We start from the raw sequence: 57,671 nt of genomic DNA, 5'->3' as shown, positions 1-57,671 counted from the left end.
GAAGGCCGTCAAGGACGGCAAGGTGCGCTATCTCGGCTTCACGGGGCACAAAGATCCGTTGATCCACCTGAAAATGCTCGCCAAGCCGTACGAGTGGAGCGCCGTGCAGATGCCGCTGAACGTCATGGACGTCCATTACCGCAGCTTTCAGAACCAGGTTCTGCCCAAACTGAATGAACGTGGCATCGCCTCGCTGGGCATGAAAAGCTTGGGCGGAAATGGCTCGATCGTCACCAAGGCCGGCGTCCCGATCGACGACGCGCTGCGCTACGTTCTATCCCTCCCGATCACGACGCTCGTGAGCGGCATCGATTCCGAGGCTGTGCTGGATCAGAACCTGCGAATTCTGCGCTCTTTTAAGCCACTGACGACCGCCGAGCGCGAGAAAATCGAAGAGCGCACCTACAAGCTGGCCGGCGACGGCCGTTACGAGCTGTTCAAGTCGTCGAAGGCGTTCGACGGACCGGTGCATCGCAAGCAGCACGGCTTTGATCTGGAGCAGAAGGCATAGCGCGGCGCCCGCACCGAGTTCAACGCGACTTCTTAATCGATTTCGCTCGCTCATTGCCCGCCCCAGTAGCCTGTCTAGCCAGATCGGACAGGCAGGCCGAACCGGGGCGAAGTTGCCGATCGTTGGGGTGCGTCCCGCCACGAGGTGGCCGATTGGCCCGTATAACCGGACAGCGATGGCGGCACGGCATCCGAGCGCGTGCTATGAACAGTTAAGCACCCCGGTTTGCGCCTTTTTCGTGCAACATTTGAACTATGTCCACGACCCTCGCCGCACCCTCGACCGAAACCACTGCCTTGCATGGCGGTTCGAGACTCGTGATCGTGGCGGCGATCTGCGGCAACCTGGCGCTCGCCGCGACAAAGCTCCTGGCAGCGTTTGTCACGCATAGCTCGGCGATGCTGGCCGAGGGCATTCACTCGTCGATCGATACCGGCAACGGCTTGCTCCTACTGTGGGGCTTGCGACAAAGCCGCAAGCCCGCCGACCGGATGCATCCCTTCGGTCACGGTCTGGAATTGTATTTTTGGTCCTTCGTCGTCGCGGTGATGATCTTTGGCGTCGGCGGCGGCCTGTCGTTATATGAGGGCGTGCAGCACCTGTTGAATCCGCGCCCTATGCAGCACATCGTGTGGAACTACGTCGTGCTCGGTTGCGGCTTTGTCTTCGAAGGCATTTCGCTTCATTTCGCGCTGCGCGAGTTTTTGATGGTCAAGGGAGAACAGAGCGTTTGGGAGGCGATTCACACCGCCAAAGATCCGACGCTGTTTGCAGTGCTCCTCGAAGACTCGGCAGCCATGCTAGGGCTGACCGTCGCTCTGGTCGCAATCACATTCGGCCTGCTGTTCGACAATCCCTATTTCGACGGGGCCGCTTCGATCGTCATCGGGCTGCTGCTGATGGGTGTCGCGTGGATCTTGGCCTACGAGAGCCGCAGCCTGTTGATCGGGGAAAGCGCTCCACCGGCTGTGGAAAAGAGCATTCTTTCGATCGTGACGGGTGATCCCGCCGTGGAACGATCGCGGCGACCGTTGACGATGCAATTAGGGCCGTTTGAAATCCTGGTGAACTTGGACGTGCAATTCCGTCCATCGCTGACCGCTGTCGAAATCCAAGAAGCGGTCCAGCGCCTGGAGCGCAATATTCGCCAGCGTCATCCCGAGGCAAAACGGATTTTCCTCGAAACGCAGTCGCTGGCCGACACCAGCGGCACCTTTGCTCCCCACTAGCGGCCGAATTCAATGGGCGCCAAGCCACTCCCGGCAAAGGGTGTCATCAGGGGTTCTGCGTAGGTCATCTTTCAACCGCGGTGGTCGTTGTACCATCAGCGCTCGCCGCGTCTTCGAGCTTCGGATTGCCTGGTGGCAACGTGAATGACTCTGAAAATGCCGTTTGCCGCGATTGGCACTCGACATGCACTCAAGTCATTCCAAGTACCGGCTCTTTCGATTGCACACGTGCTCAGTGTGTCAGTCGCTTGGGTACGGCGCAACGTCCTCTTTTGCCTACGGCAAAGTGCTCGACGAGGTGGCCACTTATCAATTGAAATTGAGTCAGATTGCAGGAGTTCGACATGCCTCATTTGCCGACCGATCGGACGCATTCCAACCAGGCGCGAGAGAAGCGCGACGAAGAGCTGCGAGACTTCGACCGCCCGTCGCTCGAGACAGTCTACAAAGTTTCTCAGAGGCTGTCGGTCGACGCGGACGTAAGCGGTTTACCGACCGAAGATATGATCGCCGAGATCATGTATGCCGAGTTCGGACCGCTCGATTGAAGTGGAGCACGCCGCTTCCGGATTAAACCTTCTCAAGTTCCAGCGCCATACCGCGTCGTCGGTCGTTCGCCCATCGTCGCCTGCTGCGATGCACCAACTTGACGATGTGGCGTACCGGTCTAGCTTCCGGTTCGCGCACGGTGCGTAGAAGAAACAGGCTCAAGAACCGTCCCATCGCCGAGATAAAGAAGATCGTCTTTAATCCATCGATCGAGGCGACAGCCCCGGCATCGGCGTTCCAGCCGGCGATCAGCCCGCCCACCACGGCGCCGGCCGCGGTCAACGGCCCAGTCACGGCGTTGAAAAACGCCAGATAGGTCGAACCATTTTCCGAGGGCGAAAGCTTCAATGGCAGTGCGTTCGGTCCGAGTGTGATCGGCGCCGTGACAACGCCCAGCAGATGGATGGGAATCAACATCCACAGATTCGACGACGACACCAACAACCATAACAGCGGACACGCAACGTCGGCGAAGGTTGCAATCAACACCATGCTGCGGGTTCCGAAGCGATCGCCGAAACGTGTCCACCAGCGCGTCGCCGCCAGCCCTGCAATGCTAGATAGCGTCAGCAACAAGGTGACGGTACCGAAAGACAGTTTGAGAACGGCCAGCATGTACACGGCAAAAAACGGCGTCGCCATGTTTGATGCGAAGTTCCACACCGCGTAAAAAGCGATGAGGCGTCGAAAGTTTCGATCACGCACCGGCCCGACGAGCACAGTGCGCAGCGGCGTGGTGACCGGCGGGCTGGCCGGCGCGTCGGGTATTCTGTGCAGAATCAGCAGGCCGAAGATGCCGCAGGCCATTGCCGTGGCAAAGACCGAGATGAATCCCCCCAACGAATCGGGGCGCCACTGCGTCCAACCATCGACCAACAAACCACCGGCCAGGCTCATGCCAAAGGCCAGTGCGGTGTTGAAAATGTGACGCCGGCCGAGAAATCTCAGCCGCATTTCGGCGGGCACCAGCTCCTTGATCCACGACAGCCACGCCACACCCCCGACCGAGGCGAACATGCTCGAAACGATCAGCAGACCCACGATATACCAGGCCTGCCGTTCCGGGCTGGCGCTTGAGCAGACGAAGGGAACCAGCATGATCGGCAGCCACAAAAGTCGGCTGATCCACGAGGCGATCATGCAGATGCGTTTGCGCCGGCCCAAACGCTCGACCGCGCACGCCCCAGCGAGCTGCGCCAGGTGTGCCAGCGACGTGGTGGCCGCCAAGAGACCAATCTGCAATTCGTTTGCCCCCAACCGCAGCGCGAACGCGGTCAGGAAAACGCCCCCCAGGAGCGTACACATCACCGTGGCCAGGGCCCCTTCCGCAACAGAACATTGTAAAGCCCGCTCGAAGCGTCTTGCTTCCATCGAAACTCGAGATCCCTTCGGCACAAGGTGAGGTGATTCACTGGCGAGGCGTGGATTCTAGAGAGATGGCCACTTCGGTCAACTGGAACCTTTTTTGCTTGCCGATCGGCGTCGGCCGGCACTGAACCACAGCACGTAATCGAGCGGCAGAAGTCCGCTTTTCTAGCTGAAAATCCCTTGAAACCTGGTCGGGTTGTAGCAGCCGGAACGGGTAAATCGACTCCCTTCCGATCCCTTTTGACCGGGGCTCGCCGGCGCTCGACGAGTCCCCTTCACTGTGACCTATCGTTTGAGAGTTCGCGGCCGACGGGGTTGTCGGCCGTCCCACCTGGACCGCCTTCCCCGCACGCACAAACGGCACGCAAAGTGCAATTTCGATCCGCTACCTGCGCGGGCTTTCCATGGCGATCCTTTCGCGAAGGGAGGTGTCCGATGCGCATCGGTATAAATAGCGCGGCAGTGGTTCTGGCGGCCCTCATCGCAAACATCGCACACGGAGGCGATCCGGATCAGTGGGGCGACGAGGATCCGCTGCGGGGCGCGGCGAGAATGGCCCTCACGTCCCCCTTCGAAGAGTCCAATGACCAAGCAGCTGCAACGACCGGGACATTTGCGCAGGCGGGAGTTTCAGAGGGCAATCCGACCGATCCCGCGGCGAATCCGGCACCCGTAGAGAGCGTCGATCAGTCCGACGCCCATCCATCGCCAGACAGGAATTCGCCCGCCATCGACGGTGGCCCGGTCTCGAAACGCTATCAGCCGGCCAGTGCTCGGCTAACAAAAAATTGGCGTCATGTGTACTATGGCGGGCGCCACTGGTACTTGGCCGAAGACAGCACTTGGAGGATCTGGACCGGATCCGCCTGGCGACCCGTTGTTGTAACGGGCAGCGCTAAAAACGAAGCCTCGGGCGAGGCCAGCGCAAATCCGGCCAAAGCGGCCCATCCCTCGGTCGGCCGCACGGTTGCCCAGCAACCGACAGACCAGCCAGCGCAAGACAACCCATATACGAACGATCAAGGTCAACATCCGGCGGGCCAGCAAACTGCATCCCCCTTCGACGTATTGGTTCCATCCCTTGATGAGACGGTCGACAATCCGTTCCGCGCGGACTCGAACTTGCCAGTCGATGCACCGCCAGAGGATATAGCCAGTGGCTTTAAGCCGACCAATCCTGACGCTGTGGAAGGCCCGACAATTGCCGCTTCGCTGCCGTAACGGAACTGCATCGGCCCTGGTTGCAACACCACGATGAGAATGGAATCGACATTGGGTTCGATGAAGATCTCGGCAACTTTTGGATTGCTGGTGGCACTCATGCTCGCGTTCACCGCGAGCGCGGCGGATGAATCCCCGTTTTTCGCTGACGACGAGCCGATTGCCACGTTCGCCTTGCGGGATGCAAACGGCGACGTTCCTAAACTGTTACTATTCAAAGAGCCCGATCAGGCTTCGACCGCGGCGAGCATAAATTATTGGCGCGACACGGTCGGCTACGGCAACGCCGGCGTGGTCGTCGCATTTCGCGGCATCCGCTTCGTGCGCGTCGAGCCGGGGAGCGACAACCTGTTGGTGCGCCTCGTCGGCCTAAAAAACGAATTCGAAACCACGACCGCGATTTCCTTGCGGTCGCTGGAAAGTGGCAAGCCGCAGACGCTGAAGTTCGGCCCGATCACGATGGGCTACGGTCCGGTCACGGGCACAACGGCCGTCGACATGAAGCTACGATACGAGGCCTCGACGCGGCAGCTAAAGATCACCAAAGCCACGGGCTATATCGAGTGGCAACGACTGTTCTGCGATCCGCAATCCGATGACGGTTCGCTCGAGAATCTCACCGGTCGGGTCGCCGAGATCCCGGCCGGCGCCTCGATTCTCAAGGCCGAATGACTTCAAGGCCGGCCCGCCTCTTTGTCGGCAGCCGGGCCGGTTGGACAGGGATTTAGCCGCAATCTCTCAATTTGCGGATCGAGCGAACGCCACGTCCCTCGAACGGCATTCATCAAAATCTTGCCCTGCCATCGGGGGGCGTCTAATCTGGATTGGCATTCGCATTCTCACCGCCGTGTCCGGTCCGCGGATCTTTTTCCGTCTTAGGGGTAAGAGCGTGACTCAAGAAGGCCCGCCGCTGCGCCCATCGGCGGGCGATGGTGCGAAGCCAGACGACTTGGCCGCCCATCCCGAGATCGCTCGAGCACGCGCGGGGGACGTCGCTGCGCTTGCGGAAATGCTGAATGGACTGCGGCAATACTTGCTGGCCATCGCCGAGGGAGAATTGGATGCGGCACTGCGTGGGAAACTCGGAGCAAGCGATCTGGTGCAAGAAACGTTCGTGCGCGCCCAACAACGCTTCGCGGCATTTGCTGGTTCGACCGAGGACGAACTGCGGGCCTGGGTCAGGCAGATTCTGCTCAATCAATGTCTGGATGTTCGTGATGCTTTTCTCGCCGCCAAGCGTGATATCAAGCGTGAAGTATCAATCGACGCACCGGGTTTGGTTGTGTCGCTGGTCGACGCGTTGCCGCTGGATACTCCGAGCCCAGGCAGCCGTGTCGTCGCCGCCGACGAGGACGCCCGTATGGCGGTCGCGCTCGATCAACTGCCGGCCGATTATCGACAAGTCGTGTGGCTGCGAAATTGGGAAGGGCAGGAATTCGAGGAGATCGGCCGGCAGATGGATCGATCGGCCGATGCCGTCCGGAAATTATTCGCGCGCGCCGTCGCGAAACTAGCCGAAATCCTGGACGACAAGAATGAAGAGCCTCGATCCTGACCCAAACCTGGGCGATGACGCCGGAGAAGAGTCGCTCGCCCGTCTCGTCTCTGAGTACCATGCGCAACTACTAAACGGCGGCAGCACAAGTGTCCTTGATGAACGCGTTGCGGATCTACCGGCCGGCCTGCAAGCGCGCTTTACCCAATCGAAACGCACGCTCCACCGGCTCGCACGCGCGAGTGGCGCCCGGGTCTTGCCGTTGGGCACGGACGAAGGCCGTGAATTTGCGGATCTGCAAGCGGCCTTGATGCGTCTCGCTGCGGGCACGTTGCCCGCGGAGTCGTCGGCCGATACTCCTGACCGAGCATCCGATGTCAGCGGACGTTTTGCAGCCACTCCGCCCGAACCGGCTACGGATACTGCAGCAAACGGTGACGCGCCAGAACTGCGCCGCTTAGGACGCTTTCAGATCGTACGCGAACTTGGACGCGGCGGTTTGGGAGTCGTCTTTCTCGCGCTCGATCCGGTATTGCATCGGCAGGTAGCGCTCAAGGTGCCGCGTCCGGAAGTCTTGGTGACCCCCGAAATCCGTGTCCGCTTTGAGCGCGAGGCACACGCCGCGGCGCGATTGGCGCATCCGCATCTGGTGCCGGTGTACGAGGTCGGGCATGCCGGCCCAATTCTATACATGGTCAGCGCCTATTGTGCCGGGCTGAACCTTGCCCAATGGCTACGGAAGCGCGGCCGGCCGCTGACTCCACCCCAAGCGGCCGGACTGGTAGCTACGCTGGCCGAAGCAGTGGACTATGCACATTCGCAAGGTGTGCTGCATCGCGACATCAAGCCCGGCAACATCCTGATGGAGCCGCGAATCGAGAATGGGTTCGCGGCTTCAGAACGTGACGGCAAGAACGTAACAGACTTGGCCGTCACGCCGAAGCTGGTCGATTTCGGCATGGCGCGGCTCGAGGGTACCGATTCCGGCGAAACGCGCACCGGCATCGCGATGGGGACGCCCGGATACATGTCGCCGGAGCAGGCCGAGGGACGGACCCGCGATATCGGTCCGGCGACCGATGTCCATGGCTTGGGGGCGGTACTGTACGAGTTGCTGACTGGTCGCGGCCCCTTCGCTGGTACGTCCGAGGCCGACACTCTGCGCCGCGTCTTAACGGATGAGCCGCTGCGGCCGCGGCGTATGGACGCCCGTATTCCCTTGGACCTGGAAGCGATCGCGCTGAAGTGCCTGGAGAAAAACCCGGCGGCCCGTTATCGATCGGCCGGCGCATTGGCCGTCGACCTGCGTCGATTCCTGGCTGGCCGGCCGACTGTCGCGCGGCCGCTGTCGTCGTTTTCGCGCACCGTTCGCTGGGCCAGGCGGAAGCCGGCCTGGGCAGCGCTGATTGGCATCAGTGCGATCGCGGCCTCGATTATCGCCAGTGGTTCGGCGCTGCACTCGGTGCGATTGGCCGAGGCGCTCGAAAAAAGCGAAGAGCAGCGCGTCGCGGCAAACACGAATCGTGATCTCGCCGAACAGAATCGACAGGCGATGGCACGGGAGCAAGACGCCAACGCGCAATTCTTGTACGCGGCGCGTATCAAGCAAGCCTCGCAAATGTTTGAGCACGGAAACGTCGAACAAATTGAAAGGTTGCTCGGCGAGTACGACGACGGCAAGCCGTATGCTGCCCTGCGCGGATTCGAGTGGCATTACTTGAAACGCGTGCTGAGCGAAGGCCAGAAAACATTGCGCGGACATCGGGGCGAGGTGTACGGCGTGGCCTTTTCGCCGGACAGTCGGTTGCTGGTCTCCGGTGGTGAGGATGGCACGATCCGCCTCTGGGATTCACAGACGGGCCAAGAGATACGCGTGATTCAGGCGCATCAATCCTGCACGAACGATCTCGAATTCTCGCCGGACGGCCAGTTGCTGGTGAGCGTCGGTTGCGACAATTGCGTCAAACTCTGGAACACGGCAACGTGGACCGAGATCGGGACGCTGACGAAACGGGAAAAGCCTGTGATGTGTGTAGCCTTCTCGCCCGATGGCAAGCGCATTGCCTTCGGCGAAGAGGGGAACTCAGCCTGCGTGTGGGATCTCGTCAGGCGCGAACTCGTCGCGGAATTCGCGCCCGGCGAAGGGTGTAACGCCGTGGCGTGGAGTCCCGACGGCCGTTTATTCGCCGCTGGCTCCGCAAATGCACGTATTTGGGATACAGAAACGTGGACCATAGTTGACACGTTGCACCATGCCCCGTCCCTGGCATTTTCGCCTGATTCACAATTCCTGATCGCTGCACAGCACGGCAGCGGGAACGCAACGCTATACGACATCACAACGCGACGGTCGCAGTCCATTGTCGTTTCGGCCGAGGCACTGCGCAAGGTGGCATTCACGCACGATGGCAACGCCCTGCTGGGGGCCGGTGCCGATCGCCTGATTTATGAAGTCCCTATCAGCATCGCAAACAACGATGGCGATGCGATTCGTGCGGACCAAGTCAGCGAGAGCCTGCGGGCGATGAGAGGGCACGCTGCTTGGATCCAGGACCTTGCCATAGCCCCTGATGGTGACCTGATCGCATCTGCCAGTTTCGATGGAACTGTGCGGACCTGGCATTTACAGGCGCCGCGCGCGAAACCAATCCTCCGCATCGCCGGACAGTTTCGTGCTGAATCCAAGTTCACGGCGAATTGTGAAAGATTGGCCACAGCTACCACGCCCGACCGCGTTGATGTTTGGAATTTGGATGACGGAGAATTGATAAGAAGTGTCCCCCTGCCCGGATCAAGTAATCGGTTTACAACTTTCGGCGTGTCGCCGAACGCGCCGAGAGTTATTGGGAACGATGAAACAAATTCATTGTTGCTCATCGACGGGCGTACGCCTGCCATGCCGCAGGCAATCAGCCATGGCGAGTTCTCAATAGTAAGCATGACCGATGATGGCCTGAATGCGGCAGTAATCTGCGGCGAAGGCACGGTCCACATTTGGAACTTTGGCACGCCACGCACAGAATTAATCGTTTCGCTGTCTGGTTTTGTCCATGTGCGTGACTCGCGACTGTTTTTTTCGAACGACGGGACACAGTTGGCCCTGTTTACATCCGATCCTGGAATCGTTGACGTCCGCACGGGCCAGCATCGGTCATTGCCGTTTGCCCGTAATGCCCGCGGCGCGGATTTTTCGAACGATGGTAGCCTGATCGCACATATGGATTGGGGCGGCGTTATCTCGGTGTTCGACGTGCGCTCGGGTAAACTGCTGCGGGAAATGCAACTGTCCACCCCTTTGAGTTCCGCCATCGATTTCGCCCCGGACGGTCGCACTTTGGCGACCGGCACTCAGTTCGGCGATATCACTTTATGGCACGTAGCGACGGGCCAAGAGATGGTCACGTTCTCTCCGCAAAAAGGGGCAGTCGGAAACGTGCGTTTTTCCGAAGACGGAAAAATTCTGGCCGCAGTCGTCCTTCAATATCCGCCAACCAACCCGGCGAACGAGGCGTCCGTCTACCGCTGGGCCATCAAGTAAAGCGTATGCGAAACGCCAACTGCAGCCGACGCTAACCGCGTGGCTTAGCCGGGCTGTCCTTCAACAGCCCCAGACGCATCAGGCTCTCGGCCGTCGCGACGAGCGCCTCTTCGTTCGTGCGGGGAGACCAGCCTAGCAAGCGTTTGGCTTTTTCGTGGGTCGCGTTTTTCATTTTGCCAAGCTCCGGCAGAATCTGCTTCACCGCCGGATCGCGTAGCGCTGCCAAGCGGATAAGCCAATTGGGCAGTTGGCGCGTGGGAACGCGTCGGGCCGCGGCGCCGAGACTGCCTTTCAGCGTTTTGGCGATTCCCTGCATCGTAAGGAAGTCGCCAGCCACGGCCAAGAAGCGTTCCCCCTTGGCGGCGGGATGCGTCATCGCGCGCAGATGTAAATCGGCCACATCGCGCACATCGACAATGCCGAAAGAAATCCGAGGGCAGCCTGGCAAAGCCCCGTCCATCATCCGCTGAACAACCAGGATCGAAGTCGAGTAATCAGGCCCCAGCACCGGACCGAAGACACCGACCGGATTAACGACCGATAACTCCAAATCGCCCCCTTCCTTGGCCAGAAAATCCCACGCCGCGCGCTCGGCCAACGTCTTCGATTTGACATACGGCTGTACATCCAGCCCGGCGGGATTCGTCCAGCACGTTTCGTCAAACGGCGTGCTACGCGGCGGCTGGCCATAGCCGATCGCCGCAAACGAACTGGTCAACACGACGCGCTTTACGCCCGCATCACGCGCGGCTTTCAGCACGCGCAGTGCCCCCTCGCGCGCCGGCCGGATCAGTTCATCCTCGTGCCGCGGCAGGCTAGGTGGGAACGGTGACGCCACGTGCAGAACGTACTCGCAGCCTCGGACGGCATCCGCCCAACCCGCGTCCTTCTCCAGATCTGTGGCCGTACATGTCAGGCGGTCCCCCGGCTCGGCCCCACCGACTTTCAGCATGCCGCGTACTTCCGGTTCGCGGTTCAGGTTACGAACCGTGGTGCGCACCTGATGCCCTGCGGCCAACAATTGCAAAATGCAATGCGCGCCGATAAAGCCAGATCCGCCGGTAACAAGAACTGTGCTCATCCACGCCTCGCTGGTTCAGTCGATCTAATTTCGTTTGAAACGAAAGCCTTAGCGGTACTAGTTTTGACGATGCATCGCCGGGCTGGAAGACGGCGGTACCGAAATTTTGCGCGGCCGGCTATTGTCTGCACCGCGAAAGTAGCTCAACTATGTGGAGAGCAAATCCTCTTACAGCCGCCGCTAACCGCAGAGGAGCCACCATGAGCCAGCCGATCCCACCCGGTCACGAAAACTTGATTCCGCACCTGGTGTGCGAACATTGCGCTGATGCGATCGATTTCTACAAAAAAGCGTTCGGCGCCGAAGAGATCCATCGTATGAACAGTCCGGATGGCCGCATCATGCACGCGGCGATTCGAATCCGCGAAAGCCTGGTGTTTCTCGTCGACGACTACCCGGAGTACTGCGAAGGCAAGTCCGAATCGCCTCTGAAACTTCAAGGGACAGGCGTGACCTTGCACCATTACGTTCCGGACTGTGACGCGGCCATCCGCCGCGCCCAAGAGGCCGGCGCCACGATCCTGATGCCGGCCGCAGACATGTTCTGGGGAGACCGTTACGGTGTCGTTCGCGACCCGTTCGGGCACAAATGGTCGTTCGGAACGCATCAGAAGGATCTGACGCCCGACCTAATGATGCAGGGCATGAAAGACGCCTTCGCCCAGTCGTAAGGTAAACGGTAATCAACCCTTTCGCGTTTCGGACATCGCGCCGAGGTCTGCGGTACTTCCTCTAAGGCTGGTCGCATGCTTGCATCGGCTCGATTTGCCTGTACGATCTGTGTTCGAACATAATTCGATCATCGTTCAGGCAGCACGATCCGACATGCGGATTTCACGCGTCGAAGCCCTGCGCATCCGGCAGCCCGAGTTCGAGCAATTTCCGTGGTGGTGTACGTCCCCGCTGGATCTGCTGCACGACGAGGGGAAGAAGGGGCGCGAGCGTGGGGCTGGGTTGTTCAATGTGCCGATCGACCTGCGTCAGGACCCCGTCTTTCATGTGATCGTTCGCGTGACGACCGACGACGGGCTCACGGGCCTCGGCGCCATCGGCCTCGGATCGCAGGCCATGGCCGATGCGGTCGAGCATCTGCTGGCACCGCTTGTCCTCGGGCGAAACCCGTTCGATGTCGAGCTGATGTGGGAGCTGATGTATCGCTCGACAATTAATGTCGGTCGCAAAGGACTTATCCTCGAAGCGATCAGCGGCATCGACATCGCGATCTGGGACATCCTGGGCAAGGCAACGCGGCAACCGGTTTACAACCTGCTGGGCGGCAAAACGCGCGAGCGGATCCGGGCATACGCCAGTGCGCTCTACGCTGATGAAGATCTCGACCGGCTAGCGACGATGGCTCGCGGTTTCGTCCAACGTGGGTTTACAGCCGTCAAGATGCGCTTCGGCTACGGTCCGCAAGACGGACGTCCGGGCATGCGAAAAAACGCTGAGCTGGTGCGCGTCGTACGGCAGGCGATTGGCGACGACGTTGACCTTATGGCGGATGCGTACATGGGTTGGACGTCGCAGTATGCGATCGAGATGATCCGCATGCTCGAAGAACATCACCTGGCCTGGGTCGAAGAGCCAGTATCTCCGGACGATCTGGATGGTTATGCGCGGATTCGTGCCGCCACGCGCACCGCCATCGCCGCCGGCGAACACGAATTCACCCGGTATGGTTTCAAGGAATTAATCACGCGCGGCTGCGTCGATTACGTGCAGTTGGACGTCAATCGCGTCGGTGGCGTTACCGAAGCTCGCAAGATTTGGGCCCTGGCCTCGGCTCATTCCTTGCCGGTGGTGCCCCATTCGCAGAACTATCACAATCAGCATCTGATTATGTCGCACGTGAACAGCCCATTGTCGGAATATCTTCCGCCAGACTATCGCGACGGCGATACGTTTCTCGCGGAATTGTTCGTGGGGGACGCCGTGGCTCACGACGGGTATATCACGCTGTCGGATCAACCTGGCATGGGCGTTGAACTGAATGAATCCGCGATTGCTGAGTATTTGATCCGCTAGGTTCCCAGGGATTTCGACGATGCAAACCGATTTCGCGGGCGTCTACCCGATGTTGCTCTCGTTCTTTACACGAGACGATCGCATAGACGCCAACCTGCTCAAACGACAGGTCGATCTGGCGGTCGCCTCTGGTGCCCACGGCATCGGGGTGCTGGGGCTGGCGACCGAAATCAATAAGCTCTCAACCGCCGAACGACGCGAGACGCTCGAAATTGTCGCGACGCACCTTGCCGGCCGATTACCACTATCGGTGACAATCGGCGAGAACACGGCCCGCGGTCAAATCGACTTCGCGCGACATGCTGTTGAGATGGGAGCCGACTGGCTGATTTTGCAGCCACCCCCGGTGTCGGATGTTTCCGAACTTGAACTGTTGCGTTTCTTCGGCAGCGTGGCCGATGCCGTGGCGCTACCGATCGCCTTGCAAAACGCGGCGATCTACCTGGGAATTCAACTGTCGGCCCACGGGCTGGTGGCTCTGCAGCGGCAGCATCCGAACGTCTGCTTGCTGAAGACCGAGGATCCTCCCGAGATTACAGCCCGATTGATCGATGATACCGCGGGCGCCTTTCGCGTCTTTGTCGGCCTGGGCGGGATGCACATGATCGACGAGCTTCGCGCGGGGGCCGTCGGCATCATTCCGGGCGCCGAGACAATGGACTTTACCCCGGCGATTTATAACGCGCACGTCGTCGGGCATGATGCCTCGGCCGCGACGAACTACGGGAAGATTGCTCCGTCGATCGAGTTTCTCGAACAATCGATCAACCATTTCGTGACTTGCTCACGCGAGATCGTCGCTCGTCGCTGGGGCCTGACGGAAGTACATCACCGCCTGGCCAAGGAAATGAGCCCCACGGATCGCGACATGATAGAGCGCTGTGCGGCATCGCTCGGCCCCTTTCCATTTCTTGCGGTTCAGGCAGCAGCAGGAGAGGTGCGATGACGGCGCTCGTCACATCCTCAGGCATGACCAAATCGCGACAGGCCTTCTTGGAACTGCGCGAGCAGATCCTCGACAGCCGCTTGCCGGCCGGAACGCACCTGACGCTGCGCCCCATCGCCAAGTCGCTCGGCATGAGCGTCGGCGCGGTATCGGAAGCGCTGCGCGAACTGGCCCACGAGCAACTCATTGATTTCGAGCCGAACTACGGCGCGCGGGTCAAACGTTTCGACGCCGAAACCGTACGTGGGCAGCACGTCCTGCGCATCGCCGTCGAGTGCGAGGCAATTCGGCGCTGTACCGAGCGCATCAGCGACCGGCGATTGCACGATCTCGAAGCGCTCGCGCGCGAGGTTGATCGCCTGACCGACGTGGAAGAGAACTTGGCCGACGCACGGCGAATGGATTTCGACTTTCACTTGGCAGTGGCCGAAGAGTCAGGCATCCCCACGTTGCCGGCTGTCCTGCGGTCCTGCCATCTGGTGCGCTTACTGGCGGTGGAAACGGCGTCGCGGCGCGAAGTGTCGCGAATTCCCAATCGCACGCACGTCGAATTGGTGAATGCGATTGCCGCGCGCAATGTCGAGGCCGCGGAGCAAGCGATGCGCGAGCATTGCGAGCACTCGTTGCAATTACAACTCGAACGCACGTTCGGCGAACGGCCGTTCGGCGTTTAGTGCGTCAACGACGGAGATTCGGCCCGGTGTACCTGCGACAAAAGCACATTTCGATCTGCCTCGTCTGCGTGCTCGCGCAGCTCGCGGCGGTACGTCTTGCTTGCAGCGCAGCAGCGGCCGACGAACCCGATGCTGCCATCAAAGTCGCGCCGCCCGATGGCGCCGGATTCAAGCTCTTCGAAACACAGGTTCGGCCACTCTTGGTCGAACATTGTTACGAATGCCACGGCCCCGACGTCGGTGACGGGGAAGGGGGGCTGCGACTCGATTCCAGACATGCAATTCTACATGGCGGAAAGTCGGGCCCGGCAATCGTCCCGGCTGATCCCGCCACGAGTCTGCTGATCCTGGCCGTGAAGCATGACGGCGCCGTGGCGATGCCCCCGAAGCGAAAACTCGCCCAGCGAGAGATCGATTCCCTGGCGGACTGGGTGCGGATCGGTGCGCCATGGCCCGGTGACGAAACGCCCGCTTCGCCAGGCCCGACGGGAACGGACGCGCAACCGGCTGGCGATACGTGGGACGAACAGGCCCGCAGCTTTTGGGCCTTTCAATTGCCGCGGCGAACCGAGCCGCCTGCCGTCGCCGCCTCAACATGGTCGGGCACACCGGTTGACCGGTTCATTCGCGCTAGTCTCGACGCCGCGGGACTAGCGCCTGCCCCTCGCGCTGACAAACGCACGCTGCTGCGCCGCGTGACGCTCGACCTGATCGGCATTCCGCCGACGCGTGAGGAATTGAATGCATTCTTGCAAGATAATTCTTCCGACGCCTTCGCGCGCGTGGTCGATCGCTTGCTCGCCTCGCCGCTGTATGGCGAAAGATGGGGGCGGCATTGGCTGGATGTCGTTCGCTACGCCGACAGCAACGGCATGGACGACAACCTGGCATATTCAGACGCTTGGCGTTATCGCGATTATGTAATCGCGGCGTTCAACGCGGATCGCCCGTTCGATCGTTTCATACACGAGCAACTCGCCGGAGATTTGCTGGCCTCGGACGAGCCGGCACGGCGTGACGAGTTGACGATCGCCACCGGTTTCTTGTCGATCGGCCCCAAAATGCTTGCCGAGGACGATCCTCAAAAGCAACAACTCGACATCGTCGACGAACAAATCGACACGACCTGCCGCGTCTTCATGGGACTGACGATGGGATGCGTCCGTTGCCACGACCACAAATTCGATCCCTTGTCGATGGCAGACTACTACGGGCTGGCCGGAATTTTTAAAAGCACGCGGACGATGCTTTCGTATCGGGTGGATTCGAAATGGAATGCCACCGGGCTAGGGAGCCCCGAGGCGGCGTTCCGCGTCGCAGACCTAGAGCAGATCATCGATCGCCATGACAACGCGCTCGTCAACGGCAATACCGGCGCGATGACGGCGGATGAACGCGGTGCCCATACCAAACTGCTCGAGGCGGCCCGGCAGGAATATGCCTCGCTCCCCAAGGCGATGGCGGTCGCCGAAGGGACCGGCGAGGATCAAGCGATTCTTCTGCGCGGAAATCATCTGACGCGTGGCCCCGTCGTATCTCGCCGCTTTCCAACGATCTTGGCCGGCACGGAACAACCGGCGATCGGCCGCGATCGTAGCGGCCGGCTGGAGCTGGCCCACTGGTTAACGACGCCGGATCATCCACTGACGGCCCGCGTGATCGTGAATCGAGTCTGGCGTTGGCACTTCGGGCGGGGACTGGTGCGAACCGTCGATAACTTCGGCCGCCTTGGTGAAGTCCCCTCGCACCCAGAATTGCTTGACTGGCTGGCGACCACTTTCATGGCCGACGGCTGGTCCCTGAAGCAGCTTCATCGCCACATGCTGCTCACCGAAACCTATCAAATGGCCCGCGACTGGAACGAGCATGCCGCGCAGGTCGATCCCGAGAATCGCTTGCTGTGGCATCGCGCGCGGCAACGCATGGAACCGGAAATCATCCGCGATTCACTATTGGCCGTAAGCGGTGAACTCGACCGTACCGCCGGCGGAACGTTGCTCGTGACAACGCCCTTTCAAAACCTGGGGCTGGGCGGGCTCGCACGCAAGCCGGAGCTGTACCAGTCGAATCGACGCAGCGTTTACCTGCCGGTGCTGCGCAGCGCCCTCTATGACGTATTTCAAGCCTTCGATTTCCCCGACCCGGCGACGATGAACGGCGATCGGGCAACGACAACCGTGGCGAGCCAGGCACTATTCATGCTCAACCACGAGCTTGTCGAGAAATCCGCAGCAAGGCTGGCCGACGCGATGCTAGCGCAGGCGACCGCCAGCGATAACGATCGATTCGACCTGTTGGCGCAAACCGTTCTCGGGCGCGCCGCCGTGGACGACGATTGCCACGACTGGCAAATGTTCCTGACCCGTTACGAATCCGTGCCGTCGTTGCAGACCGCCACGGCCGAGCAACGGCGCCGCGCGGCATGGCAGGGGTTGTGCCGAGCGTTGTTGGCTTCAAACGAGTTTGTTTACCTTCCCTAATGCGCTGATTTTAGAAAGTCCCGCCATGTTCGGCATTCCGCATTGCTCGCACGTCGCGCGACCACTATCGCGGCGGCAATGGCTCGTCGAAACCGGCACCGGATTCGGCGGCCTGGCGCTTTCAGCATTGCTATCGAGCGAGGCAAAGAGTGCGGTCGATCCACTGGCGGCAAAGGCGCCGCATTTCGAGCCACGCGTGAAGCGCGTCATCATGTTATTCATGTTCGGAGGCCCCTCGCACCTCGACACCTTCGATCCCAAGCCTCTGCTGGCGCGCGACAGCGGTAAGCCACTGCCCGAGGAGAAACGCCCTCGCGTCGTGTCATTCCCGAATCGGATGGGGAACCTCGTCGGCTCGCCCTTCGAATTCGCACAGCACGGGCAGAGCGGAGCCTGGGTCAGCTCGCTGTTTCCACACCTGGCACAGCGCGCCGACGACCTGTGCATCATCAATTCGATGTTCTGCTCGAACTCGCGCCACGGCGGTGCCGTGCTCGAATGGCATACTGGCACCGACACGTTCGTCCGCCCCAGCATGGGATCGTGGATCACGTACGGACTGGGGAGCGAGAATCAAAACTTCCCTGGCTACGTCACGATTTGCCAGGATCTCGCTCAGGGAGGGGCTAATAATTTTGGCTCTGCGTTCCTGCCCGCGGTCTATCAAGGGACCGCGCTGGGGCATGCTGGCCTCAAACCGCAAGAGGCGAGAATTCCGTTCATCGGCTCAGCGTCGCAGGCACGAGACCGTCAGCGACTCGAGATCGACTTGCTGGCCCAAATGGATCGCCGATCGGCAGTCACGCGCGGTCCGGATAGCGAACTCGAAGCGCGGATCGCGTCGTTCGAACTCGCGTACCGGCTCCAGGCCGAGGCCCCGGCCATGCAGGACCTGAATAGCGAAACCCGCGCGACGCACGAGTTGTACGGACTCGACAATCCCGAGACCGCCGATTTCGGCGCGCAGTGCCTGCTGGCACGCCGGTTTTCCGAGCACGGCGTACGCTTTGTGCAATGCAACCTCAGCGGCTGGGACGCTCACAACAAGTTGCAAGAGGATCACGGTCGGCTCGCACGCGCGATCGACAAGCCGATCGCTGGCCTGCTCGCCGACCTTAAGCAGCGCGGCCTGTGGAACGACACGCTCGTTGTCTGGGGAGGAGAATTCGGACGAACGCCGACATGCGAGGGAGCCGACGGCCGCGACCACAATCCGCACGGATATACGATGTGGCTTGCCGGTGGTGGCATAAAACCAGGCGTGACCTGGGGCAAGACCGACGACTATGGCTACTACGCCGTTGAGGACAAGGTGCACGTTCACGATCTGCATGCGACGATCTTGCACTTGTTAGGGCTGGATCATAAACGACTGACCTTCAAATACGCGGGGCGAGACTTTCGTCTGACCGACGTGCATGGCGAACTGATCGACGGCATTCTCGCCTGACGGGAAGTCGACCGACGATTCATGAATTGCGATCTGGGAGCGAGCGGACGATGACTGATCCAACACGACGAGAATTTTGCGCGAGCGCCGGCAGTGTTCTGGCGGCGACCGCACTGGCCGCATCCGACCTGCTTCCAAGAGCCGTGGCCGCCGAGCAGCCGCCCAAAGCGGATAAGGCCACGATCCCACCGCATCGACCGGTTGCCATCGACGGAGTACACGCCTACACGGATCGGATCTCGGTCGCTGCTGGCGATACGGTGCGCTTTCACGTCAGCAGCTCCGTCCCGTACGAATTGCAAGTGTGTCGTCTGGGCGTCGGGGTCGACGATCCGGCCACCGACGATATCGCGCATACTTTCCCGCGCGCCGCGGCAGCCTTGCAGCCGATCCATCCCGGCTCTTACCTGGTCGCGGACCGTCCGCTGGACGGCCGTGCCGCGATCGAGGCGTTCTCGGTCGAATTATGGATTCGCCGCTGGCGCACCTTGGCGCGCCAGGCGATCGTCAGCCAATTCGACGAGCCCAACGATTGCGGTTTCGCACTGTTCGTGAATGAAGATGGCTCCTTGAGCTTCTATCTGGGGGACGGCGGAGCATTTCAGGAGCGCAATCTGCATACGACCGCCGCAGACCAGTTGAAGATGCAGATCAATCCCGAGGGGTTGAAGAGCTTTCCGGATAATACGCCCAGCTCGGTGCTGTCGAACGAGTGGCATCACGTGGTGGCCGTTTTCGACGGTCGCGAGGCTAGCATCTTTATCGATAGTCACGAGGTTGGCCGTTGGCGCCACGAAGGGCCGGTTCGCGCGGGTACAGCGCCGCTGCGCATCGGAGCAGGCGGCAAGCGTGGCCTCGCCGATTTCCTGCTCGATGCCGATATCGCGATGCCGGCGATTTACGGCAAAGCCCTGAGCGCGGCAGAAATCGCCGCCCGACATACATCGCGAGCACTGACCAAGCCCGACGTCGGCGCTCTCTTGGCCTGCTGGCCCTTCGATGAAGAGCGCGGCGAGCGAGTCGCCGACGTTAGCGGCCATGGCCACGACGCACGGATCATCAACACTGGCACGTGGATGATCGGCGGACCAAGCTTCAATCCCGATGTTCCGCGCTTCGGCGCCTACGACCCCGAGAAAGATGCCGAACGGGGGCACGGCCTGCGTCTGGCGTCGGACGATCTTTACGATTGTCGCTGGCAGACGTCGCACGAATTTCAATTGCCTGAGAATGCTCGCTCCGGAATGTACGTCGGGCGCATTCGCTTCTCGCTCGACGGCGAGGAACGTCTTTATCACACGCTGTTCATCGTGCGCAAGGCCCCATCGCGCGCCAGGGCTCCGATCGCTTTCCTGTGCTCGACCAATAGTTGGAAGGCGTATTCCGCCACACCGTTCTGCCCGAGTTGGCCGGGACTGAAGAAGTCGATCGGCAACAACGGTCCTGCCGAGAGCGCGGGGAATCTTCCCTCATTCTGCTTCTACCGAGTTCATCAGGCAGGGCAGGGGACCTACCAGATCGGTTTCAAAATGCCGTGGCCGGTTGTTGGTCCGTACACGTTGATGGGACCTGCGGAATGGGATTACAGCCATCTCTGCCGGCAAGATCGTTTCACGCAGACATGGCTCGAACGGCAAGGCTACGATTACGACGTGTTGACCGATACGGACCTGCAGCTCGATCCGCACGCGCTGGATGATTACAAGGTTCTGGTCGTCGTAGGCCACAGCGAATACTGGTCGCTGGAAGGGATGGGCTCGGTCAGCCGATTTCTCGATCGCGGTGGCAACGCCGTCGTTCTTTCAGGCAATACCGCCTTTTGGCGTGTCTCGCTCAATGACGATGCGTCGATCATCGAGTGTCGCAAAGGAGACGCGCCCGGCACGCAGGTCCGAGCCGATCGGCGCGGCGAATTGTGGCACAGCCACGATGGTCGCCGTGGAGGCATGGCGCGCGAGTGCGGCTTTCCGACCTGGAAGCTGTTCGGGCTGGAATATTTTTCGCTGATGGGTGTCGGAACGCCCGGCGTGGGACCGTACAAAGTTCGCAATCCGGACCATTTCCTGTTTCGCAAGCCGATCGATCTCGCCTTGCAGCCAGGAGAGTCGTTCGGCGGCGCCGCAGGCCAGCCGCTACCGCAACCGATCGGACACGAAGGGGATGTACGCGTCTCGACGCTCGCCAAGTTTCTTGTCGAGGCCCTGCCGCCGGGCGCCACACAACCCAGTGAAGACCCTCCCGGCATCACACTTTTGGCCGATGGTTTTGCGGATGCCGAGAAGCTGCCGTTTGCGTGGGATTATTTCCAACGCCCCGTCCCATTTGGCAAAGGCCCGCCAATTTCGGTCGCGGCCGAGATGATCTATTGGGAACGTCGCGGCGGCGGACGGGTCTTTCACGCCGGATCGATCAATGCTGGTTCGACCTTAGCACTCGACGACAAATGGTCCGGCTTGATGCAGAATGTGCTCAGCCATTTTGGCGCGACGCGCGCCTAAGTGTGTTTTGGCGGGCATCTTGTGTTGTCGAATAATATTCGCGATTTCCCAGAACACGGTGGCGCGATGCCGGTCAAACCAGACGCCATGCCGCCGACACAATCAGGAATCGATCGCGGGTTCTGGCATACGGTCCCCTGGCTGATGCTGGTCGTAGCTTGCGGGCATTTCAATCGCATCGGCATCTCGGTCGCGGGCAGCGAGCGGATCATTCCGCAATACGGGCTCGACCCGCAGCAAATGGGGATGATCTATTCGGCATTTCTGCTTTGCTACACCGTGGCCATGATCCCCGGTGGCATGCTCATCGACCGCTATGGAGCGCGCGCTGCGCTACTGGTTTGGGGAATCGGTTCAACGCTCTTCGTGGCGCTATCGGGCGGAATTGGCCTGATCGCGGCAACAGGCTCGACGGTGCTGGCGGGGTTGCTCGTCGTGCGCTCGGTTTTGGGTGTCTTCAACGCCCCCTTGCACCCGGCCTCGGCACGCATGGTGTATCAATACGTGCGTCCCGAGTCGAAAGCGCTCGCCAACGGCCTGGTCACCTTCGCGGCATGTCTAGGTATCGCCGCGACTTATAAGGTGCTTGGAGGGCTGATCGACCGATTCGACTGGCCAGCCGCTCTCTTGATTTCCAGCGCGATCACGCTGGCCGTCACGATCGTGTGGGGCATCGTGACACGGCCCGCACGCCTGGGCCGCGCCCAGCGCGCTGCAGCCCACGAGCAGCCGTTGGACTGGTCGGCGCTTGCTACGGTTTTGCGGCGCAAGAGCGTCGTCTTCATCACGCTCAGCTACTTCGCCATGGGATATTTTCAGTACGTCTTTTTCTATTGGATCGAATACTTCTTCGAAACCGTGCAGCACGAATCGCGCGAAACGGCTCGCGACTATTCCACGGGCGTGACCCTCGCGATGGGCGTGGGCATGATCGTCGGCGGTCTGCTAACCGACCGTATGCCGCGCCGTTTCTCGCCCCGACTGCGCGGCGCCTTGGTGCCGGCACTATCGATGCTCTCGAGCGGTCTAGTGTTCGAGCTGGGGTTATTGTCCGAAAATCCGCGCACGACGCTGCTGGCGTTCGGGCTCGCCGCCGCGTGTATTGGAGCCTGCGAAGGATCGTTCTGGACAATGTCGGTAGGCCTGGGGGGCCGATTCGGCGGAGTCGTGGCTGCGCTGATGAACACCGGTGGGAACGCCGGTGGAACGCTTTCGCCCTGGATTCTTCCCGTGCTCGGCGTCGAGTTCGCCGAACACTACGGCACGGACGTCGGCTGGCGTCTGAGCCTCGCGGTTGCCGGAATTGTCGTCATGCTGGGGGCAGCGCTGTGGTTCGGAATTTCCCCTCCTGAGGAAATCGCAGCAACCCCGGCGCCGGACTTCGAAAACGGCCTGCTCTAACCTCTATTGCCGAAGGGCGCCGCAGCATCGAGCACCGTCGCCGAACACCATTGGCAAACCGCATTTTCTTGCACGAAAGCCGTGGTACGGCTAACCTGAGGGGCGATTACTCGCCTGCCTGACCGACCCTCCCCGCCCGAGTCTTGCCGATATGGATCCAAGACTTTCCGTACAGCCACAGCATATTCGCTTTTCTCGCCGCACCGCCGTACAGGCAGGCGCGATTGGGTTGTTGAACCTGGGGATGAATCACCTAAGTGGTTTGCGCGCGCTTGCCAGCCCGACAAGCAGCATTACGGCGGCGGCCGGCAAGGCGAAATCGGTCATATATATCTTCCTGTCCGGAGGTCTGGCCCAGCACGACAGCTTCGACATGAAGCCGGCGGCGCCGGACACGATCCGGGGCGAATTTCAACCCATTGCCACGCGCACTCCCGGTGTGCAGATTTGCGAGCACTTGCCGCTGCTGGCCGAGCGCAGCGAGATGTGGGCACTGGTGCGGTCGTTGTCGCATGGGATTCCAGACCATTCGGCCGGACATCAGCTCATGCTCGCGGGCCGGTCGACGTTGCCGGTCGGTTTCGACGGCACCAAGCCCAAGAGCAGCGATTGGCCCTCCATGGCGGCAATCGCCAACGCCGTTTGCACACCGCGCACCAATGTTCCGCCCGCGGTGGTTTTGCCCGAGGTTTTGATCCATCGCGAAGGGCGCGTGATCCCCGGCCAGTTCGCCGGCGAGATGGGTTCGCACCGCGATCCGATGTTCGTGAACTATTCGCCGTTCAATGCCCAATCGTACGGCGCGTGGCCCGAATATGGTTTCAGCCACGCCCGGGCCGGCGAGAATCCCAAGGATTTCGTTTTTCAGGCGCCGAACTTGTCGCTGCCAGCAGGCATGGATCGGGCCCATTTCGACGAACGTTTGGATTTGCTCGCCACGATCGGTCGCCAACAGCAGTCGCTCGAACAAGCGGCCAAGAACGAATCGTTCGATCGCCAGCGGCAAAAGGCGATTTCACTGCTGGCCGACGGTCAGACACAGCGGGCCTTCGACATCGCGAAAGCCGATCCGAAGGTACTCGACCGCTATGGCCGCAATACGTTCGGCTGGTCGCTGTTGATCGCAAGGCAATTGGTCGAAGCCGGCGTCAGCATGGTGCAGGTGAACCTGGGCAATGACGAAACGTGGGACACGCACACCAATGCGTTTCCGGCGCTAAAGAACTTTTTGTTCCCGCCCACAGATCGGGCCGTTTCGGCGCTGCTGGACGACCTGGCGGACCGTGGCTTGTTGGACTCGACGTTGATCGTCATGGCAGGCGAGATGGGACGCACGCCGAAGATTTCGACGTTGCCACAGTTCCCCGGCAAGCCAGGGCGCGATCATTGGGGGACGCAAACGGTATTCTTCGCAGGCGGCGGTGTGCGTGGTGGCACGGTTATTGGTGCGACCGACAAGATCGGCGCCTTCCCCGCGGCGAATCCGCAAAAGCCCGAGAACATGGCCGCCACCATCTATCAGGCCTTGGGCATCCCGCGCGAGCTGGCCTGGCACGACGTCAACAATCGGCCTCACTTCGTCTATCACGCCGATCCGATTCCCGGATTGATGGGTTGACGGGGTCGGCGAACTCGGCGACACGCGACAACCGCGCCGATTTCAAGCGGGCGATAATTGCCGCGGTCCGCGCTGCAAAATCTTCCAGACAATTTTCCCTTCGTCGCCGTCGATCAGGGCACCGACTCCGTTAGGGCGCAAGAACGAAACGTGCTTCGGCTCCAAACCGAACAGGTGAAGGAGCGTAGCGTGATAATCGTGATGACTGACCGTGTCGGTGGCCGCCTTGTGTCCGAGGTCGTCGGTTTCGCCGTAGGTCATCCCTCCGCGAACGCCACCGCCGGCAAGCCACATACTGAAGCCGTAGGTGTTATGGTCGCGGCCGATATTTTTCTCGTTCTCGATCACGGGCAGCCGTCCCATTTCGCCCCCCCAGTGTACGAGCGTAGTGTCGAGCAAACCGATTCGCTTGAGATCCTGGACCAGGGCCGCGGCAGGTTGGTCCGTGCGTCGGCACACAATGGGCAAGGACTTCTGAATGCCTCCATGATGATCCCAGACCTGATCGCCGCTGTGAATCTGCACGAACCGCACACCGCGTTCGACCATTCGTCGCGCGATCAGGCAGCGTGTGCCATAGTCGCGAGTTTCGGGATCGTCGATTCCATACAGCTTGTGCGTGGCTGCCGTTTCGCTGGCGATATCTAACGCCTCTTTGGCGGCGACTTGCATGCGCGCCGCGAGTTCATAGCTTTGGATCCGGGCCGCCAGGTCCTGCTCATGCGGATGACGTTCCAGATGCTCGCGATTCAATTCGCCGAGGTAACCGAGCAAACGATGCTGTGCCGGCCCACGCAGTTGCGGAGGCGGGTCGAGATTGAGAAATCGGGGTTCCTGGGGGCGAACGACGGTTCCCTGGTACAGCGACGGCAGCCAGCCGTTCTGCCAATTCGCAACGCCTGCCACAGGCAAGCCCGCCGGGTCGGTCATCACGATGAAGGCGGGCAGATTCTGACTTTCCGAACCAAGCGCGTACGTCAACCACGAGCCCAGCGCCGGTCGACCGGCCGAGATCTGGCCGGAATTCATCGCATGAATGGATTGTTCGTGATTATTGACATCCGTATGCATCGAGCGAATGACGCAGATGTCATCGGCCACGTTCCCCAAGTGCGGCAACAGCTCACTCAGCTCCGTACCGCATTGGCCGTGCTTCGAGAATTTCCAAGGGCTGCCGAACAACTTCGTGCTGGCTTCGGCGACGTTGTCGTACTTGACGTCCCCCGTGAACTCCTGCATGTGCCGCTTGGTCAGCTCGGGCTTGGGATCGAACAGATCGACATGACTGGGCCCACCTTGCATGAACAACGAGATCATGGCTGTCGCTTGAGGCGGGTGCGCCGGACGACGTGGAGTCAGATCGAACTTCTGTTGTTCCAGAAGAGGTTTTGGCGGCGCGGCGCGCAGCGACTCTTCTCCCAGCAGGCACGAGAGCGCCAGGCCGCCCAGCCCGAACGCCTGCTGGCTTAGGAAATGTCGCCGCGTGAAATGGGACATGCTGGCCACCTCAATCCACGTAGAGAAATTCGTTCGAAATCATCAGCGCCTGGCAGAGCTGCGCCAAGGCGATGCGCGCCGGAGGAACAGGCGTCTGCTTGGGATCCGCAGTCGCCGCGGCGGCCGCCTGGCTAGCCAAGGCCGCCTGTTCAGCCAGAAATTCCGCACCAGCACGCTTCTCAGTCTCGGATGCTCGCCTCGCAAACGCTAGCAACCAGGCACGTTCGAATTGCGCCGTCGTATCAGGGCCGGCTTCTCGTTCGATTCGTTCCGCCATCGCTTCGCTCTGCGCGATGACAAATGCACTGTTCATCATGAGTAACGATTGCGGAGCCACGGTCGATGACGTTCGTTGCTCGCAATTCGGCTTCATTAGCGGCGCATCGAATGGTTCGAGCATTCCGAGTGGACGCGAACGCCGCACCTGTACATAAATCGTGCGGCGAAATTCTTCTTCGCCCAGCGGCACCACCTTGCCCGATGGCCGGCCTGCCGAATCGCGTGTGTCGACGCCGACCACGATTTGGCCGATATCGTCGGGCGCCACCGGCACCGCAGGGCCGTACATCTTGGTCGACAGCCGGCTGCCGATGGCCAGTAGGGCATCGCGAATGATCTCGGCCTCGAGGCGCCGGACCGACATGCGCCCCAGCAAGCGATTGTCGGGATCAATCGCGTCCAGCGATTCTTTCCGTTCGGACGATTGTCGATAGGCCGTGGATGTGACCATCGCGCGCACCAGCGGCTTCAGCTTCCAGCCGCCGCGAATAAACTCGTCGGCCAGCCAGTCCAGCAATTCCGGATGCGAGGGACGCTCGCCCAGTACGCCAAAATCTCCCGGCGTCGCGACTAAGCCACGGCCGAATAGATGCAGCCAAAACCGATTGACCAGGACACGGGCCACCAGCGGATGGCGCCCGTCGGTCAAATGGCGAGCGTAGCTCAGTCGTCGACCGCTGGTTGGCCTGGTCGCATCGGGGGCGATCGAGAAGTTGCTGGAATTCAAGACAGCCAATTCGCCCGGCGCAACTTCCTGACGCGGCTGATTGAAATCACCTCGCGCAAAGAGGAATGTCTGCGGAGCCTGGCCCGGCACTTCCGTGAGGCACTGCACGTAGTCGTCGGCGGGACGCTTCTTGCGAGCGTCCTCGATCAGTGCCTCCCATTTCTTATTGAACTCCGTCAGCCGATCGGCGACGTATAAGTAGACCGAGCCGCGATTGACGTCCAGAAACGGGTATTCCTTGATTAACTGCAGTTGCTCAGCGGTCCGCTCCTTTTCGGCCGCAGCCCGGGCCGCGCGAGCCAGTGGCTGCACCGCCTCGGGGAGCTTTGCCAGTTCGCGGTCCAGTGTTTCGTTGACGATCTTATCCAGCGCGTCGTCCCGTTGCTGCGTGACACCTCTCAATTCGGCATCCGCCACGCTTGCCTGCTGGCGAATTTCCTCAGTCCACAACGAAACGAGCCGCTCCTGGGGAGTCCGCCATTTCTTCCAGTCGTACGCGGGCTCGAACAGGGCGCGAATACGGTGATAGTCCGCGTGCGAGATTGCGTCATAGCGATGGGCGTGGCACTGCGCGCAACCCACGGTTAGTCCCAGGACGGCGCTCGACATGATCTTGATCGAGTCGGCGATGACGTCGTTACGCGCCACGTTTGGATCTGCGGCCCCGCCGCCGGTGCCATCGGGCCCCATGCGCAGCATGCCCGTGGCGATCAGCAGGTCGGCCTGCTTCGACGTCAAATTGGAATAAGGGGGTGTAAGTAATTCATCGCCGGCCAATTGCTCGACCAGGAATTCATCCCACGGTTTGTCGTCGTTGAACGCGCGGATGACGTAGTCGCGATATTTGTACGCCCACTTGCGCTCCGCATCTTGCTCAGTGTAGCCGTCGCTATCGGCGTAGCCGACAACGTCCAGCCAATGCCGCGCCCAACGCTCGCCGAATGCCGGTGGCGCCAACAGGGTGTCGACCAGCCGCTCGTAAGCATAAGGAGTCTGATCCGCCAGGAATTGCTCGACAGCCTGCGGCGCCGGCGGCAAACCCGTCAGGTCAAAACTCAGGCGACGAATCATTGTCGAGCGATCGGCGGGCGAGTTGAAAGTCACCCCTGCGGCTTCCAGGCGGCTGAGCAGGAACGTGTCGATGGGAGTTAAAGCTCGCTGAGGGTCCTGCACCTGTGGGAAGGGAGGGCGGCGCATCGGCTGATAGGACCAATGCCCGCGCTCTTCGACCGTGAATGTGTCCCCCGCGGCCAGCACCGCAGGTTCCTCGCGCAATGTTTTTGCGCCGGCATCGATCCAGCGGGCGATCGTTTCCATCTCGGCCGAAGTCAATTTCTTTTCATCCGGAGGCATGTCGCCCGACGCGACTCGCTCATAGAGCAAACTCTGGGCATGATCGCCAGGGACAATGGCCGCGCCAGAGTCTCCTCCGCTCAATAAAAATCGGGCGGCGCGCGTGTCGAGTGCCCCCTTCAGTTCCTCGTCTTCGCCGTGGCAGCGCCAGCAGCGCGCTTTCAGGATCGACCGCACATGAGTTTCGAAGTGAACGTCGTCCGCAGCTTGCCATGCCAGCAGCGTGCCGGGATGGGCGCAGAACAACAGTGCCAATAAGAGAGCTCGCGGCATAGGGCGCGGCGTGGTTGATTGTTGGGGCGGGATCGGGCGGGAGGGCAGGCAAATCGTAGCGACCGCATTTTAGCTCCTGCCCGGCAGACCTTCAACATTGTTCGAGCCCACGAAGCCGCAAATACACACACCGGCAAATTGTCTCCTTCGATGCAGGCTATCGCCGCCGAGCTCGAAATCGGCATAATTGCCAGGAATGCAGTTCGCCGGTTCGGCGTCCCCCTGACGCTTCCTTGATATGCGTTGCCTTCATGCCCCTCGTCACTGTCAGCGAACTTTCTATTGCCTATCGAGGGCGCACGCTGCTCGATGCCATCTCGTGCCAGATCGAGCCGGGGCAGCGCATCGCCTTATTGGGACGCAACGGCGAAGGAAAGACGACCTTCATGCGGCTGCTGTCCGGCCAGGTTGAACCCGATTCGGGGGAGATTTCGTACGCCGCGACGACAAAAATCGCGATCCTGCCGCAGGATGTACCGCAAGATATAACCGGCTCGATCCGCGAGGTCGTCGGCCAAGGCCTGGCCCATGAGGTTCATGAAGCGGACACGGCATGGCGAGCCGAGCAGCAAATCGATCGCGTCCTGGCCGAAATGGAACTCGCCGGGGAGGACCGGTTCGAGAATCTGTCATCGGGTATGAAGCGCCGAGTCCTGCTTGCCCGAGCCGTGGTCGCGTCGCCCGACTTGCTACTGTTGGACGAACCAACGAACCATCTCGACATCGACGCCATTCGCTGGCTGGAAGAATATCTCGTTCGCCTGAACACGACGTTGATCTTCGTCACGCACGATCGCATGTTCCTGCGAAAGCTGGCCACGCGTATTCTGGAAATCGACCGCGGCCGACTGTTTGACTGGTCGTGCGACTACGATACGTTCCTCAGCCGCAAGGAAGACTGGCTGGCCGCCGAGGAAAAGCAAAACGCCCTGTTCGATAAACGGCTCGCCGAAGAAGAGGTCTGGCTCCGCCAAGGCGTCAAAGCCAGGCGGACCCGCAACGAGGGACGCGTGCGAGCGCTCGAGCAGATGCGGCGCGATCGCAAGGCTCGCCCGACGGCCGCCGGCAAGGTGCAGTTGGCCATTGCCGAGGCGCAGCGCAGCGGAACGCTTGTCGCTGAGCTTGACGGTGTCTCGTTCGCCTACGACGAACGGACGATCGTGCCCACATTCTCGGCCACGGTCCTGCGTGGCGATAAGATCGGCGTCTTCGGACCCAACGGAGCCGGCAAAACCACGCTGCTGCGCCTGCTGCTTGGGCAATTAAAGCCCGACACTGGCACGGTTCGCCTGGGCACGAACCTGCAAATCGCCTACTTCGATCAATTGCGGCAAAAACTAGATCCCGAGGCCACGGTGCAGGAGAATGTCGGCGACGGATACGACACCGTCACGATCGCCGGCAAGCCGCGACACGTCATTGGTTACTTGGAAGAGTTTTTGTTCAGCCCTGAACGGTCCCGGACGCCGGTGCGGTTCTTGTCCGGCGGCGAGTGCAATCGCGTGCTGCTGGCCAAGCTGTTCGCCAAGCCGGCCAACGTGATCGTGATGGACGAGCCGACGAACGATCTCGACGCGGAAACCCTGGAACTGCTCGAAGAACGGCTCGTGCAATTCGCCGGAACCATCATCGTGGTCAGTCACGATCGTGCCTTCTTGAACAACGTCGTTACCAGCACGTTCGTCTTCGACGAGGGGCAACTCAAAGAATACGTCGGCGGTTATGACGACTGGCAACAGCAACGCGCCGCATCCGTGGCCGCGGACGTCCCCGCGAAGCAATCAGTAGTTGCTGCCACAGCTTCGAAGGAGCGCCGCTCGCAACCAGATTCCCAGGCTATGCCCAAGAAACGGCGCCTGACGTTCAAGGAAAAACAGGAACTGCAAACCCTGCCCGCGACGATCGAGAGACTGGAAAGCGAGATCGGGCAACTGCATCAGGCGATGGCGCAAGAAGATTTTTACCGGCAACCAGTGAAGCTCATTACAGAGCAACAAACGCGTCTGAAAGAACTGGAAGCAAAGCTCTCGACATTCTACGGGCGATGGGAAGAACTAGAGCAATTCGCCGACTGACGAACTTCGACTGGCGCCGCTTTCCCTGCACACCGGTCTCATTCCGATAAAGCGGCGGTGAGTGGCTTTCCATCGGCTCCTTCCAGCGGCAACTGCAGCAGTCGCGCGACGGTGGGCGCGACGTCGATGTTGGCGATGCGCCCCAAACGTGCGCCGGCCTCGATGCCTCGGCCCCAGGCGACAAAGGTCGCGTCCATGATCGGTAGGTGCTCGTCATGTCCGTGCGCTCCCTTGCGGTCTACCGGCGCGATCGTGGTGGCTGCGCCCGTCGCGGAATTCGCGAAACTCCATCCCTCCTTGGCGAACAGCAGCAAGTCTGGCGAACGAGGATCCGTCTGCGGTTCCGCAAGACCGTGATGCGCTAATTGCGACGACTCCACAACCTTGGCGACCCCTTCCAGGCTCGAAAACAATGCCTTGCCGCGCGCGAGAATGTCGGCGCGATGTTCGGCGTCGAGAATATAGACAAGGGCCGCCCCTCCCTGCACGATCACATGCACGGTGCCTCCCGTGACCTGGTCACCATTCGTTTCGATCAGTCCGGCGTCGTGCAATGCGACATTGGGCATGACCAGCCGCTCGACCGGCGAAAATCCATGGTCCGAGAGAACGATCAAAGTTGCTTTGTCTTGGTAGACTCGCTTCGTCGTCTCCCAAACCGATCGGACCTGCTCGTCGGCCAGCTTTATCGCGGTGTAAGCCTCCGCCGTTCGCGGCCCCTTCAGATGCTCTTCGTGATCGACAAATGTTACGTGCAGCAGGGCCAAGCCAGGGCGGTGTCGCTCGAGAATGAAGTTGAAAACTCGCGTACATGCCTCGTCGGACACGACGCGCAACTCGCGAGTCCCGGCCTGAACCACTTCGCCGTCCGCCCAAACACCGGCCGCCTTGCACTCTTTCATGAGTTCGGGCGTCGAGTATTCGTGCAGCAGCTCGTCCGAAAAGACGTCGGGCAGAGTCCAATCCAAATTCTTGGCACCGCGCGTTGCCGGCCAACGAATGGCCGCCGTGCTCAGCCCCCGAGCCTTGGCCAGATCATAGAGCGTGGGCACCCGCACCAGCCGCTCCTTAAGCCCGTCGGGATCGGTCATCAGTGGAACCGGGCGCCGGTGAGCTCGATCGTAGTAATCATTCCCCACCACTCCGTGACGGGCGGGGGTCACTCCTGTGATCAAGGTTGTATGGTTGGGCCACGTGACTGTCGGAGCCACGGTTGTCATGGCCGTGGCGCTCGCTCCTTCTTTGGCCAAGGCGCGGATCGTCGGCATCTCGGCCCGCGGATCGTCCCAATAGAACGCCGCCAAACCGTCCACGCTGACGATGACAACCGCGTTCTCAGCGGGCTCAGAATCTGCGCCAAACGCGCTCGGCGTGGCCAGGCATACGAGGCAAACGATCGACAGCCAAATAATGATCCATCGCATCGTGCGGCTCCTGATTGACGTTGACTATCGGATGAAATGAAACGCGCAGCCGACAGACTATTCGATCAATGTGAGCGCCCGATTAAGGTCGGTGAGATTCGACGGGAATTGCGAAATCATGGTGGGCAGCGTTTCCGCCCGATTTCGGCTCTCGATCGTGACAGGTCCTGCTGCCGAGGTCGTAAGGATGCAAAAACGACCGCCACACGTCACGGCTGGCCAAATCCCGCAAGCCGCGCTAGACTGCCTGGATTCCCCTGTAAACACCGCGGAATTCATCGACGCAGCATTTCCGCGTAAGAGGGGCACGAACCGCCGGTATTCCGAGATGAAGGGACCGCCGAACGGCGTCCGCAAACCGCACAACAGCCAAGCAAATAAGGAGATTTTCCATGAGCCGTCTCACAGGTAAAGTTGCCGTCGTAACGGGAGCCTCGAAGGGGATTGGCGCGTCGATTGCAGAAAATCTCGCGGCCGAGGGAGCGTCGGTCGTCGTGAATTACGCCAGCAGCAAGTCTGGCGCCGAGGCGGTTGTTGAGCGCATTCGCAAAAAGGGAGGCAAGGCCGTCGCGGTGCAAGCGGATGTTTCGAAGCCCGAGGACATTAAGCGCCTGTTCGCTGAAACGAGTTCCGCGTTCGATCGGCTCGACGTGCTGGTGAATAACGCCGGCGTTTACGAATTCTCACCGCTGGAAACCGTCACGCCTGAGCACTTTCACAAGCAGTTCAATCTGAATGTGCTGGGGCTGTTGCTCACTACACAAGAGGCCGTCAAGCATTTTGGATCGGCCGGTGGCTCGGTAATTAACATTAGCTCGATCGTCAGCCCAATGCCGCTACCGGGCGCCTCGGTCTACAGCGCCACGAAGGCGGCCGTCGACGCGATAACGATATCGCTGTCACGCGAGCTTGGACCGAAGAAGATCCGCGTCAACTCGCTGAACCCCGGCATGATCGAGACCGAAGGGTTGCACAGCGCCGGTTTTGCCGAAGGGGATTTTCGCAAGATGGTCGAGTCGCAGACGCCGCTGGGACGCATTGGACAGCCCGAGGATATCGGTCGCGCGGCGGTGTTCTTTGCGTCGGAAGAGTCAGGCTGGGCCACCGGGCAAACGCTAGTCCTGGCGGGTGGTGCGCGACAGTAGTTTGACGGCAGGTCGTTGCGAGGCGCCACATCGTCGGCGAATCAACAGCGTTCGCGCAACGATGCGCTGGCAGCGCGCTTGCCGTAGTGGTTGGCGCGAACTATCATCGGCGATCGAGCGAGGGGCCGGCGATGCCCATCGCTCGATCGCGTTTTCTTGCGCATCTTGGGATCCTTGAGGGACCAATCATGGCATTTCGGCACCGACTTGCGAATCGAGTTCTATTCGTAATCGCGGTGACATCGCTCGGCGCAGCATGTCTTGATCAAGTTCCTCACAACGCACGGGCCGCGGTGTTGCACGGCCTGGGGGTGATGGGGGACAGTGGTTCGGATGGCTCGTCCGTCAACAAGTGGCCCGGCATGTTGCAGGCCGACCGCGGCCTGAATTTTGGCGGCAGCGGATTGCCCTACAATCATGCCGTCGGCGGTGCCACTTCGACGACGCTACTCAACCCGCAGCATCAAGACACCGCGCTTGCCTCGAACGTGACTGCCGGAAACGTGACGACGGGCATCATATTTATTGGCAATAACGATTACGGCAATGCCGCGACGTCGATCCTAAGTGGCTCGCTGTCTGGCGCCGCGCTCACGAACTTCGAGAACACGGTTGCCAATAATATCGAGACGGCCAGCCAGACGGTACTCAACGCCGGCGCGGAGGGTTTCCTTCTCGGCAGCGTCAACAATTTTGCGTTCGAGCCGGCGGCAGCCGCCGCCACGCCTGCTCAAAAATTGCAACTCGAGAATTCCATCACGAACGTCAACAATCAGTTGATTGCATTCGCCGACGCCAAGCACGTTCCCTACGTCGACTTCTTCGGTTTGGAAAAGTCAGTGTTGGCCACTAATGCCACGTCGATCATCATCGGAGGCGTGCCGATTAGCCTGACGGCAACCGGCAGCAGTCAGCTCGATTTTTTTCAGGACGCATTGCATCCGAATATCGTCGGCAACGCGATCATCGCGAACATGTGGATGGCAGCCCTAAACAAGGCTTATGACACCAACCTGCCGCTCTTCACAGATCAGCAGATCCTGTCCCTGGCCGGGTTAAGTGGATACACCGGCGAGACCTTCTCGACGTCGACGAACCTGAGCAACTTCATTCACTTCGTGCCGGCTCCCGAGCCGTCGACCGCGCTACTAGCCGTGATCGGCTTCGCTCTATTGGCTGGGCGTGCTCTGCGGACGCTTGGAAGATCGAGTGTTGCTTCGCGATAGCTCTCGCCGTCCGGCTTCGCCCAGGGACGTTCGAATGGCTTCAGCCCGTAGCGACGCGAGAGGTCGTTGAGCGCGGCGAAGTATGCGTTTAGCGTGGGCTCGTCCCGTACCTCATCGAGCGCCTGGTAAAGTCCCACGCGCTCTTGTTCAGCGGCGAGCGTCGATAACTGCTGTTCACGGCGAATCACTCGCGCCCTGACCGCGGCAATTTCTGCGGCGCCCCCTGCCCAGACAGGAACTCCCAGATATGCGCAAATGGCAATCGCGTAAAGCACGAAGCGATGCGTCGGCGCGGTAATGTCAGCGGCCAACTCGGCAAAGTCTTCATCCTTTTTGGTGCCATCCATAATGGCACGGATCGACTCGACGTTGACGATGCAGACCGCAATCGGTCCCAGCAGAACGACATACGCCAACAGAATTCGCAAATGAAACTGACTGCGGGCTTCGCTGCTGCCCGTTAGCGCTTTGACGGTCGTAAAGCGATAGTAAAACCGGCCCACAGGGCCAGTAGCGCGGATCAACCTGGGCCAGATTCGGCTGAAGCTGGCAAGGATGACGATTGCCACCAGACCAGCCAGCAGCGCTTGCCAGAAGGTAGAGTCCGCTATAGCGTCAACCACGCGAATTACCTCGGCAACATCATGTTCATTTCGGCGTCGAAATGAATACTGGCGACACGGATCTTATTTCGCTTTTCGCCGCGTCGACGTCTTCACGATTGCAACCTCCGCGACAATCTTGGTCTGGGGCCGCTCTCGGCGCGATTGGTCCACCGTTCCATCTGTTGCGTCGCATTGTTGGTTTTCCGGACGAACGTTGGGAATATTGCAGCCGTGCCGATTCGATAGCTTCGCGGTCATGACATATCACTCCTAAAGGTGCCGCATTGCGATGGGTGGGCAATTAAAGGGCTCGTCCGCGCCGCGGGGGGGCGGACGAGCCGGTGCTAGAAATCAGATTTCACGATCACTCGCCCTTGGGTGTCGCTTGTGTCACTGCCGGAGCCGGCAACGCCGGGCTGGTGCCCGTGCCGCGGATCGACTCCATGAGCTTCTGTGCGAATTGATCGTGCGGAGATATCTGCAATAGCTTCTCGACCTCTTTCGCGGCTTGCGTCGGGTAGCCAAGATAATCGTATTGAAAACCTAGAACAAAACGCATCCCTGGATCGTCCGGCTTATCGTTGCGAGCCTTTTCAATCGCTCGCAGGTGCTGCGTATATGTAGCGTTGTCGGGATACAGCTCCTTGTAGTTCTTAACGACAACGCCCCATTGATCCTCCGGCAAGAGGGTCATTCCCAACTCGGTCGCCGCGGCGGCCTCGTTGTACGAGCCTTGCGCGAAGAGCGCTTGCGCCAGCATCATGGCTAGCGTGCCATTCTGCGGATCATCGACCAAGGCGTGTCGCCAGCTATACGCGGCACTCTGATAGTTACCGGCGCGGAACGCCTCTTCACCGGCCTCGTCGAACCGCATCGCCTCGGCTGCCGCATTTTGCGGCTGAACTTGCGCCGTGTTCGCAAGATTCGAATCGTCGGCAGGATAATTTGCGTAGTTGCTCGTACCATATCCACCGCCGTAACCGCCACCGTAGCCTCCTCCGTATCCGCCACCATAGCCAGCGCCGTAGCCGTAGCCTCCCATGCCCATTCCCATGCCTAGTCCATAACCGAGCCCGAGTAGTCCGAGTCCTCCTAGCCCACCATATCCCAAACCTCCGTAGCCCAGGCCGCCGTACCCAAATCCACTGAGTCCCCCGGCGCCAAACCCACCGTAGCCTAATCCTCCGGCGCCGAAGCCCCGGTAACCGGCCATATGTTGATTCGCCATCCCTCCGCGACCACCGGCCATCGAGCCGGGCGTTGCGTTATGGTGCGACAGGAAATTATTTCCACCGGCGCCTGCGTTGTTCGCGCCTCGCCCCATACCTCCCATCGACGAGTTATGTCGAGCTGCAAAGCTCTGGCCGCCCGCATGAGACACATTACCACCGGATCGACCGCTGGAGGCGAAGCCAGAACTGCGTCCCCCGCCACCGCCTGCACCTACACTCCGCGAACCCCCGCCACCACCACCACCACGGTATCCGCCGCCTCCGCCGCCACGATAGCCGCCGCCTCCACCGCCGTGCCCACCGCCGCCGCCGTGGCCGCCACCACCATGCCCGCCCCCTCCGCGCCCGTAGGCTGTTTCACCAAAGCTTGTCAGGGCAAGTCCGATAACGATCGCTGCAACAAAACGTGGTTTAATCCGGGGCGTCATGTCATCACCTCATCTTCTAGTTGGCAGGTCGAATTCGCAGCCCCACGTTCAATCCACTAGCCATAAGCGCCAGCGAGGTAAGTACGACGCTGTGCGCACAAAGCCTCACACAACGTCGTTCGCTTTAGACGCAATCCGCGCATCGCCCGCCGGACATTTATGGATTCGCCGCTGGCGGATTCTTGCCTGATGTTTCAATCTTGGTGGTGTCGGTCTCCGTCGTCTTGCCTTCCGGTGAACTGATCGTGGTCGTCTTCTTCACCTCGGCCTTTTTCTCACATCCCGAGCACAGGCCCACCAACGTCACCGCCAGGCAAAAAGCCAATAACCGCTTCATGATTCAAGCTCCAAAAACGAATTAAAATGGTTGCTAGGGTGAACCGATAAGGAGACTCCGCCGGCGTAAGATCGACGCCGCCTTCGCGGTTGGCGTCGACGGAGAGACGCCGGCGGAGGCCTCAAAGCTAGTGAAAGGCCTGATAAGCGACTTTCATGCCGCAGCGACAAATTCGGCGAGCCCCGACCAGCAGGCAATACAGGAAAAGAGGCCGTACCGGGGGGCCATCGCACTTTTTTTTATCAAACGTGCCGCAATACGTTGTCCCGGCGCCCCAAACATCACTCCCCGCAGGAGCTTGCCTGCAATCCGCAAAAGGGAGTCCGGCACTCCCGACGGCATCAATGCCGCCAGACTGGTGGTCAGCAGTCCACAGCGGGGCAATCCGATTTTGCGACAACTGCCGCTTCTACGGCCATCCTGCCATTGCACGGTTCGCCATTGATTTCTACACTCCCGCGCCCTTGCGATACGCCGGTCGGTCCCTGCTTGGACGCAGTCGATCTTGAACGGACCGCCTGCCCGGGAGTTGGGCGAGAAGCGTGTCGCACAGCCATAGCCCGTCGATCCATTGGCTTTCAATTCCCTATCATCCACCTGAACGAGTCCTGCATGCGGCGAATCTTATCGATCGTGTTGATCGCCGCCTTGTTTTCCGGGGTAGGTTGCCGCCGGCTGCCGCAACGCGACGAATCGCCAGACGGCGTGGCGCCCAAGAAGCAAGGCTTCAGCTGGGACAACCTCCGCGATAAGCGTGCCGTCGAGGTCGAGCGCCACATGGATGACGTGGAGAAGCAACTCGACCGCGACGAGCTGCGAGATCTCTCCACCCGACCGTAGTCTTGCTGCTGCGCGTTTTTTTGGCGCGAATCTCGATTCGATCGCCCCTCGCGGCAAAGGCCCGCGAATTCGTAATTGGCCGACGGTCTGACCGTGCCGATTGACGCCCCTCGCGCGCGATCAAACAGACACCTGCGGCCCAGCCATTCACTGATCTCGTCGAGCATGCATCTAAAGATCGACTTCGAAGATTCATGCACGGCCAGCAACGGTCGACGCCAACTTGCGTCGTGGTATCGAGTTGAGCCAACGACGGCGCGATGCCTTTTGCGCATCGCGCGCAACGACGAGAAAACGCATGCGGAGTCTGTCACATGTGATGCAGCCAATCGCACTGAATATCTATAGATGTTGACGTCGAAGCATGGGCACTAAATGGCATCGGAACGCGTATAGTGTATTCATACTATGAGCGATAACTATATTTTTGTTACTCACAAAGATTTCACTTGCAGATAGCAACTCGCGCGAGAGAATCCGTGGCAGTTCGGAGGCCGCTTGTTGGCGGCACTCCTTTTTCGTCCTTCTGTTCACGGCTTTGTGAAGAAAGGATCGACTGATGAGACGCTGCATCTCTCCCCTTGTCGCCATGACTTGCGCCATGGTGGCCATCCGCATCGCAAGTGCGGATACGTTCTATGTGGACCCGGACTTCAGCTCGCTGAGTATCGCGGTCTACGATCACACGACGTCGACCTTGCTGACGTCGGCCCAAATTTCAGGCAGTGACACAACAAGCCTGACCGGCACCTTCGATGCAACGATCGACAGCAGCACCATCACCTTCAATAGTGGTAGCGTCGCGTTCAACAATCAGGAGAGCGATATGCAGCCCGCCATCGGCGGTGGCGACGCGTCGGCCGGTGATTCGATGAATCCCTATCCGCCATCGCCCGGCTCCGATCCGGCAAACTATGGCTTGTTCCTGACGGTGCCTGACCCCGATGACCCCGAGGGGCCGCTCGCCCTAGCGGGCGTGGCGGCGATTCGCGACGCGGTCACCAGCCTCACCAGTAGCGCCATCACACTCACCGGGGGCGGCAGCGCCTTCGATGCCAGCCAGGTCACGTTGGGACTGACCTATGGCTCGCTCGACTACAACATCAACACCGGAGACGGTACACCGTTCTTGAATGGCACGACCGGCATTGATGGGAATTCCGGCCTGAATTCCTCGACGGACGGCGGAATTGGGACGTTCGGCGGTATAACCGCCGTTTCGATTCCTGTGTCGGTCTTAGTAAACGTCATGACCGGCGGCCTTAACATCGACGTCGTGCTGACCGGCCAAATCGAGGGCACGAATGCCGCTCCGTTGGCGCCGGTTCCCGAACCGGGAACGTTCGCGCTTGCGGCGTTGGCGTTGATCGGCGTTGTTCCCGCGATTCGCAAGGTGCGACGCCCGCGGTAATTCGACCGACTGCTCTGCGGCCGTCGTGAGTTAGGGCGCGACGGCCGCATTTTTACTTACTCTTCTTCTTGGCACCTCGCTCAGCAATCGCTGCGGTGTTGGCCGCAACTGCGGCGCGAATCAGTTGCTTGAAAGCCGCTTCGTTGATCTTCTCTCCTTCGCGCAGATCGATTGCGCGCCGTACGTTTCCCTCCAGGCTGGCATTGAAGAGCTTCTTCGGATCTTTGATCGAGGCACCCCGAAAGAACGTCAGCTTCACGACTTGCTTGTACGTTTCCCCCGTGCAGACGCCCCCGTCATGCGACCAGACAGGCACCCCGGGATTCGTCGGCTTGACCCATTTCCACTCTTCCTGGATATCGGGGTCCGCATCATGGATCAATTTTCGAAGATGCGCCAGCGTCGCTCCCCGCCAATCCCCGAGCGCTTTGATGTGTTCTGTGATTCTGTCAGCCGCGGATTCGTCATTCGGACTTTGTTTCGCCATGATTCGTTCTCTGATTTTGCACTCGCCTCACTGACCACCAGTAGCCAGTGAGGCAAGGCATCTTTGCACTGCCGGGGTTACGGTAGCTCGGCGACAACCTGCTCCAGGCTGACGATGAACTTCTGCCAGCCGTAGTTCGCTCCCTTGTAGGCGGCCTCTTGATCGGGTTTGAATCCAGACTGCTCCATCCGCACCAGCGTCCCGCCGCTTTTCGCGATCAACGTCCAAGCGACAACACTCTCCAATCCCATCGAGCACCAACTGTAGGAGAGCTTCTTGTTCGGTTCGACGACCAAAACCTCGCCATCGATGATGCCATTCCAATGCGGTTGCGGCGTAGCCCGGAAAGCAAACTTGTGCCCCAAGTCCGCCCGAAAGTCGTTTTCCATCAACCACTCTTTGATGAGTGCCCCTTCGGTGAGCGCGCGCCAGATCTTCTCTGGCGGAAAGGGAAACTCCTTTTCAATCACCAGCGTATGCGAGTGTGTCATTGGTCCATCCGTTTCAGTAAATCTTCCAAACGCGCGAATCTTTCTTGCCAGAACCGGCCGTAGTGATTCAACCAGTCGACGAGCGTCCCCAGTGCGCGCGGCTGGGCGCTGTAGTGCGTCTCGCGCCCCGCGTGCCGCGCTTGCACCAGGCCGGCCTGCTTGAGGATTCCCAAATGCTTCGAGATCGCCGGCTGCGACACGCCCGAGTTGTCAGTGAGCATCCGCACCGTCTGTTCGCCATCGCGGCTCAAACGCTCAAAAATGGCGCGTCGCGTCGGATCGGCGAGAGACTTGAACAACAAATCGGGCGAGGTCTGCATAAGGGAACCTATAGCTCAATGGTTATGGATCAATTAATAGCCATTTAGTTATGGGATGTCAATCGGGCGTACCGCTTTCGAGCACGGGGTCAGCGCAAAAACCTCTTACATAATGCAGAAATTGCCTGTTGACGGTTCTCGTGCGATCCCTATAGTTAACCATTAGGTTAATTAACTCATCGGTATACTCCCATGCAGGACACACTCAGTCAGACGTTTGCCGCGTTGGCCGATCCGACCCGCCGGGCCATGTTGGTTCACCTCTCGCGCGGCGAGGCCAACGTTTCGGAATTGGCTAAGCCGTTTCTTAAGGGGATGAGCCTGCCGGCGGTCACCAAGCACCTCAAGGTCTTGGAGAAGGCAGGCTTGATTACCAAGACGCGCGAAGCGCAGTGGCGTCCCTGCAAACTGAATCCCGACGCCTTCCAAGAGGTGGCCGTCTGGATGGAGCAATACCGCATCTTCTGGGAACAAAGTTTTGATCGTCTCGAAGAACACCTGAAGACCGTTACCGCCAAGAAGCACGCGAAGGAAAAAACCGATGGCCGAAAAAACTAAATCCTACGAGATCCACATCATCCGCCTGTACGATGCCCCGGTCGAAGCCGTCTGGGACGCGTGGACCGAGCCTGAGCAGGTGGCGCAGTGGTGGGGACCGCGCGGCTTTACTTTGACGACGCACAGCAAAGACCTCCGGCCGGGTGGAAGTTGGGTCTACACGATGCACGGACCCGATGGCGTCGACTGGCCGAACAGCACGCGCTACTTCGAGGTCGAAGAGCATAAGAAGCTGGTTTACGATCACGGCGGCAGCGAAGACCGACCGCCCCTATTCCGCGTCACGGTTCTATTCTCGGAAGTCGAAGGCCGTACGAAGATGGACATGACTATGTCCGTGGATACGCCCGAGGCCTTGGAGCACATTCGCGAGGTCATCAAGCACGCGAGCGGCAATTCCACCTGGGATCGACTGGCCGAATACCTGGAAAAGGAATCCTCCGGCAAAGAGAAGTTCGTCATCAATCGCACGTTCGACGCGCCGTTGGAATTGATGTTCGAGATGTGGACCAAGCCCGAGCATTTTTCGAAATGGTTGGCGCCGACAGGTTTCAACATGCGGTTTATAAAGTCCGACATCAGGCCGGACGGACGAACGTTCTTCGTCCTCTCGGGCCCGGCTGACGCCAAGATGTACGGCAAAGCCCATTACCTGAGCATCGAGAAACCGAACCGCCTCGTCTACACGCAACAATTCAGCGACGAAAACGAAAACATCTCCCGCCATCCCATGTCGCCGACGTGGCCGAAAACGATGCTGACCGTCGTCGAACTCTCGGCCGAAGGGCCTGACCGCACGCGCGTCACGGTTACGTGGGAACCGCACGGCGCCACGACGCCCGAAGAACTGGAAACGTTTATCCAAGCTCGTACCGGCATGACACAGGGCTGGACCGGATCGTTCGACAAGTTGGAAGAGTACGTCGGCACTCAGCAATAGAACGAGATGCGAGTTTTTCGGGGCGCGGGCCTTTTCCTGCGCCCCGTTGCATTGAACGACCTGTCCCCAATGCATTCGCGTATGAACCAGTGTTAATGCGACGCGCCCGGCTCGCGACGACGATATTTTCGCACTCCTCCGCTGGCTACCATCCGCTGGCCATAACACTTGGCTAACGCGGATTTCTTGATCCGCCTACTGGACGAGTCCGCGCCGCAGTGCGAAGCTACGCAGGGCAGTTCTAACGCCGATCGGCCTGATCCTGAGAGGGACGAAAGTCTTCCGCGAGCCCGGCTTACAGCCAGCGCCCCGCAACTCAGCCGTCATTGATAATATGTCAACCGCAAACCGTTCAGGTCCGGCCGTTGCCGGCAACACTCGCCGCCAACGCCGCCAGATTTCAAGAGGACAAGTTGCCATGAGAAGTAATCCAATCGCTAATCCCAAGCTCTGCCTGCTGACGATGGCTCTATTAACGGTCGCGACTTCTGTCTCGGCCGCCGAAGACGATCAGGCGGCGGCCGTGCGGAAAAGCGCCGGCCGTATGGTCGCGTCTTTCAATGCCGGCAAGGCAGACGAAGTAGCGGCGGTGTTCTTGCCCAAGGGAGAGTTGATCGACGAGCAGGGCACCGTCTTTCAGGGGCCGCAGGAAATCAAGGATCTCCTGGGCGCGTTCTTCAAGAAGTTCCCCGCGGCGAAGCTGGCCGTCGACACCGAGTCGATCCGGCTGGTCGGTCCCGTGGCGATCGAGGAAGGGGCCCGCACCATGACCACCGCCGACGGCGCCGAGAAATCTCATTTCCGATATATCGCGGTGTGGTCCAAGGGAACCAAGGATTGGCAACTCGCGTCGTTCCGCGATTTCGCTGACGATCCGCTGCCGACTCCTCACGAGAGCCTGGAACCACTGTCTCGGCTCGTCGGTGACTGGATCAACGAAGGAGCCGACGGCAAAGTAACGATTTCGTATCGCTGGTCCGACGACCAGAACTATCTGCTCGGCGAATTCGAAACCACTCCCGCCAGCGGCACGCCGCGGAAATCATCGCAACGGATCGGCTGGGACCCTTCGGTCGGAAGGATTCGTTCGTGGCTTTTCGACACTGACGGTGGATTCGCCGAGGGCAACTGGACGGTCGTTGACGACGGCATCGTTATCAAGTCGTCTTCAGTCAATCCCGACGGCACCACGGCCAGTGCCACGATGAACGTCATTTGGAAGGATCGGGATCATTACTCGATCGAAGGGACCGACCGCATTGTGGGGAACACGCTCGAAGAAGACTTCGAGCTCACGGTTACCCGCCGCGCACCGCCTGCCAACAAATAACGCCGCCAGCGACGAAGGAATAAAACTATGAATCAATTCATTAAATGCGGTGTCGCAACCGTGGCCGCGTTGGCTTGCATCTGTATTTGTGTTAGCCCGGCCGACGCGCGCGGCGGTCGTGGCGGCGGCGGAGGAGGAGGCGGCCGTGGCGGTGGCGGCGGAGGTCGCCCCGGCGGCGGTGGTGGTGGGGCACGTCCTTCAATGGGGCAAGTCGGTGGCGGCGGCGGAAGATCTTCGATGGGCGGCGGCGGTGGTTCGTTCGCTTCTCATCAATCATCCGCGCGCCCCAGCATGAACCGGCCGTCGATGAACAACGCATCGCGCCCGAACAATGCTGCGCGTCCCAATATCGGTTCGCATGGATCAGGTGGTGGATTCAGCCCGTCAGGCGGCGGCCGGCCCAATCTGTCGCAATCCGGTGCGCGACCCGGAGGCGTCGGTGGCGCCGGCGCGGCGAATCGCCCGTCCCTGCATCAACCAAATAACGTCAATCCGGTCAATCGGCCGTCGTTCCCCTCGGGCGGAATGGCAAATGCGAATCGTCCCAACTTCGGCGGCAGTAATCGACCGACGCTGCCCGGCGCAGGGGGAGGAGCAGGCAACCGCCCTGGCGCGGGTGGCGATCGCCCAAGTTTTGGCAACGCCAATCGCCCCGGCGCAGGGGGAGGTGGCGAGCAATTCCGTCCCGGCGGCGGCAGCGGTAACCGCCCGGGCTTTGCCGGAGGTGGCAATCGTCCTGGCGCAGGAGGGGGTGGTGAACAGCTTCGACCAGGTGGTGGTGGCGGTGATCGCCCCGGATTTGCAGGTGGTGGAAATCGCCCCGGCGCGGGCGGTGGTGGTGAACAATTTCGTCCTGGTGCCGGCGGAAATCGTCCGGTCATCGGCGGCGGTGGCAATCGATTTCCTGGGAACAATAACCGACCGGTCATTGGCGGAGGAAATCACAACGCCATCAACAACGGAAATATCAACGTTGGGAATCGCGTCAACATCAATAACGGCAACAACCGCTACGGCGGAGGAAACTTCGTCGGCAATCGTCCCGGCTGGGACCACGGAGGGTGGAACAATCCAGGCTGGGGTTGGGGAGGCGGCGGCTGGGGCGGTGGTTGGGCCGGCAACTGGCATAACAACGCCATCAATCCGCGCTATGGCTGGTACAACGGCTGTTGGAACGGTAACTGGGGAAGTAACTGGTACAGGCCGCTCGCTTGGGGCGCCGTAGGTTGGGGCCTTGGCGCCATGACCAGCGGTTGGGGTTACGGCGGTGGATACTCGAACCCTTATTACGCTTCGTCCATGGCCGCGCCTTACGATTACTCGCAGCCGGTCGTCGTCAACAACTATGCCGCGGCCGACGATCCGAACGCCGCGCCAGCGCAGGTAGCGCAACAGACGTCAGACTCCGACCAGGCGACCAGTCTCTTCGATGCCGGTCTGGCGCAGTTCAAGGCCGGCGACTATCAAGGTGCGCTCGGCAATTTCGACACCGCGCTCCAAAAGCTCCCCAACGATCCTGTGGTGCATGAAGTGCGCGCGCTCGCGCTCTTCGCCTTGGGCGAATACAAGCCCGCCGCCGCGGCGCTCAACTCGTTGCTGTCGTCGGCTCCCGGCATGGATTGGACAACAATGAGCAGCCTGTACGGGAACACCGATGATTACATGGCACAGCTGCACAAGCTGGAACAATACTGCCGTGATCACCAAACCGATCCCGCGTCCGCTTTTGTGTTGGCTTATCACGATCTGGTACTGGACCACAAAGAATCCGCGATCCATGCTTTGCAGGCCGTCGTAAAGAATCAGCCGCAGGATTCCACGGCCAAGCGCATGCTCGATGCGCTGTCGCCCCAGCAATCGCCAACACCAGGCCCCGCGGCCCCCGGCGAAGATGCGCCGCAAACCGACCTGGTCGGCAACTGGCGCGCCAATGCAGGCGACTCCACAATCAATCTCGCCATTACCGATGATTCGCAGTTCACCTGGACGGCGCTGCAGCCAGGCAAGCCCGCAGTTGAATTGAAGGGCCAACTCGAGTCGAGCAGCGACGAGTTATCGCTCGAGAGCAAGGATCAGGGCGCCATGTCGGGCTCGGTCAAATCCGATGGTCCGGACAAATGGCAATTCGCGCTGACCGGCGCGCCGCCGTCCGCTCCCGGTTTGAATTTCGAGCGCGTTAAAAAGTAACTGAGCTAAACGCGGCCCTACCATGCGAGTCGGATGCCGTTAACGGTCGACCTCGGCCTGCAATCGGCCGGCGCGAATCGCCACGGTAAATGCGTGATAGTCTTGCTCGTTTTGATCGGCGTAAGCTTCCGAAAAATCGGCCAGCGCCGTATCGAATCGACCGCTCGAGCCCAGATAGTCGCCGATCTGCCGGGGATCACCTGAGCGCGCATGGGCGCGCGCCAGGACCCAGCCGCACGAACGAGCGTAGGCCATCATCATCTTCGGATCGTACACCTCGACGACGGGCTTGATCTTTATGTCCCGTAATTGACGCACGTAGAAGTCCCGATCCGAATCGCCACGCGTCCAGCCGAGGAATAGATCGCTCGCCGCCTGCATCAGACGTTGGCCCACGACCACCCGCTCGCCACAGTTGCTGTAGCTGGACGCGCCGGCATAGGGCGCCAGGACCGACGGTCGCGCCTCTTTGACTTGCAAAAACAACGGTTGATTGGGCCCGGACATCAGCAGCAAGATGCCGCAACGCGTTCCAACGCTGCCGACGCCCACGACTTTCACGGCGTGATCCACCACCTTAAAGCGATCGAGCAGCACCCGCCGCTCTTCGGGGAGCGATTCCCGGTACAGGCGAAACGCGGCCCGTAAATGCTCGATGAATTCCACCGACTCGACATGCTGCGGGTGGTAAACCAGCGGCAGGTTGTCGTGGATCAGCGCGCTACCGTCGTGTTCCTCTAAGAGCTTGATACTGGCGTGTTCGGCTGAGCTATGCGTTGCCGCGCGAATCGGCTGGCCATCAGGAATGTCAAAAGCCGCCGGTGGGCAATCGACCAGCAACTGCTTCACGTCCACACGTTCGTACCACACGTCCAGCGCGGACATCTTGGCGAACCGGGTTATATGCCGCCGATAGCTCTCCGCGCAGGCCAGGGCCGCGAACCGGGCCTGCGATGGCTTAAATCGATTGTGCCGCGCCGCGATCACGAAGCTCGTCGCCAGCCGCTTCACGTCCCACTCCCACGGCGCGGGCAACGTCTCGTCGAAGTCGTTGATGTCGAAGATCAATCGCCGCTCGGGCGTGGCAAACACTCCGAAGTTCAGCAGGTGGCAATCGCCGCAGGCCTGCACGCGCAATCCGGTCGTCGGCGTCTGCGCTAGGTCGGCCGCCATGATCGCGGCGGCGCCGCGGTAGAAAGCGAACGGCGAGATCAGCATCCGGCCATAGCGCAGTGGCACCAGATGCGGAACGCGCCCCTCGCTCGACTCGCTGAGGATCTCGACAGGGTCGCGGCGGTCGATCGACGGATGCCACTCACCATGCGCCGAACGCGGCGTGCGCTTTCGCAGGTCGCGCCCTGGTTCGGATTCGCTTTCCATGGCCGCGGCGTCTTTGTTCACGGCCGCAGGCTTCTCTTGCCTGGTCCGCTTACGACGATTGATGTGTTCAGTCCTGGTCATGGCAACACTCCCGGGACGAATCGTGATTTCGCGTTTCCTGCTTCGCGGCGCGAACGGCTGTCGTCGCAGGACGTCTCAATTATAAACCCGTCGAGGCGCCACTAAAACGAAATTTGGCTCGTTCGGGCTGCCCCTCGGCGCCCCACTTATTTGATCGGGATGTAGGCGTTAATCCCTACGATCACCTTCTTGCCCTGCACGACGCAATCCGTTTCCTTGTTACCACGCGTCGACGCCACGACCAGCGTCTTGCCACTGGCCGACCGTTCGGGCTTTTCGTTCATGGGCAAGCGAATTACGAGTTCGTCCCCTTCGATCTTGGCTGAAAACGCCATGCTGGATCCTTCCCTCGGCTCTGGAGTCAATCGTTCTTATCCACAGGTACGTCGTCCCGGTGCGTCCCCTGATACCCTGCGCACCGCGTAACAGGCTGGGCAGGATACTTAGCGAACCGGCGATCGTCGCTCGACTTCTTGCACAACAAAAATCGCGAGCCGGTGCCCGAGATCACGATCCTGTGATGGACACAGCTTGTGCAAAGCGTTTCGACCAAGATCTCGGCCCCCCCCGTGCCCTGTTGTTCCTCGGGTGCAGCATACCGGCTCCCTCGGACCTGCCAAGACCGGCAATTCCTGGCCGCGATCCAGCACGTCGGTCTCCATCAGAAAAATCCGGCCACCGCGACGAGTAAACTCCCGCCTTCCTTCGATCGGCAGCAACCACGGCAAGCGTATCCTCCGCGAGCCGCATAACCGGCATTCTCTACCCGCCTCGCAGGCCGCCTCACGCCCTTCGAAGTAGAATTCGATTGGAACCGCTTCAGACCGTCTCACGTGTGGGAAGCAAACAAGCGAGAATCGCGATGCGAGTGTTAATAAGGCCAATTGCGATCGCCGTATTCTGCTTAACGGTTGCGTTGGCCGTGGCCCTGGCGCCATGGTCACTGGCGCTCAATGCTGCTGATAGAAATCATGATCCGCAACGGAAGGTTCGATCGCCCGGAAGCGCGGCCCAGGGCGCTCCTGAATTCGAAACCAGGTTTCTGGCTCTACTTGTTGCCGGTCAACAAAACGCCGCCGAGCACGTCCTGGCATCAGAACTGGCTCGCTTCCCAAAGGCGTCGCAACTCGTGCAGATGATCGGCCGCAGCAGCGACCAGGAACTTCATGACTACAAAATGCAGAGCCTTGGCGAGATCTTGCCGGCGCAACGCGCCCTGTTCCTCCAGGCCGCCTGCGAGCGCAGCCGATTCGATATAGTGCCAGCTTGCAACAAGTTCAACGCGGTATGGATGCTTGATCGCGGCAGTGTCACGGCGCAATGCGCATACCACGTGTTATGGATGGATTCGCAACAGCTTGCCGCCGATCCTCCAAGCGAAGTCGAGCGGGCCTTTCGCGGGTTGCGGGACCTGGCGGACAAGAACCCCGACGACCTGATGATTCGCTGGATGTTGGCAGTCCAATGTCGTAACTGGCAGCGCAACGAAGAGGGAGTCGCAGCTTATAAATTGATCCTGCAACACTGGCAGCCTGGCCCGGCCTATGTCCATCAGACCTACGCCAATCTACTGGATGGCCTCGGTCGCTACGAAGATGCACTCGTTGAACGCCGCGTGGCCGTCAAAATGGAGCAGGCGTACTGGACCTATGATGGACTCGGTGTCACCCTGGATCACCTTTCGCGCTTTGACGAAGCGAACGCAGCCCACGCTACCGCAACGCGCATGAATCCGGGCCGGTCGGAAAACTGGTCGAATTGGGCGATTTCGCTCAATGGCCTGGGCAAATACGACAAGGCCATCGAAAAGTGTCAACAAGCCTTGCGAATTGATCCTTCAAACGGCCGCGCTTATCGGCAGTGGGGCACAGCCCTGGCCGGCCAAGGGCGTCCGCGCGAGGCCCTCGAGAAATGCAAAACCGCAGCGTCCATCTATGGCGAATCCGCAGTGCTCGACGAGTACATTGACCAGTTACAGCGTCAAATCGACGAGGAATAGTTGCTCGTTATCGGTCATTGCGTCGCGGGCGTCGGTTCTGTGCGACTATTTGTGCAAAACGCCGCAAATCGAACGACGGACGTCGTTCTTTCAAGTATGATGCAGCACCCATGATTTCCGAATCGAACGAGGAGACATCTCACGTGACGTGTACTTTCATCGGCCCCGAATCCGAATTGGCGGTCTCGCGCCAGTTGTTCGGCACGATCGCTAGCGCGAATTCAACGAGATTAGACGAGGAATTCGCTTTTCTCGATGAAGAAGCGGACGACGAAGACGAAGAAGATGACGACGCCGACGATGAGGACGACGAAGAAGACGACGACGATGAAGACTTCGACGACGACTGGGAAGAGGTCGGCGATGAAGATGAAGACGAGGAGGAAGAGGAGTGGGATGACGATGACGACGACGACGACGAAGAAGAGGACGATGACGAGGCAGACTCAAACGGAGCCGAGTAGCTCGCCGTCATAGCGTTCTTGTTGTGCGTCCTTGTTGTCCGATGATTGTCGGCGGTACGCCGCCGATCGTCACCTTCGAGCGACGCCGCCGGCCACGGATCGCCGGTCTCGTTCGAAGTGCCAACGAATATCAACGTCAATAAAAAGAGGCCCTGCCGAAGAAAATCGGCAGGGCCTCTACTATTTTCGCTTCTGCTATTTTTTGTCTGCTGTGTCGCAGATCGCCTTCGACTAGCTATCGACGGCCTTCAAAAGTGCCACGGCGTTTGGCACGCTGCCCGTGGCCTTGATCAACAGCCGGGCAATCTTGATCGCCTCGACCCACAAGGCGGGCGAAGTCAAGGGCGTAGTGTTCTTTGATGTCCTGGGCAACCTTACCCGCCCGTCGGACGCCATGTTGCTCTTGGTCTTTACCATATAGACCCGGTTTTGATTGACGTTGTGGCCGTAGTCTTTCTTGACGGCAGCCACCACGTCGGACGCTTTGGCAGCCGGCATCTTCGCCAGCACATTGCGAATCGCCAGGCTTTTGTTTTTCTTGGGGTCCGAACGATCAGATTTCGCAGCAGGCTTTTTTGCCATGCTATCACCCTTTGTGATTTGAGAAGTAGAACGTATATAGACTATATCAATTATACCTTATAGTCAAAGGGTAGATAGCATCTTCAAATGTATCGACTAGTGGATACCTAACAATTCGCAAAAGCGGAGATATCCTCGTTTTGGAAGGACACTACCCCGAAAGACGCTTCGAAAGCAAAAGCGAGGGAGCTCTTGGGCTACGGTTTACACGTGATGCTACTTACTGAACGGTCTTCACGCGCTTCCGGCGAAAACAGTCGGCCGAATGATCGTTTGCGATCCCCACGGCCTGCAGCCAGGCGTACATGATCGTTGGCCCCACGAATTTGAATCCACGCCGTTTCAGTTCCTTCGAGATTGTCTCGGACAGCGGAGTCTGCGTCGGAAAACTTTTCCCGTCCCCCTTCACCACTTTGTTTTTGGTGAACGACCAGCAGAACTTGGCAAAGTCTTCGCCCCGGTCGGCCATCTCGCAAAATAGCTTAGCGCCCTGGATCGTGGCTTCGATTTTCGCTCGCGAGCGAATAATCCCCGGGTTCGCGAGTAACCGTTGAATGTCTTGTTCCTTGAATCGCGCCACCCGGGCAGGATCAAACCCCGCGAATGCCTGGCGAAAGGCCTCGCGCTTTCGCAGCACGACAATCCACGCCAGTCCGGCCTGAAAGCCTTCGAGCATCAGCATTTCCCACAGCTCCCGGGCTCCGTGCAGCGGCACGCCCCATTCGTCGTCGTGATAGGCCTGCATCAGCGGATCGTTCCCGGCCCACGCGCAGCGCTGTTTGGCAAGTTGCTTTGACACGGATCCTGTTCCTCGGGATGGTGCGATGCGCGCCGGTAAACTCGTTCCGACGCCCCAGTTTATCGAAGTGGGGGCGATCGCCGTATCCCCGCTCTGAATCGCTACCATTCAACGACGGTGAACGAGAGAAAAGCATCCCGCTTGACATATTCCGTAATGGGAATATAATCCGAGCACAATCGCAGTGGTAAAGAGACGAACAGTCCCCCAGAAAGGAACGCCATGACAGCCCAAGTTCAATCCCAGGATACGATCGACTCTCTCGAGATCCTCAAGGAAATCACGATCGAGGCGCCGATCGACATTGCCTTCGAAGCCATGCTCGATGAACTCGGCCCCCAAGCACAAATGATGGACGGCACGCCGATGCCGCTATCGATCGAGCCCTGGCCGGGCGGACGCTGGTTTCGCGATCTCGGGAACAACACGGGACATTTCTGGGGGCATGTGCAGGTCATCAAACCGCCCACATTGCTCGAGATTACCGGGCCCATGATGATGTCGTATCCCACGGTAAATCACATTCAATATCGATTGACCGCACAAGGGAGCGGGACACAACTGAAATTTGTGCATCGCGCCATCGGGCTGATCTTGCCCGACCATCGCGACGGTATGCCCAAGGGCTGGAATCACTGGCTCGAACAAATTCGCCAGCGAGCCGAACGTCGGGCATCGCAACCCAAGAAGTAATTGCTGCGATCAATCCCCCTACGCTTTACGATCGAGGAGCAATCGACCATGAACTCTACCACGACCACCCCGGATCATACGGTTGTCTCTCACGACGAGTGGCGGCGCGCCCACAGTGCCTTCCTGGCCAAGGAGAAGGAACTTACGCGACTCTCGGACGAGCTTAGTCGCCAGCGTCGGGCTCTCCCTTGGACGCAGGTCGAGAAGCAATACAAATTTCAATCGCTGCAGGGCGAAACGAACCTCGCCGGACTATTCGCCGGTTGCAGCCAACTGGCCACATATCACTTCATGTTCAACCCGGATTGGGACGAGGGTTGCCCCGGCTGTTCGTATGTGATGGATCACGTGAATGGCGCAATCGAACATCTGCGCGGTCGCGATGTCTCGCTGGTCGCGGTCTCGCGGGCACCGCTGGCAAAGCTCACCGCGTTCAAGTCTCGTATGGGTTGGCGATTCCCATGGGTCTCGTCGGCCAGTACGGATTTCAATCGCGATTTCGGGGTGCATTTCACGCCGGCCGAGGTCGCCAGCAAGGCGAACGCCTATAACTTCGCCACTATTCCGCCGCATGGCGAAGACAACCCCGGCTTGAGTTGCTTCTATAAAGATCCAAGCGGCGAGATCTTTCACACTTATTCAGGTTTTGCCCGCAGCCTCGAGGCGATGCTGGGGACGTACGTGATCCTCGATCGGTCGCCGAAAGGGCGCGACGAGGACGCGCTTCCAGCACCCATGAGCTGGGTGCGCCATCACGACAAATACGAACCGACGTTACAGGCTGCTAAGTCATGTTGTCACGAAAAGTAATCTTTCGCCGAGCCGAATGTTGCGCTAGCGGCAGATCGACGTTGTCACGCCGTGCGAGCTGCGGCTCCGATCTCGTCGCCGGCGCATTGGCCATCGGCCTGTGGGCCGTCGTGCCAAAATGCCCCGTCTGCGTCGCGGCGCACGTGGCGCTGTGGACAGGTGTGGGGCTGTCGTTCGCGGCGGCGAGCTATCTGCGCTGGTCGCTGTTGGGCCTTTGCGCGGTGATGCTGGTATACGCCGGGTGCCGGATGATCGCGTTAGTCAAGCACAATGCCTAGGAATCGTGCTGGCCAGCGGGCGCTGCCAACTGCGACAGCATCTCGTCGTCGAGTGTCGCCCAATGAGATCGTGCGCGTGCTGATGCCGTCGTTCCGTCGAACACTGTCGAGCCATCAATCCAACAATCGCTTGCCAAGGAGTCACTTCCTTCTTGGCCTTGCATAACGCGGTCGATGGTCGCGGTAATCACCGGGCCGACGAAAGATGCTCCCCGCTCAGACGCGTGAAACGCCGTGACAAATCCCGCCGGCACCGGTGGTTTGAGCGGAAGGCCGATCCAGGCAGACACGTTCGCCATTTTCACGGCGGGGGCGAATTCGTTCGAAGCGCTCGTCAGGGTCACAGTGTTTGCTCCGTCAGTCGACGTACCGCTGAACTTCTCCAGCGGCGCAGCCGCTGAGATCGCCGCCGGGCTCGCGGCGGGCCCCGCTGCCGGCAGCGTATGCAGCCAGGACGACGAGACGATTGCCAGGTCCTGCGCGTTGACAATGCCGTCGCCGTTGAAATCAGCGAACGGGTTTTGCTTTAACCAGCTGGACGAAACCAACGCGATATCCTGACCATTGACGATGCCATCCTTGTTAGCATCGGCCGACAACGTGCTCAAAGCGATATTGAAATCACCGCCGGCTGTGCCATCGCCGGAAGGATAATTGCTGACGCTGTTCGTCCAATCGCCATCGAGCGGAGTTCCAGCGCTGTCGGTGACGGCATTCGCGCCGGTCGATTTCAAGCTCAGGCTTATCCGGTCGGGCCCCAACGGATTGGCCAGCGTCCAGACCGCGGTATTCGTCGTGCTGTTGTAGCTGAAGTTCGAAAACGCATAGCCGCTGGCACTGAGCCCACTGATGACCAGGCTCGCTTGTTGTACGTGGACGCTTTCGTTGAACTGAATCTGAATCTGGTTCACATTTGTCCACGGCAGAGCGGCCACTTGGGCCGTCGATCCGGCCGGGATCAAATAGCCATTGCCATTTCCTAGGCTGCCGGTCTGCAGCATCTGATTGAAGCTCGCTGACCAATTCAGGCCATCGACCACCACGCCCAACACCTGGGGGCCGTCCGGCAAGGCGCCGGTGATCGTATAGATCGTGCCATCGTTGAGCGTACCGCCGCCACCGTTGGTCGTCCCGTAAAGGGTCGACCCGACGAGCGTCAACCCCGCGAAGGGATAGGCACCGTCCGTCGTGGCGCTGAACGTATGCAGCACTTGAAAGTTCGCGCCGCCGGTGCCGACGGAATACACCGTCCCTTGGTTTGATCCGGAAGACCCGCCATTGGTCGTGCCGTATAACGTCGAGCCGACCAGCAGCACGCTTCCAAAAGGGAGCGCACCGTCGGCGGCGCCATTGAACGAGTGCAACAGCTGAAAGCCGGTGCCCGTGGTGCTCAGCGAGAATACAGTTCCATTGCCAGATGTGCCCCCGTTGACCGTCGCGCCATACAGCGTCGCGCCGCTGAGGGTCATACCCACTTTGGGAAACGCACCGTCGGTGGTCGTGCCAGTGAACGAATGCAAAAGCTGGAATCCGGTCCCTGCCGTACTGATGGCGAATACGGTTCCTTGGTTGGCGGTTCCCCCCTCATCGGTCGTGCCGTACATGGTCGAGCCATTGACGACCAGCACTCCATCGGGAATGGCCCCGTCGGTCGTAGTTCCGGTAAACGAATGGAGTACGGAAAAGCCGGAGCCATTACTGCCGATCGAAAACAGCACTCCGTTGCCCACGGTTCCGCCGTTGTTAGTCGTGCCATACAGCGTCGAGCCGATCGCCGTCACTGCGGCGTAGGGATACGCGCCGTCATTGGTCGCGCCGGTAAAGGAGTGCAGCACTTGAAAGCCAGTGCCGCTGGTGCTGATCGAAAACACGGTCCCTTCGTTGGCCGTTCCGCCGTTGTTCGTTGTGCCATATAGGGTCGAGCCGATGATGGTCAGCCCGGCGTAGGGATAGGCGCCGTCGTTGGTCGCGCCCGTGAAAGAGTGCAGAATCTTGTAGTTGGTGCCGTCTGCGTTAATCGAGTAGACCACGCCGGACTGGCTCGTGCCCCCTTCGGACGTAGTGCCATAGAGTGTCGATCCGACGACGAGCAAGTTCGAATACGGATACTGCCCGTCATTGCCCAGCGTGAAAGTATGTAGGACCTGAAAGTTCGCACCACTGGTTCCCACGGAGAACAGGGTGCCCACATTCGCCCCCGTGGAACCGCCATTTGTAGTGCCAAACAGGGCGGTTCCCACCAAAGTCAGACTACCGAACGGAAGCTGACCATCGGCGCCGCCTGAGAATGAGTGCAGCAGTTGAAAACCCGTCCCCGCGGTGCTCAGTGAGAAGACAGTGCCATCGCTCGCGGCGCCGCCGTTGACCGTCGTGCCATACAAAGTCGAGCCGCTGAGGACGAGCCCCGCCTTGGGAAAGGCGCCGTCGGTCGTCGTGCCGGTGAAGGAGTGCAACAGCTGAAAGCCGGTCCCTGTCGTGCCAACTGCAAATACGGTCCCTTGGTTTGCCGAACCTCCCTCGTCGGTCGTGCCGTACAGTGTCGAACCGCTGACGACTAACACCGCGTCGGGGATGGCGCCATCGGTTGTGCTGCCGGAAAATGAATGCACGACCGAGAAATTAGTGCCCGTGCTACCGATCGAAAACACAACTCCATTGCCTGCGGTGCCGCCATTGTTGGTTGTCCCGTACAGGGTCGAGCCGACCGAGGTCATGCCGGAGTACGGATAGGCGCCGTCGGTCGTGGTTCCGGTAAACGAGTGCAAGACTTGAAAGCCTGCCTCGCCACTGCCGATCGAAAACACGGTTCCTTGGTTGGCGGTACCGCCGTTGTTGGTAACTCCATAGAGCGTGGAATTGATCGCATTCAGGCCGGCGTAGGGATAAGCACCATCGGTGGTCGTGCCCGAGAAGGAATGCAGCACCTGAAAGCCTGAGCCGGTCGTGCCGATCGAAAAGACAACTCCTTCATTCGACGCGCCGCCGCTATTGGCGGTACCATACAGCGTCGATCCGATTACCGTCACCCCGGCGTAAGGATAGGCGCCATCGTTGGCCGCGCCGGTGAACGAGTGCAGGACCTGAAAATTCGAGCCGCTTGTGCTGATTGAAAAAATCGTGCCTTGGTCGGTGTCGCCCCCACCTTCGGTCATTCCATAAAACGTTGATCCGATCAGCGTCAAAGTGGAATAAGGATACGCGCCGGCATTCGCCTGTCCGGTGAAGATGTGCGCCAACTGCGAGGCGACAGCCGGCGAGGCGTTTGTGGTGGTCAGTGACGGGGCGACCAGAGAACCGCTCGTGCTTACCCCCGGGGTGCTGTCGATGGCCAGCAATCGTCGCGATTCGAGAAACTCGAACGATCGCGGGGTGGGACGCGAAAGGTGGCGACGCTTCGCATGGCCACGGCCGACGACTCGGTTCGCCTGCCTGCAGACATAGGGCCAGACATGGTTGCGCATTGCTTCCGTCCCGATCGCCGTGTGCTTCTCAAAGGAGCTGCGACACGGCGGGGGGTCGGCGCGGCGTAAGTCGGCCTCAAACCATGTAACTCGACCTTACGAGGGTTATGCGGGCCCGTCCATGCAAAAGGACACTTATCAAGCATTTAGCCAGAAACTCATCAGGTTTATCAGCTTTCTGGATGGGCCTGCTCAAAAATCAACCAAAACAGGCACATGAAACGACGCCGGATTTCGGTCCGTTACAGCGGAGTGCGTCGCTAGCGCGTTCGGAACGCCGCAACCGAGGAACCGTTTAGAAAGCCTGGCGCTATTCAGCGTGGCTTGTTGACAGCCCGGCGCTGCCGAGCGTTATCCGTGCCGCGCGGCCGATTATCTTTAAGGGGCGCTGTCACAACGTCAGTCGCCAGGCCACACCGCTCCAGCAGGCGGATTGTGCTGTACGTGACGTCGAACTCCCACCACTTGTGGCCGTGCGCCGCACAGCGTTGAAAGGCATGATGGTTGTTGTGCCAACCATCGCCGTTGGTGATCAAGGCAAACAAGAAATTATTACGGCTCGAATCGCCCGTTTCGTAATTTTGATAGCCGTAAATGTGTCCCAGCGAATTCACCGTCCAGGTAATGTGCCAGACCAGCACGGTACGAACGAGCACGCCCCACACCAGCAGGCTGGCGCCCAGTTGCACGCCGTGCATCACGTTTCCCGTCGTGGCCCAACCGGCGGCGAACCCCACCAGGTAAAACAACACCGCGTGCGCGACGTAGACCCAAAACCAGTGCAGCTTTCGCTCGAGCCACATGTAGTACGGGTCGCGCAGAATGTCGCGGCAATAGTTCTCGTAATGAAACGTCTTGTCGTGATTGCCGTTCTTCAAAATGATCCAACCAAAATGTCCCCACAGCAGATTGACAAGGGGGCTATGCGGATCGGACTGTTCGTCCGAATGCTGATGATGCATGCGATGAATGGCCACCCAGCGCGCCGGCGAATCCTGCAAGCAGCAGACGGCCAGCGTCGAGAAGCTGTATTCCAGCCATCGCGGAAGCTTCAACGACTGATGCGTAAGCATGCGGTGAAACGCGAGGTTGATCCCCAGCGTCCCAAACACATACAGCCCCACCAGGCACGCAGCCAATCCGGCCCAACTGAAAAACCAGGGCACGAAAGCCAGCAGGGCCAGCAGGTGGATCAGCGCCAAATTGATGGCATACTGCCAATAGATCCGTACTGGCTCCGTCTCGACGGGACGGGCAAGCGGAGAGGCTGGCGGTACGGCAATCTCGGTCGTCGCCATATTGTCATCCTTGAGAATCAGCCAAAGCTGCCCAAAGCGATCATGATTTGCAGCCGGCTGAGAGATGCAAACCCTCAAATCGTACCAGAGCGCCCCCGTACTCTGTCCAGGGTGTGGCGATCGAATTTTGGCTGATCTTTGCCCGAATCTCGCGATTTGGCGACCCGCAAGTCTCGGAAAAGCCTGCCTATGCTCCCCACTTGCGTTGCGCCCATTGCGGACGGACGGGCTTCGGCTTCTCGACTTCGAGAGCCTTTTGAGCGGCCAGCGCAATCGCGCCGGCCTTTTTGGCCGCGCACTGAGGATGCACGCCCGATTGCGAGTAGGAAGGATCACCGCAAATGATGCAACGCCTGCGCACCGGAGCAGCGGTCAGCGGCTCGGGCTTTCGGTTGCTTGCTGGCATTCGAAGGGTGTGCCTTTCTTTGCTCACGTTTTTGTTCGACTCGACGCGTTCCTGCGCCCTCTGCCAATGTTCACCATCGACCGCCATGCTCGGCTCCTTCCCATTCCTGTCGCCGTGCGCTGAGGATTGATCCGCGCACAAAATAAAAAAGCCGAAGTGGTGCGACGCCCT

At 60.1% G+C, this 57,671-nt stretch carries 48 protein-coding genes (1 of these 48 running past the window's edge); 30 read left to right on the top strand and 18 right to left on the bottom strand.

All coding sequences use genetic code 11. The features are described 5' to 3' along the window. The 3 genes from VGN12_05860 to VGN12_05850 form a co-directional block, all read left to right on the top strand. Positions 1–511, top strand: the 3' end of a protein-coding gene (locus tag VGN12_05860; protein HEY4308959.1) for an aldo/keto reductase. 512 nt of this gene lie to the left of the window's left edge; the window shows 511 of its 1,023 coding nt (coding positions 513–1,023); its start codon lies off the left edge, out of view; the stop codon is at positions 509–511. Between the two features lie 254 nt (positions 512–765). Continuing rightward, positions 766–1,740 (top strand): cation diffusion facilitator family transporter, encoded by a 975-nt coding sequence (locus VGN12_05855; protein HEY4308958.1) that lies wholly within the window; start codon positions 766–768, stop codon positions 1,738–1,740. Positions 1,741–2,084: 344 nt separating this feature from the next. Beyond that, positions 2,085–2,288 (top strand): hypothetical protein, encoded by a 204-nt coding sequence (locus VGN12_05850; protein ID HEY4308957.1) that lies wholly within the window; start codon positions 2,085–2,087, stop codon positions 2,286–2,288. Positions 2,289–2,310: 22 nt separating this feature from the next. Here the strand turns inward: VGN12_05850 and VGN12_05845 are convergent, their stop codons facing one another. After that, positions 2,311–3,660 (bottom strand): MFS transporter, encoded by a 1,350-nt coding sequence (locus tag VGN12_05845; protein HEY4308956.1) that lies wholly within the window; start codon positions 3,658–3,660, stop codon positions 2,311–2,313. A 432-nt stretch (positions 3,661–4,092) separates the two neighbouring features. On the opposite strand from VGN12_05845, the gene VGN12_05840 reads away from it, so the two are divergent. The 4 genes from VGN12_05840 to VGN12_05825 all read left to right on the top strand — a co-directional run bounded on the left by VGN12_05840 (position 4,093) and on the right by VGN12_05825 (position 9,911). After that, positions 4,093–4,878 carry a hypothetical protein gene (locus VGN12_05840; GenBank protein ID HEY4308955.1) on the top strand — a complete coding sequence of 262 codons (786 nt, stop codon included), beginning with the start codon at positions 4,093–4,095 and terminating at the stop codon, positions 4,876–4,878. A 39-nt stretch (positions 4,879–4,917) separates the two neighbouring features. After that, complete coding sequence (locus tag VGN12_05835) at positions 4,918–5,550, top strand: hypothetical protein (protein ID HEY4308954.1); 633 nt, start codon at positions 4,918–4,920, stop codon at positions 5,548–5,550. Positions 5,551–5,767: 217 nt separating this feature from the next. After that, positions 5,768–6,433 (top strand): sigma-70 family RNA polymerase sigma factor, encoded by a 666-nt coding sequence (locus VGN12_05830; protein ID HEY4308953.1) that lies wholly within the window; start codon positions 5,768–5,770, stop codon positions 6,431–6,433. Then, the gene (locus VGN12_05825; GenBank protein ID HEY4308952.1) at positions 6,414–9,911 is read left to right on the top strand and encodes a protein kinase; all 3,498 of its coding nucleotides are present in this window, start codon (positions 6,414–6,416) and stop codon (positions 9,909–9,911) included. The genes VGN12_05830 and VGN12_05825 overlap by 20 nt, the downstream gene beginning before the upstream one ends. Positions 9,912–9,942: 31 nt before the next feature. Here the strand turns inward: VGN12_05825 and VGN12_05820 are convergent, their stop codons facing one another. After that, complete coding sequence (locus VGN12_05820) at positions 9,943–10,992, bottom strand: aldehyde reductase (protein ID HEY4308951.1); 1,050 nt, start codon at positions 10,990–10,992, stop codon at positions 9,943–9,945. 200 nt (positions 10,993–11,192) lie between these two features. Here VGN12_05820 and VGN12_05815 point away from each other — a divergent pair, with 200 nt between their 5' ends. The 9 genes from VGN12_05815 (at position 11,193) to VGN12_05775 (ending at position 24,084) form a co-directional block, all read left to right on the top strand. Further along, a complete protein-coding gene (locus VGN12_05815; GenBank protein ID HEY4308950.1) occupies positions 11,193–11,663 on the top strand; it encodes a VOC family protein in 471 nt (156 codons plus the stop codon). A 154-nt stretch (positions 11,664–11,817) separates the two neighbouring features. Next, positions 11,818–13,017: an enolase C-terminal domain-like protein gene (locus VGN12_05810; GenBank protein HEY4308949.1), complete on the top strand. Its 1,200-nt coding sequence runs from the start codon at positions 11,818–11,820 to the stop codon at positions 13,015–13,017. Between the two features lie 19 nt (positions 13,018–13,036). Beyond that, complete coding sequence (locus VGN12_05805) at positions 13,037–13,963, top strand: dihydrodipicolinate synthase family protein (protein HEY4308948.1); 927 nt, start codon at positions 13,037–13,039, stop codon at positions 13,961–13,963. After that, entirely contained in the window at positions 13,960–14,637 is a 678-nt protein-coding gene (locus VGN12_05800; protein ID HEY4308947.1) for a GntR family transcriptional regulator, read from the top strand. Before VGN12_05805 ends, VGN12_05800 begins: the two co-directional genes overlap by 4 nt. A 26-nt stretch (positions 14,638–14,663) precedes the next feature. Then, positions 14,664–17,117, top strand: coding sequence for a PSD1 and planctomycete cytochrome C domain-containing protein (locus VGN12_05795; GenBank protein ID HEY4308946.1), 2,454 nt, complete (start codon positions 14,664–14,666; stop codon positions 17,115–17,117). 25 nt (positions 17,118–17,142) lie between these two features. Then, on the top strand, positions 17,143–18,567 hold the full coding sequence (locus VGN12_05790; GenBank protein ID HEY4308945.1) for a DUF1501 domain-containing protein: 1,425 nt from the start codon (positions 17,143–17,145) through the stop codon (positions 18,565–18,567). Positions 18,568–18,617: 50 nt separating this feature from the next. After that, positions 18,618–21,065, top strand: a complete 2,448-nt coding sequence (locus VGN12_05785; GenBank protein HEY4308944.1) for a LamG domain-containing protein — start codon at positions 18,618–18,620, stop codon at positions 21,063–21,065. Positions 21,066–21,089: 24 nt separating this feature from the next. Continuing rightward, positions 21,090–22,466 carry an MFS transporter gene (locus VGN12_05780; GenBank protein ID HEY4308943.1) on the top strand — a complete coding sequence of 459 codons (1,377 nt, stop codon included), beginning with the start codon at positions 21,090–21,092 and terminating at the stop codon, positions 22,464–22,466. A 151-nt stretch (positions 22,467–22,617) separates the two neighbouring features. Then, a complete protein-coding gene (locus VGN12_05775) occupies positions 22,618–24,084 on the top strand; it encodes a DUF1501 domain-containing protein (protein HEY4308942.1) in 1,467 nt (488 codons plus the stop codon). A 42-nt stretch (positions 24,085–24,126) separates the two neighbouring features. Here the strand turns inward: VGN12_05775 and VGN12_05770 are convergent, their stop codons facing one another. Beyond that, positions 24,127–25,581: a DUF1501 domain-containing protein gene (locus VGN12_05770; protein ID HEY4308941.1), complete on the bottom strand. Its 1,455-nt coding sequence runs from the start codon at positions 25,579–25,581 to the stop codon at positions 24,127–24,129. 10 nt (positions 25,582–25,591) lie between these two features. After that, entirely contained in the window at positions 25,592–28,213 is a 2,622-nt protein-coding gene (locus tag VGN12_05765; GenBank protein ID HEY4308940.1) for a PSD1 and planctomycete cytochrome C domain-containing protein, read from the bottom strand. 251 nt (positions 28,214–28,464) lie between these two features. Here VGN12_05765 and VGN12_05760 point away from each other — a divergent pair, with 251 nt between their 5' ends. Beyond that, entirely contained in the window at positions 28,465–30,288 is a 1,824-nt protein-coding gene (locus VGN12_05760) for an ATP-binding cassette domain-containing protein (GenBank protein HEY4308939.1), read from the top strand. Positions 30,289–30,326: 38 nt separating this feature from the next. Here VGN12_05760 and VGN12_05755 read toward each other — a convergent pair whose 3' ends face one another. Next, the gene (locus VGN12_05755; protein HEY4308938.1) at positions 30,327–31,712 is read right to left on the bottom strand and encodes an ectonucleotide pyrophosphatase/phosphodiesterase; all 1,386 of its coding nucleotides are present in this window, start codon (positions 31,710–31,712) and stop codon (positions 30,327–30,329) included. A 392-nt stretch (positions 31,713–32,104) separates the two neighbouring features. Here VGN12_05755 and VGN12_05750 point away from each other — a divergent pair, with 392 nt between their 5' ends. Continuing rightward, on the top strand, positions 32,105–32,857 hold the full coding sequence (locus VGN12_05750) for a glucose 1-dehydrogenase (GenBank protein HEY4308937.1): 753 nt from the start codon (positions 32,105–32,107) through the stop codon (positions 32,855–32,857). A 188-nt stretch (positions 32,858–33,045) separates the two neighbouring features. After that, on the top strand, positions 33,046–34,083 hold the full coding sequence (locus VGN12_05745) for an SGNH/GDSL hydrolase family protein (GenBank protein HEY4308936.1): 1,038 nt from the start codon (positions 33,046–33,048) through the stop codon (positions 34,081–34,083). Here the strand turns inward: VGN12_05745 and VGN12_05740 are convergent. The 3 genes from VGN12_05740 to VGN12_05730 form a co-directional block, all read right to left on the bottom strand. After that, complete coding sequence (locus VGN12_05740) at positions 33,969–34,706, bottom strand: hypothetical protein (GenBank protein ID HEY4308935.1); 738 nt, start codon at positions 34,704–34,706, stop codon at positions 33,969–33,971. The two genes, VGN12_05745 and VGN12_05740, sit on opposite strands and share 115 nt — an antisense overlap. Before the next feature lie 346 nt (positions 34,707–35,052). Next, the gene (locus tag VGN12_05735) at positions 35,053–36,348 is read right to left on the bottom strand and encodes a hypothetical protein (GenBank protein ID HEY4308934.1); all 1,296 of its coding nucleotides are present in this window, start codon (positions 36,346–36,348) and stop codon (positions 35,053–35,055) included. Positions 36,349–36,505: 157 nt separating this feature from the next. Next, complete coding sequence (locus VGN12_05730) at positions 36,506–36,685, bottom strand: hypothetical protein (protein HEY4308933.1); 180 nt, start codon at positions 36,683–36,685, stop codon at positions 36,506–36,508. Between the two features lie 612 nt (positions 36,686–37,297). On the opposite strand from VGN12_05730, the gene VGN12_05725 reads away from it, so the two are divergent. Both VGN12_05725 and VGN12_05720 read left to right on the top strand, forming a co-directional pair. After that, positions 37,298–37,525 (top strand): hypothetical protein, encoded by a 228-nt coding sequence (locus tag VGN12_05725; protein HEY4308932.1) that lies wholly within the window; start codon positions 37,298–37,300, stop codon positions 37,523–37,525. A gap of 559 nt (positions 37,526–38,084) precedes the next feature. Next, entirely contained in the window at positions 38,085–38,936 is an 852-nt protein-coding gene (locus tag VGN12_05720; GenBank protein HEY4308931.1) for a PEP-CTERM sorting domain-containing protein, read from the top strand. Positions 38,937–38,988: 52 nt separating this feature from the next. Here the strand turns inward: VGN12_05720 and VGN12_05715 are convergent, their stop codons facing one another. From VGN12_05715 to VGN12_05705, 3 genes are all read right to left on the bottom strand, one after another. Further along, positions 38,989–39,423, bottom strand: coding sequence for a DUF1801 domain-containing protein (locus tag VGN12_05715; protein HEY4308930.1), 435 nt, complete (start codon positions 39,421–39,423; stop codon positions 38,989–38,991). 77 nt (positions 39,424–39,500) lie between these two features. Further along, positions 39,501–39,914 carry an SRPBCC domain-containing protein gene (locus VGN12_05710; GenBank protein HEY4308929.1) on the bottom strand — a complete coding sequence of 138 codons (414 nt, stop codon included), beginning with the start codon at positions 39,912–39,914 and terminating at the stop codon, positions 39,501–39,503. Continuing rightward, a complete protein-coding gene (locus tag VGN12_05705; GenBank protein HEY4308928.1) occupies positions 39,911–40,234 on the bottom strand; it encodes a metalloregulator ArsR/SmtB family transcription factor in 324 nt (107 codons plus the stop codon). The genes VGN12_05710 and VGN12_05705 overlap by 4 nt, the downstream gene beginning before the upstream one ends. Positions 40,235–40,426: 192 nt before the next feature. Here VGN12_05705 and VGN12_05700 point away from each other — a divergent pair, with 192 nt between their 5' ends. From VGN12_05700 to VGN12_05685, 4 genes are all read left to right on the top strand, one after another. Further along, positions 40,427–40,792, top strand: a complete 366-nt coding sequence (locus VGN12_05700; GenBank protein HEY4308927.1) for a metalloregulator ArsR/SmtB family transcription factor — start codon at positions 40,427–40,429, stop codon at positions 40,790–40,792. Further along, positions 40,776–41,732 carry an SRPBCC family protein gene (locus VGN12_05695; protein HEY4308926.1) on the top strand — a complete coding sequence of 319 codons (957 nt, stop codon included), beginning with the start codon at positions 40,776–40,778 and terminating at the stop codon, positions 41,730–41,732. Before VGN12_05700 ends, VGN12_05695 begins: the two co-directional genes overlap by 17 nt. 418 nt (positions 41,733–42,150) lie before the next feature. Continuing rightward, positions 42,151–43,062, top strand: coding sequence for an SgcJ/EcaC family oxidoreductase (locus VGN12_05690; protein HEY4308925.1), 912 nt, complete (start codon positions 42,151–42,153; stop codon positions 43,060–43,062). Between the two features lie 27 nt (positions 43,063–43,089). Next, positions 43,090–45,249, top strand: a complete 2,160-nt coding sequence (locus VGN12_05685; protein ID HEY4308924.1) for a tetratricopeptide repeat protein — start codon at positions 43,090–43,092, stop codon at positions 45,247–45,249. Positions 45,250–45,288: 39 nt separating this feature from the next. On the opposite strand, the gene VGN12_05680 is transcribed toward VGN12_05685, so the two are convergent. Together VGN12_05680 and VGN12_05675 are read right to left on the bottom strand one after the other, a co-directional pair. Continuing rightward, the gene (locus tag VGN12_05680) at positions 45,289–46,710 is read right to left on the bottom strand and encodes a DUF2252 domain-containing protein (protein ID HEY4308923.1); all 1,422 of its coding nucleotides are present in this window, start codon (positions 46,708–46,710) and stop codon (positions 45,289–45,291) included. A gap of 146 nt (positions 46,711–46,856) precedes the next feature. Continuing rightward, positions 46,857–47,045, bottom strand: coding sequence for a hypothetical protein (locus tag VGN12_05675; GenBank protein ID HEY4308922.1), 189 nt, complete (start codon positions 47,043–47,045; stop codon positions 46,857–46,859). A gap of 527 nt (positions 47,046–47,572) precedes the next feature. On the opposite strand from VGN12_05675, the gene VGN12_05670 reads away from it, so the two are divergent. Next, entirely contained in the window at positions 47,573–48,709 is a 1,137-nt protein-coding gene (locus VGN12_05670; protein HEY4308921.1) for a tetratricopeptide repeat protein, read from the top strand. A 143-nt stretch (positions 48,710–48,852) separates the two neighbouring features. Further along, positions 48,853–49,173 carry a hypothetical protein gene (locus tag VGN12_05665; GenBank protein HEY4308920.1) on the top strand — a complete coding sequence of 107 codons (321 nt, stop codon included), beginning with the start codon at positions 48,853–48,855 and terminating at the stop codon, positions 49,171–49,173. Between the two features lie 231 nt (positions 49,174–49,404). Here the strand turns inward: VGN12_05665 and VGN12_05660 are convergent, their stop codons facing one another. After that, positions 49,405–49,755 (bottom strand): hypothetical protein, encoded by a 351-nt coding sequence (locus VGN12_05660; GenBank protein HEY4308919.1) that lies wholly within the window; start codon positions 49,753–49,755, stop codon positions 49,405–49,407. A 220-nt stretch (positions 49,756–49,975) separates the two neighbouring features. After that, entirely contained in the window at positions 49,976–50,554 is a 579-nt protein-coding gene (locus VGN12_05655; protein HEY4308918.1) for a DNA-3-methyladenine glycosylase I, read from the bottom strand. A 222-nt stretch (positions 50,555–50,776) separates the two neighbouring features. Between VGN12_05655 and VGN12_05650 the strand changes: the two genes are divergently transcribed. Genes VGN12_05650 through VGN12_05640 form a run of 3 tightly spaced genes read left to right on the top strand, consistent with a single transcriptional unit; the run spans position 50,777 to position 52,335 of the window. Beyond that, on the top strand, positions 50,777–51,247 hold the full coding sequence (locus VGN12_05650) for an SRPBCC domain-containing protein (GenBank protein ID HEY4308917.1): 471 nt from the start codon (positions 50,777–50,779) through the stop codon (positions 51,245–51,247). A 48-nt stretch (positions 51,248–51,295) separates the two neighbouring features. Then, positions 51,296–52,057 carry a thioredoxin family protein gene (locus tag VGN12_05645; GenBank protein ID HEY4308916.1) on the top strand — a complete coding sequence of 254 codons (762 nt, stop codon included), beginning with the start codon at positions 51,296–51,298 and terminating at the stop codon, positions 52,055–52,057. Positions 52,058–52,098: 41 nt separating this feature from the next. Next, complete coding sequence (locus VGN12_05640; GenBank protein HEY4308915.1) at positions 52,099–52,335, top strand: hypothetical protein; 237 nt, start codon at positions 52,099–52,101, stop codon at positions 52,333–52,335. Here the strand turns inward: VGN12_05640 and VGN12_05635 are convergent. The 3 genes from VGN12_05635 to VGN12_05625 form a co-directional block, all read right to left on the bottom strand. After that, on the bottom strand, positions 52,332–55,796 hold the full coding sequence (locus VGN12_05635; protein ID HEY4308914.1) for a choice-of-anchor tandem repeat GloVer-containing protein: 3,465 nt from the start codon (positions 55,794–55,796) through the stop codon (positions 52,332–52,334). The genes VGN12_05640 and VGN12_05635 overlap by 4 nt on opposite strands. Before the next feature lie 314 nt (positions 55,797–56,110). Further along, positions 56,111–57,094 (bottom strand): fatty acid desaturase, encoded by a 984-nt coding sequence (locus VGN12_05630; GenBank protein HEY4308913.1) that lies wholly within the window; start codon positions 57,092–57,094, stop codon positions 56,111–56,113. A 187-nt stretch (positions 57,095–57,281) separates the two neighbouring features. Then, the gene (locus tag VGN12_05625; protein HEY4308912.1) at positions 57,282–57,500 is read right to left on the bottom strand and encodes a hypothetical protein; all 219 of its coding nucleotides are present in this window, start codon (positions 57,498–57,500) and stop codon (positions 57,282–57,284) included. Positions 57,501–57,671: the final 171 nt, after the last annotated feature.

This window comes from Pirellulales bacterium, assembly GCA_036499395.1.
Classification (GTDB): Bacteria; Planctomycetota; Planctomycetia; order Pirellulales; family JACPPG01; genus JACPPG01.
The sequence above is the reverse complement of the archived record's forward strand: the minus strand, read 5'-3'. Positions and strand labels throughout refer to the sequence as shown.

Coding starts and splice junctions, on each gene's coding strand:
- VGN12_05710 (HEY4308929.1), bottom strand. CDS start 39,914: ATGACACACTCGCATACGCTGGTGATTGAAAAGGAGTTTCCCTTTCCG.
- VGN12_05745 (HEY4308936.1), top strand. CDS start 33,046: ATGGCATTTCGGCACCGACTTGCGAATCGAGTTCTATTCGTAATCGCG.
- VGN12_05630 (HEY4308913.1), bottom strand. CDS start 57,094: ATGGCGACGACCGAGATTGCCGTACCGCCAGCCTCTCCGCTTGCCCGT.
- VGN12_05725 (HEY4308932.1), top strand. CDS start 37,298: ATGCGGCGAATCTTATCGATCGTGTTGATCGCCGCCTTGTTTTCCGGG.
- VGN12_05820 (HEY4308951.1), bottom strand. CDS start 10,992: ATGAGCACAGTTCTTGTTACCGGCGGATCTGGCTTTATCGGCGCGCAT.
- VGN12_05695 (HEY4308926.1), top strand. CDS start 40,776: ATGGCCGAAAAAACTAAATCCTACGAGATCCACATCATCCGCCTGTAC.
- VGN12_05785 (HEY4308944.1), top strand. CDS start 18,618: ATGACTGATCCAACACGACGAGAATTTTGCGCGAGCGCCGGCAGTGTT.
- VGN12_05660 (HEY4308919.1), bottom strand. CDS start 49,755: ATGGCAAAAAAGCCTGCTGCGAAATCTGATCGTTCGGACCCCAAGAAA.
- VGN12_05845 (HEY4308956.1), bottom strand. CDS start 3,660: ATGGAAGCAAGACGCTTCGAGCGGGCTTTACAATGTTCTGTTGCGGAA.
- VGN12_05685 (HEY4308924.1), top strand. CDS start 43,090: ATGAATCAATTCATTAAATGCGGTGTCGCAACCGTGGCCGCGTTGGCT.
- VGN12_05770 (HEY4308941.1), bottom strand. CDS start 25,581: ATGTCCCATTTCACGCGGCGACATTTCCTAAGCCAGCAGGCGTTCGGG.
- VGN12_05675 (HEY4308922.1), bottom strand. CDS start 47,045: ATGGCGTTTTCAGCCAAGATCGAAGGGGACGAACTCGTAATTCGCTTG.
- VGN12_05730 (HEY4308933.1), bottom strand. CDS start 36,685: ATGAAGCGGTTATTGGCTTTTTGCCTGGCGGTGACGTTGGTGGGCCTG.
- VGN12_05705 (HEY4308928.1), bottom strand. CDS start 40,234: ATGCAGACCTCGCCCGATTTGTTGTTCAAGTCTCTCGCCGATCCGACG.
- VGN12_05855 (HEY4308958.1), top strand. CDS start 766: ATGTCCACGACCCTCGCCGCACCCTCGACCGAAACCACTGCCTTGCAT.
- VGN12_05775 (HEY4308942.1), top strand. CDS start 22,618: ATGGATCCAAGACTTTCCGTACAGCCACAGCATATTCGCTTTTCTCGC.
- VGN12_05715 (HEY4308930.1), bottom strand. CDS start 39,423: ATGGCGAAACAAAGTCCGAATGACGAATCCGCGGCTGACAGAATCACA.
- VGN12_05840 (HEY4308955.1), top strand. CDS start 4,093: ATGCGCATCGGTATAAATAGCGCGGCAGTGGTTCTGGCGGCCCTCATC.
- VGN12_05720 (HEY4308931.1), top strand. CDS start 38,085: ATGAGACGCTGCATCTCTCCCCTTGTCGCCATGACTTGCGCCATGGTG.
- VGN12_05755 (HEY4308938.1), bottom strand. CDS start 31,712: ATGCGATGGATCATTATTTGGCTGTCGATCGTTTGCCTCGTATGCCTG.
- VGN12_05635 (HEY4308914.1), bottom strand. CDS start 55,796: ATGCGCAACCATGTCTGGCCCTATGTCTGCAGGCAGGCGAACCGAGTC.
- VGN12_05650 (HEY4308917.1), top strand. CDS start 50,777: ATGACAGCCCAAGTTCAATCCCAGGATACGATCGACTCTCTCGAGATC.
- VGN12_05670 (HEY4308921.1), top strand. CDS start 47,573: ATGCGAGTGTTAATAAGGCCAATTGCGATCGCCGTATTCTGCTTAACG.
- VGN12_05625 (HEY4308912.1), bottom strand. CDS start 57,500: ATGCCAGCAAGCAACCGAAAGCCCGAGCCGCTGACCGCTGCTCCGGTG.
- VGN12_05800 (HEY4308947.1), top strand. CDS start 13,960: ATGACGGCGCTCGTCACATCCTCAGGCATGACCAAATCGCGACAGGCC.
- VGN12_05700 (HEY4308927.1), top strand. CDS start 40,427: ATGCAGGACACACTCAGTCAGACGTTTGCCGCGTTGGCCGATCCGACC.
- VGN12_05760 (HEY4308939.1), top strand. CDS start 28,465: ATGCCCCTCGTCACTGTCAGCGAACTTTCTATTGCCTATCGAGGGCGC.
- VGN12_05735 (HEY4308934.1), bottom strand. CDS start 36,348: ATGACGCCCCGGATTAAACCACGTTTTGTTGCAGCGATCGTTATCGGA.
- VGN12_05645 (HEY4308916.1), top strand. CDS start 51,296: ATGAACTCTACCACGACCACCCCGGATCATACGGTTGTCTCTCACGAC.
- VGN12_05765 (HEY4308940.1), bottom strand. CDS start 28,213: ATGCCGCGAGCTCTCTTATTGGCACTGTTGTTCTGCGCCCATCCCGGC.
- VGN12_05680 (HEY4308923.1), bottom strand. CDS start 46,710: ATGACCAGGACTGAACACATCAATCGTCGTAAGCGGACCAGGCAAGAG.
- VGN12_05850 (HEY4308957.1), top strand. CDS start 2,085: ATGCCTCATTTGCCGACCGATCGGACGCATTCCAACCAGGCGCGAGAG.
- VGN12_05810 (HEY4308949.1), top strand. CDS start 11,818: ATGCGGATTTCACGCGTCGAAGCCCTGCGCATCCGGCAGCCCGAGTTC.
- VGN12_05690 (HEY4308925.1), top strand. CDS start 42,151: ATGAGAAGTAATCCAATCGCTAATCCCAAGCTCTGCCTGCTGACGATG.
- VGN12_05825 (HEY4308952.1), top strand. CDS start 6,414: ATGAAGAGCCTCGATCCTGACCCAAACCTGGGCGATGACGCCGGAGAA.
- VGN12_05835 (HEY4308954.1), top strand. CDS start 4,918: ATGGAATCGACATTGGGTTCGATGAAGATCTCGGCAACTTTTGGATTG.
- VGN12_05750 (HEY4308937.1), top strand. CDS start 32,105: ATGAGCCGTCTCACAGGTAAAGTTGCCGTCGTAACGGGAGCCTCGAAG.
- VGN12_05790 (HEY4308945.1), top strand. CDS start 17,143: ATGTTCGGCATTCCGCATTGCTCGCACGTCGCGCGACCACTATCGCGG.
- VGN12_05805 (HEY4308948.1), top strand. CDS start 13,037: ATGCAAACCGATTTCGCGGGCGTCTACCCGATGTTGCTCTCGTTCTTT.
- VGN12_05815 (HEY4308950.1), top strand. CDS start 11,193: ATGAGCCAGCCGATCCCACCCGGTCACGAAAACTTGATTCCGCACCTG.